35 protein-coding genes (1 of these 35 cut by a window edge) are annotated in these 51,232 nt (G+C 72.3%); 13 read left to right on the top strand and 22 right to left on the bottom strand.

Going from position 1 to position 51,232, the window contains the following annotated elements:
* A partial coding sequence (locus ACH4VO_RS22955; protein WP_398441266.1) for a TIM barrel protein occupies window positions 1-518 on the bottom strand: 518 nt, incomplete at its 3' end.
* A 272-nt stretch (window positions 519-790) separates the two neighbouring features.
* Here ACH4VO_RS22955 and xylB point away from each other — a divergent pair.
* The 6 genes from xylB to ACH4VO_RS22925 all read left to right on the top strand — a co-directional run bounded on the left by xylB (window position 791) and on the right by ACH4VO_RS22925 (window position 9,525).
* Window positions 791-2,272: a xylulokinase gene (xylB, locus tag ACH4VO_RS22950; protein ID WP_360995222.1), complete on the top strand. Its 1,482-nt coding sequence runs from the start codon at window positions 791-793 to the stop codon at window positions 2,270-2,272.
* A 70-nt stretch (window positions 2,273-2,342) separates the two neighbouring features.
* Entirely contained in the window at window positions 2,343-3,626 is a 1,284-nt protein-coding gene (locus ACH4VO_RS22945; RefSeq protein ID WP_360995225.1) for a VWA domain-containing protein, read from the top strand.
* Window positions 3,626-4,450: a hypothetical protein gene (locus ACH4VO_RS22940; protein ID WP_360995420.1), complete on the top strand. Its 825-nt coding sequence runs from the start codon at window positions 3,626-3,628 to the stop codon at window positions 4,448-4,450. The genes ACH4VO_RS22945 and ACH4VO_RS22940 overlap by 1 nt, the downstream gene beginning before the upstream one ends.
* Window positions 4,451-4,628: 178 nt before the next feature.
* Window positions 4,629-6,413 carry an ABC transporter ATP-binding protein gene (locus tag ACH4VO_RS22935; RefSeq protein WP_360995227.1) on the top strand — a complete coding sequence of 595 codons (1,785 nt, stop codon included), beginning with the start codon at window positions 4,629-4,631 and terminating at the stop codon, window positions 6,411-6,413.
* Between the two features lie 476 nt (window positions 6,414-6,889).
* Complete coding sequence (locus ACH4VO_RS22930) at window positions 6,890-8,779, top strand: ABC transporter ATP-binding protein (protein WP_360995230.1); 1,890 nt, start codon at window positions 6,890-6,892, stop codon at window positions 8,777-8,779.
* A gap of 116 nt (window positions 8,780-8,895) precedes the next feature.
* A complete protein-coding gene (locus ACH4VO_RS22925; protein ID WP_360995232.1) occupies window positions 8,896-9,525 on the top strand; it encodes an alpha-ketoglutarate-dependent dioxygenase AlkB in 630 nt (209 codons plus the stop codon).
* 64 nt (window positions 9,526-9,589) lie between these two features.
* Here the strand turns inward: ACH4VO_RS22925 and ACH4VO_RS22920 are convergent, their stop codons facing one another.
* The 3 genes from ACH4VO_RS22920 to ACH4VO_RS22910 all read right to left on the bottom strand — a co-directional run bounded on the left by ACH4VO_RS22920 (window position 9,590) and on the right by ACH4VO_RS22910 (window position 11,271).
* A complete protein-coding gene (locus ACH4VO_RS22920) occupies window positions 9,590-9,982 on the bottom strand; it encodes a peptidoglycan-binding domain-containing protein (RefSeq protein WP_360995235.1) in 393 nt (130 codons plus the stop codon).
* A gap of 343 nt (window positions 9,983-10,325) precedes the next feature.
* Complete coding sequence (locus ACH4VO_RS22915) at window positions 10,326-10,715, bottom strand: peptidoglycan-binding domain-containing protein (RefSeq protein WP_360995239.1); 390 nt, start codon at window positions 10,713-10,715, stop codon at window positions 10,326-10,328.
* 154 nt (window positions 10,716-10,869) lie between these two features.
* Window positions 10,870-11,271, bottom strand: coding sequence for a peptidoglycan-binding domain-containing protein (locus ACH4VO_RS22910; RefSeq protein WP_360995242.1), 402 nt, complete (start codon window positions 11,269-11,271; stop codon window positions 10,870-10,872).
* A gap of 229 nt (window positions 11,272-11,500) precedes the next feature.
* On the opposite strand from ACH4VO_RS22910, the gene ACH4VO_RS22905 reads away from it, so the two are divergent.
* Window positions 11,501-12,499, top strand: coding sequence for a winged helix-turn-helix domain-containing protein (locus tag ACH4VO_RS22905; RefSeq protein ID WP_360995245.1), 999 nt, complete (start codon window positions 11,501-11,503; stop codon window positions 12,497-12,499).
* A gap of 61 nt (window positions 12,500-12,560) precedes the next feature.
* Here ACH4VO_RS22905 and ACH4VO_RS22900 read toward each other — a convergent pair whose 3' ends face one another.
* The 10 genes from ACH4VO_RS22900 to ACH4VO_RS22855 form a co-directional block, all read right to left on the bottom strand.
* Window positions 12,561-13,541, bottom strand: a complete 981-nt coding sequence (locus ACH4VO_RS22900) for an ABC transporter substrate-binding protein (protein WP_360995248.1) — start codon at window positions 13,539-13,541, stop codon at window positions 12,561-12,563.
* A gap of 1 nt (window position 13,542) precedes the next feature.
* Complete coding sequence (locus ACH4VO_RS22895; RefSeq protein ID WP_360995251.1) at window positions 13,543-15,525, bottom strand: ABC transporter permease subunit; 1,983 nt, start codon at window positions 15,523-15,525, stop codon at window positions 13,543-13,545.
* Window positions 15,522-16,577 carry a glycine betaine/L-proline ABC transporter ATP-binding protein gene (locus ACH4VO_RS22890; protein ID WP_360995254.1) on the bottom strand — a complete coding sequence of 352 codons (1,056 nt, stop codon included), beginning with the start codon at window positions 16,575-16,577 and terminating at the stop codon, window positions 15,522-15,524. The genes ACH4VO_RS22895 and ACH4VO_RS22890 overlap by 4 nt, the downstream gene beginning before the upstream one ends.
* Window positions 16,574-18,235 carry a GMC oxidoreductase gene (locus ACH4VO_RS22885; protein WP_360995257.1) on the bottom strand — a complete coding sequence of 554 codons (1,662 nt, stop codon included), beginning with the start codon at window positions 18,233-18,235 and terminating at the stop codon, window positions 16,574-16,576. Before ACH4VO_RS22885 ends, ACH4VO_RS22890 begins: the two co-directional genes overlap by 4 nt.
* 77 nt (window positions 18,236-18,312) lie before the next feature.
* Window positions 18,313-19,845, bottom strand: a complete 1,533-nt coding sequence (locus ACH4VO_RS22880) for an aldehyde dehydrogenase family protein (protein WP_360995260.1) — start codon at window positions 19,843-19,845, stop codon at window positions 18,313-18,315.
* Window positions 19,846-20,537: 692 nt separating this feature from the next.
* On the bottom strand, window positions 20,538-21,380 hold the full coding sequence (locus ACH4VO_RS22875) for an amino acid ABC transporter ATP-binding protein (protein WP_360995263.1): 843 nt from the start codon (window positions 21,378-21,380) through the stop codon (window positions 20,538-20,540).
* Between the two features lie 5 nt (window positions 21,381-21,385).
* Window positions 21,386-22,171, bottom strand: a complete 786-nt coding sequence (locus ACH4VO_RS22870; RefSeq protein WP_360995266.1) for an amino acid ABC transporter permease — start codon at window positions 22,169-22,171, stop codon at window positions 21,386-21,388.
* A gap of 14 nt (window positions 22,172-22,185) precedes the next feature.
* The gene (locus tag ACH4VO_RS22865; RefSeq protein WP_360995269.1) at window positions 22,186-22,986 is read right to left on the bottom strand and encodes an ABC transporter substrate-binding protein; all 801 of its coding nucleotides are present in this window, start codon (window positions 22,984-22,986) and stop codon (window positions 22,186-22,188) included.
* A 535-nt stretch (window positions 22,987-23,521) separates the two neighbouring features.
* Window positions 23,522-25,789, bottom strand: a complete 2,268-nt coding sequence (gene yicI / locus ACH4VO_RS22860; protein ID WP_360995272.1) for an alpha-xylosidase — start codon at window positions 25,787-25,789, stop codon at window positions 23,522-23,524.
* Entirely contained in the window at window positions 25,786-28,671 is a 2,886-nt protein-coding gene (locus ACH4VO_RS22855) for a glycoside hydrolase family 3 C-terminal domain-containing protein (RefSeq protein ID WP_360995276.1), read from the bottom strand. Before ACH4VO_RS22855 ends, yicI begins: the two co-directional genes overlap by 4 nt.
* A 392-nt stretch (window positions 28,672-29,063) precedes the next feature.
* Between ACH4VO_RS22855 and ACH4VO_RS22850 the strand changes: the two genes are divergently transcribed.
* The 6 genes from ACH4VO_RS22850 to ACH4VO_RS22825 all read left to right on the top strand — a co-directional run bounded on the left by ACH4VO_RS22850 (window position 29,064) and on the right by ACH4VO_RS22825 (window position 39,472).
* Entirely contained in the window at window positions 29,064-30,731 is a 1,668-nt protein-coding gene (locus tag ACH4VO_RS22850) for an extracellular solute-binding protein (RefSeq protein WP_360995279.1), read from the top strand.
* A gap of 94 nt (window positions 30,732-30,825) precedes the next feature.
* Window positions 30,826-31,956 carry an ABC transporter permease subunit gene (locus ACH4VO_RS22845; RefSeq protein ID WP_360995282.1) on the top strand — a complete coding sequence of 377 codons (1,131 nt, stop codon included), beginning with the start codon at window positions 30,826-30,828 and terminating at the stop codon, window positions 31,954-31,956.
* Window positions 31,953-32,936 carry a carbohydrate ABC transporter permease gene (locus ACH4VO_RS22840; RefSeq protein ID WP_398441259.1) on the top strand — a complete coding sequence of 328 codons (984 nt, stop codon included), beginning with the start codon at window positions 31,953-31,955 and terminating at the stop codon, window positions 32,934-32,936. The genes ACH4VO_RS22845 and ACH4VO_RS22840 overlap by 4 nt, the downstream gene beginning before the upstream one ends.
* Window positions 32,937-33,021: 85 nt before the next feature.
* Complete coding sequence (locus tag ACH4VO_RS22835) at window positions 33,022-35,262, top strand: 1,4-beta-glucanase (RefSeq protein WP_360995285.1); 2,241 nt, start codon at window positions 33,022-33,024, stop codon at window positions 35,260-35,262.
* Between the two features lie 14 nt (window positions 35,263-35,276).
* Window positions 35,277-37,253: a beta-galactosidase gene (locus ACH4VO_RS22830; RefSeq protein ID WP_360995425.1), complete on the top strand. Its 1,977-nt coding sequence runs from the start codon at window positions 35,277-35,279 to the stop codon at window positions 37,251-37,253.
* Window positions 37,250-39,472 (top strand): glycosyl hydrolase family 95 catalytic domain-containing protein, encoded by a 2,223-nt coding sequence (locus ACH4VO_RS22825; RefSeq protein ID WP_360995287.1) that lies wholly within the window; start codon window positions 37,250-37,252, stop codon window positions 39,470-39,472. The genes ACH4VO_RS22830 and ACH4VO_RS22825 overlap by 4 nt, the downstream gene beginning before the upstream one ends.
* A 106-nt stretch (window positions 39,473-39,578) precedes the next feature.
* Here ACH4VO_RS22825 and ACH4VO_RS22820 read toward each other — a convergent pair whose 3' ends face one another.
* The 8 genes from ACH4VO_RS22820 to ACH4VO_RS22785 all read right to left on the bottom strand — a co-directional run.
* Window positions 39,579-41,372 carry an HEXXH motif domain-containing protein gene (locus tag ACH4VO_RS22820; RefSeq protein ID WP_360995290.1) on the bottom strand — a complete coding sequence of 598 codons (1,794 nt, stop codon included), beginning with the start codon at window positions 41,370-41,372 and terminating at the stop codon, window positions 39,579-39,581.
* Between the two features lie 38 nt (window positions 41,373-41,410).
* Complete coding sequence (locus tag ACH4VO_RS22815) at window positions 41,411-41,605, bottom strand: aldo/keto reductase (protein ID WP_360995293.1); 195 nt, start codon at window positions 41,603-41,605, stop codon at window positions 41,411-41,413.
* A 101-nt stretch (window positions 41,606-41,706) separates the two neighbouring features.
* On the bottom strand, window positions 41,707-42,813 hold the full coding sequence (locus ACH4VO_RS22810) for a caspase family protein (protein WP_360995295.1): 1,107 nt from the start codon (window positions 42,811-42,813) through the stop codon (window positions 41,707-41,709).
* The gene (locus ACH4VO_RS22805) at window positions 42,810-43,976 is read right to left on the bottom strand and encodes a hypothetical protein (RefSeq protein WP_360995298.1); all 1,167 of its coding nucleotides are present in this window, start codon (window positions 43,974-43,976) and stop codon (window positions 42,810-42,812) included. Before ACH4VO_RS22805 ends, ACH4VO_RS22810 begins: the two co-directional genes overlap by 4 nt.
* 91 nt (window positions 43,977-44,067) lie before the next feature.
* Window positions 44,068-48,402, bottom strand: coding sequence for an FxSxx-COOH system tetratricopeptide repeat protein (gene fxsT / locus ACH4VO_RS22800; protein WP_360995301.1), 4,335 nt, complete (start codon window positions 48,400-48,402; stop codon window positions 44,068-44,070).
* On the bottom strand, window positions 48,402-49,451 hold the full coding sequence (locus tag ACH4VO_RS22795) for a MoxR family ATPase (RefSeq protein WP_360995305.1): 1,050 nt from the start codon (window positions 49,449-49,451) through the stop codon (window positions 48,402-48,404). The genes fxsT and ACH4VO_RS22795 overlap by 1 nt, the downstream gene beginning before the upstream one ends.
* Window positions 49,448-50,941 (bottom strand): hypothetical protein, encoded by a 1,494-nt coding sequence (locus ACH4VO_RS22790; protein WP_360995308.1) that lies wholly within the window; start codon window positions 50,939-50,941, stop codon window positions 49,448-49,450. The genes ACH4VO_RS22795 and ACH4VO_RS22790 overlap by 4 nt, the downstream gene beginning before the upstream one ends.
* A gap of 181 nt (window positions 50,942-51,122) precedes the next feature.
* On the bottom strand, window positions 51,123-51,232 hold the final stretch of the coding sequence (locus ACH4VO_RS22785; protein WP_360995311.1) for a LacI family DNA-binding transcriptional regulator. 898 nt of this gene lie beyond the right edge of the window; only the last 110 of its 1,008 coding nucleotides appear in the window; the start codon falls outside the window, past its right edge; its stop codon occupies window positions 51,123-51,125.

Here is a 51,232-nt window from a genome sequence, read left to right as displayed (position 1 = left end):
TCGGTGACGTAGTCACCGAGGAGGTCGAAGGCTTCCTTCATGCGGTCCAGGGCGACGCGGACGTCCTTGGCGGCGCCGGACTCGGCGCCTTCGCGTCCGCCCCAGGCGACGTAGGTGGTGGCGCCGAGTTCGGCGGCGAGGTCGATGTTGCGGATGACCTTGCGCAGGGCGTAGCGGCGGATGTCGCGGTCGTTGGAGGTGAAGCCGCCGTCCTTGAAGACGGGGTGGGTGAACAGGTTCGTGGTGGCCATCGGGACCTTCATCCCGGTGCGCTCCAGGGCGTCCTTGAACCGGCCGATCAGGCGGGCCCGCTCGCTGTCGGAGGACCCGAAGGGGATGAGGTCGTCGTCGTGGAACGTCACCCCGTGCGCCCCGAGCGCGGCCAGCCGCTCGACCGACTCGACCGGGTCCAGCACGGGCCGGGTCGGCTCGCCGAACGGGTCGTTGCCACGCCAGCCCACGGTCCAGAGACCGAAGGTGAACCTGTCCGCGGGGGTGGGGGTGAAACGGTCCGTCATCGTCTGTCCGCCTTCGCGTGTGTCGGGTCCGGCGCCGGCCGGTTCGGCCGGACTCATTTGTTCAGTGCAATGACTAATTATGCACGGGGCTGCTCCGTGACGTACACCCTCACGCGGGGAATCGGGGCCGCCTCTGGCCCGCAGGCCGCCCATCACGTAATTTGTTTGTCGCACGACCAAAACCGCGTGCGTACGGCCGGGCAGCCGCAGGGCCGTCACCTGCGGCTCCCGCATCCGCATGACCCATGCATCAGCACGAGAAGAGGTAGCCCATGCCGCCGCGTACCGTCGTCATCGGCGTGGACAGCTCCACCCAGTCCACCAAGGCGGCAGTCACCGACGCCGAGACCGGTGAACTGCTCGCCGTCGGCCGCGCCCCGCACGTCGTCACGGGCGCCGGCGGGGCGCGCGAGAGCGACCCGGACGTGTGGTGGCAGGCGCTGTGCGACGCCGTCGCCGCCGGGCTCAAGGAGTCCGGCCTCTCAGCCTCCTGCGTCACCGGCATCGCCGTCGCCGGACAGCAGCACGGCCTCGTGGTCCTGGACCGCTCCGGCCGCCCGCTGCGTCCGTCGCTGCTGTGGAACGACACCCGCTCCGCCCCCCAGGCCGTGGCACTGACCGCCGCCCTGGGCGGCCCCGAGGCGTGGACCGCGCGGACCGGGACGGTGCCGGTCGCCTCCATGACCGCGTCGAAGTGGCAGTGGCTGCGGGACAACGAGCCGGAGACCGCCGACGCGGCCGTCTCCGTACGGCTGCCGCACGACTTCCTGACCGAGCGGCTGGCGGGCATCGCGGCCACCGACCCCGGCGACGCCTCGGGAACCTGCTGGTACTCCACGGACACCGGCGCGTACGACCCCGAACTCCTGGGGCTCCTCGGCCTGGACACCTCCATGCTGCCCCCGGTCGCCGCCACCGGCGGAACGCGGATCGGCTCGCTGACCGCCGAGGCGGCCGAGGCACTGGGCCTGCCCGCCGGGATCGCCGTCGCGGCCGGCACCGGGGACAACATGAGCGCCGCCGTCGGCCTGGGCCTGGGCGGCGCCGGGCTCCTGGACCATCCCGTCCTGAGCCTCGGCACCTCCGGGACGGTCTTCGCCGCGTCCCGGACCCGGCCCGCCTCCACCGCCCTCTCGGGCTTCGCGGCGGCCGACGGTACGTACCTCCCGCTGGCCTGCACGCTCAACTGCACGCTGGCCGTCGACCGGGTGGCCACCCTGCTGGGCCTGCACCGCGACGACGCGACGCCCGGCGGCGAGGCCGTCCTCCTGCCCTACCTGGACGGCGAGCGCACCCCGGACCTGCCGACCTCCTCCGGCCTGCTCACCGGGCTCCGGCACGACACCACTCCGCAGCAGCTGCTGGGCGCCGCCTACGAGGGTGCGGCCTTCACCGTGCTGCGCGCCCTGGACGAACTGCTGCTGGCCTGCGGCCTCGACCCGGCCGACCCCGAGGTCGCGGGCCGGCCGCTGCGGCTGATCGGCGGCGGCGCCCAGGGCCGCACCTGGGTGGACACCGTGCGCCGGCTCTCCGGTCGGCCCCTGATCGTCCCCGTCAGCGGCGAACTGGTCGCGCTCGGCGCCGCCGCGCTCGCCGCGTCGGCCGCGGGCGGCGGCGACCCGGTCGCCGTGGCCACCCGCTGGAACGAGAAGGCCGAGGACGCCCACATCCCGGCGGTGGAACGGGACACGGAGACATGGCAGCGCATCGGGTCGGTACTGGACCGGGCGGCCGGGCCGCTGCTCGGCGGGTGAGCCGGATCCCCGAAATCACCTTTACCGGACCGCTTTTGGGATGACCGCGGATCTTCAATAGGATCCGTCGATGATCATAAGAAAACGGCTGACGGCCGGGGTGGGCGTTCTGCTCGCCACCCTGGCCGCCGGACTCGGCACCGCGCTGCCGGCCGCCGCCGACGAACCCTCCGCCGCCGCGTCACCCAAGGTCGAACTGGTCCTTGACGTCAGCGGCTCCATGCGCACCCGCGACATCGACGGCCAGTCCCGGATCTCGGCCGCCAAGCAGGCGTTCAACGACGTCCTGGACGCGGTGCCGGAAGAGGTACAGCTCGGCATCCGGACGCTCGGCGCCGACTACCCGGGCGACGACCGCAAGGTCGGCTGCAAGGACACCAAGCAGCTCTACCCGGTCGGTCCGCTCGACCGTACGGAGGCCAAGACGGCGGTCGCCACCCTGGCGCCGACCGGCTGGACCCCCATCGGCCCCGCCCTGCTCGGCGCGGCCGACGACCTCGACGGCGGAGACTCCACCCGCCGCATCGTCCTCATCACGGACGGCGAGGACACCTGCGGCCCGCTCGACCCGTGCGAGGTGGCGCGTGACATCGCCGCACGCGGCATCCACCTGGTGATCGACACCCTGGGCCTGGTACCCGATGCCAAGATCCGGCAGCAGCTCACCTGCATCGCCGAGGCCACCGGCGGCACCTACACGGCCGTCCAGCACACGGAGGAACTCTCCGGCCGGGTCAAGCAGTTGGTGGACCGGGCCGCCGAGCCCGTCGTCACCCCCGTGGCGACCGAGGGCGCGGACAGCTGTTCCGCGGCCCCCCAGCTGAAGGCCGGCCTCTACACGGACCGCCAGGAGTTCGGCAAGCACCGCTGGTACCGCGTCGACGTGCGGCCGGGCCAGGAGCTGCGCGCCTCGGTGAGCGTGGCGGCGGACCGTGCCGTCAACAACGACTACGGGGTCCTGCTGCGCGCGGTGACCACGAGCGGCCGCGAGATCGTCCGTGGCGAGGGGGCCGGCACCGGACGTACCGACGCGATCTCCACCGGACTGCGCTATCCGAAGCCTGAACCGGACGGCTCCGACGAATCCGACGGCGTGGAGCCGCCCGCCGAGGCCGTCTGCCTCCAGCTCGGCAACTCCTTCGCGGCGCCCGCCTCCGTCAAGACCACGCCGGGCATGCCCGTCGAGCTGACCATCGACCTGGTCGACGGCCCCGACGACGCGTCCGACGTCGCCGCGTTCGGCCTGGGCCGCGGCTGGTGGCTGCTGGGCGTCATGGTGCTGACCGGACTGATCGCCGGTCTGCTGTTCGGATGGATCTCGCGCTGGCGCGTCGCCGTATGGAGGACCAACTGATGCGTACGTCCCGCACCCGGCGCCTGCGGCGCGCCTGCGCCGGCGCGCTGCTCGCCGGAGTCACCCTGCTCACCTCGGCGGGGGCGGCCGCGGCCGACGACCCGTCGGCGAGCGCGAGCCCGGCCGGTGAAGACGGTGCCGGCCCCACGGAGGCGGGCACCACCTTCCGTACCGCCACGCCCGTCCAGCAGGGGCAGACCGCTACGGCGGACGCCTCCACGGGCGACTACCTGTACTGGGCCTTCCCCGCCGACGCCGGCCAACGGGCCACCGTCCGGGCGAAGATCACCCTGCCGGAGAACGCCACCCGCCACGGTGCGTCGACCTGGCAGGTCGACGTGTACGACGGGCTGCGCCGCAGGCAGGCCTGCGTGTACGGCCACCAGACCAGGAAGGCGGCCCCCGACTCGGGCGCCGTGGAGCTGTCCTGCGTCCTGCGCACCGTGCGCGCCTGGTCCGAACCGTGGGCGAACGACCCCTTGCCGGGGAGTTACTACGTGCGCGTGACCGTGGTCGGCCTGGCCGAGGAGGACCTCGGCCTGCCGGTCCACGCCGAGACCCGGATCACCTCGGACGACAGGGGCGGCGCCCACGACGTGGACGGCACCCTCGCCGAACCGCTGGTCCCGGGCGTGTCCGTCACCTCGGTCCAGGACGGTGCCCGCCTCAGCAGCGAGCCGGAGGACGGCTGGGCCTCCGGCTGGTGGACCACCCGCTGGCTGTGGACCGTGGGCGGGGGCGTACTCGCCGCGCTGGCGGCCGTGTTCGGCTACGGCCTCACCCGCGGCGGCGGCCGTCCCTCCCGGATCCCACCGGGGGTCTGACCGCCCCCGCGGTCCTCGCCGGTGCGCCCCCGTCCGTCCGGACGGGGGCGCACCGCGTCGCCGGGACGGCCGGCCGGTGGACCGTCCGCCACCGCCCGTTCCCTGGCCGGTACGGCAGCGGAGAACCAGCATGCGAGAGGGAGTTGCACGCTGCGGGCGGCCGGGATTGGCTGACCGCATGCAGCAACCGCTTTCTCCGCCTCGGCAGCTCTCCACGCTCGACCACCGCTACCGGGGCGAGCACCCGATCCGTACCCTCGGCTACCTCCTGCGCCCCGACCGGCGGCGGCTCGCCGTCGCCGTGCTCGCGTTCGTCGTCAAGCACAGCCCGGTGTGGCTCCTGCCGCTGATCACCGCGAACATCATCGACGTCGTCGTACAGCACCGCCCGGAGCGGGAGTTGTGGCTGAACGCCGGGGCCCTGCTCTTCGTCCTCGTCCTCAACTACCCCCTGCACCTGCTGTACGTGCGGTGCCTCAACGGCAGCGTCCGCCGCATGGGCACCGCGCTGCGCGACTCCCTGTGCAGGCGGATGCAGCAGTTGTCGATCGGTTACCACAGCCGCACGAGCGCCGGGGTGCTCCAGGCCAAGGTGGTCCGGGACGTGGAGACCGTGGAGCAGATGGTGCAGCAGTCCGCGGACATGGGTCTGGCGGGCATCATCACGCTGACCGGCGGTCTCGTCGTCATCGCCGTCCGGGTCCCGTCGTTCCTCCCGGTGTTCCTGGTGGTCGTGCCGCTGGCCGCTCTGCTGGTCATGAAGCTGCGGACCCGGCTGCGCAGCCACAACGAGTCCTTCCGGCAGGAGGTGGAGCAACTCTCCGCCCGGGTCAGCGAGATGACCAGTCTGATCCCGATCACCCGGGCGCACGGCCTGGAGCGGACCGCGCTCAGCCGGGTGGACGGCTCGCTGCGGCAGGTGCTGTTCGCCGGACTCCGCCTCGACGTGCTCAACGGCCGTTTCGGCGCGCTCGCGTGGATCCTGCTGAACTCGCTCGGGGTGGCGTGCCTGGCGGGCTCCGCGCTGGTGGCGTACCACGGCTGGCTGCCGATCACGGCGGGTGACGTCGTCATGCTCAGCGCCTTCTTCACGACGCTCACCGGCTCGATGAGCACCCTGCTGAGTCTCGCCCCCGTCATCAGCAAGGGCCTGGAGTCGGTCCGCTCGGCGGGCGAGGTGCTGCAGGCTCCCGACCTGGAGAACAACGCGGGCAAGGACGTCGTGGACCGGGTGGAGGGCCGCATCGACTTCGAACGGGTCGGCTTCGCCTACGAGGGGTCGGGCCGCGTCGCGGTGGAGGACTTCACCCTCTCCGCCCGCCCGGGCGAGACGGTCGCGCTGGTCGGCGCGTCGGGGGCGGGCAAGTCGACCGTCCTGAACCTCCTCATCGGTTTCATCCGCCCCACGTCGGGGCGGATCCTCCTCGACGGCACCGACATGGCGACCCTGGATCTGCGCACCTACCGGCGGTTCCTGTCGGTGGTCCCGCAGGAGTCCATCCTGTTCGAGGGCAGCATCAGGGACAACGTCACCTACGGCATGGGCGAGACGGACGAGGAGACGGTCCGGCGGGCTCTCGCGGACGCCAACGCCCTGGAATTCGTCGAGGGGCTGCCGGAGGGCATCCACACGGTGGTGGGTGAGCGCGGCGCACGGCTCTCGGGCGGACAGAAGCAGCGTCTGGCCATCGCCCGCGCACTGATCCGCGACCCGCGGGTACTGATCCTCGACGAGGCGACGTCCGCCCTGGACACCCGGTCGGAGGCGCTGGTCCAGGAGGCCCTGGCCCGCCTGGTGCACGGCCGCACGGTCTTCGTGGTGGCGCACCGGCTGTCCACGATCCGGGCGGCGGACCGCATCGTGGCCATGGACGGGGGGCGGATAGCCGAAGTGGGGACGCACGGGGAACTGCTGGCGAGCGGCGGGGTGTACGCGGGTCTGCAGCCGAAGCAGTCCGCGTAGGCGCTCCGGTCCGGCAGCGGCTCTCAGGGCGCACCCGTGCGGTCGGGCAGCCGCGTGGTGAGCCCGGGCGGCAGTGGTGCGCGTGGAGTGAACCCGCCCGGCACCGGCTCGTGGGGGCGTAGGTACCCGCCCGGTCCGGGCCGGCGCTCGCAACAAGCTCCCACCGCGGTCCGAGACCCTGACGTACTGTGGCTGCTGTCGCCAACTACACGTCGCAGCAAGGATTATGACGGCATGCCAGACAGGTGCGACGGGCCCGGCACTCCGCGGGCCTGCCGTTCGCCTCGAGCTGGACGTGGGCCCTGACACCATCGATCCCCAACCGACGCTGACACTGCAGCCGGACCGGAAGGTCATGGCGACGCTCCGGGCGCGCTGAGCGGGCTGCCGGGTGACGTCCGGGGACCGTGAATTGACCTGAAGCCCGGTCGAGGTCCTAGCGTTCCGTTGTACACACCGACGCCGGAGGCACCCGCATGAGCATGGAAGTCACCGCGTGGACATCGCTCCACAGTGCGATGAACGCGCAGCAGGACCGCAGACCCTTCTCCAAGGCCACCGTGCGCCGTATCGCGGCGTTCGCCCGGCCCCACCGGCGGCGGATCGGCCGCTTCCTGCTGCTCAGTGTGGTCACCGCACTGCTCGCGGTGGCGACGCCGGTGCTGGCCGGGAAGGTCGTCGACGCCATCGTGGACGGTGAGGAGAACGGAACGGTCGTCCGGCTCGCCCTGCTCATCGCCCTGATCGCCGTGGGAGAGGCGGGCCTCGGACTGCTCACCCGGTGGCTGTCGGCCACGCTCGGCGAGGGCCTGATCCTCGATCTGCGGACCGCCGTCTTCGATCATGTCCAGCGGATGCCGGTCGCCTTCTTCACCCGCACCAGGACCGGCGCACTGGTCAGCCGGCTCAACAACGACGTGATCGGCGCCCAGCGGGCGTTCAGCAACACCCTGTCCGGTGTCGTCTCCAACCTCGTCACGCTGCTGCTGACCCTGGTCGTGATGCTCACCATCTCGTGGCAGATCACGCTGCTCGCCCTGGTGCTGCTTCCGGTGTTCGTCGTACCCGCCCGCCGGATGGGCTCGCGGATGGCGGCGCTGCAGCGGGAGGCCGCCGGGCACAACGCCACGATGGGGACCCGGATGACGGAGCGCTTCTCGGCTCCGGGAGCCACCCTCGTCAAGCTCTTCGGCCGGCCCGCCGACGAGTCCGCGGAGTTCGCCGCCCGCGCCCGCCGGGTCCGGGACATCGGGATCCGTACGGCGATGCTGCAGTCCACCTTCATCACGGCGCTCACCCTCGTCTCCGCTCTGGCCCTCGCCCTGGTCTACGGTCTCGGCGGCTACTACGCGCTGCGCGGCAGCCTCGACCCCGGAGCCGTCGTCGCCCTGGCCCTCCTGCTCACCCGGCTCTACGCACCCCTGACCGCGCTGGCCGGCGCCCGCGTCGAGGTGATGAGCGCGCTCGTCAGCTTCGAGCGGGTCTTCGAGATCCTGGACCTGAAGCCTCTGATCGCCGAGAAGCCGGACGCCCGCCGGGTGCCGGACGGGCCGGTCTCCGTGGAGTTCGCCGGCGTGTCCTTCGGCTACCCGTCCGCCGACAAGGTCTCCCTCGCCTCCCTGGAGGAGGTCGCCACACTCGACGGCCGGGGCGGCACGCTGGTCCTGCACGACGTCTCCTTCCGGGCTGAGCCGGGACGTACGGTGGCGCTCGTCGGTTCGTCCGGGGCGGGGAAGTCGACCATCGCGCAGCTGCTGCCCCGGCTGTACGACGCCGACGCCGGCTCCGTGCGGCTGAACGGCGTCGACGTACGCGATCTCACGGCGGACTCGATCCGGGAGACCCTCGGCATGGTCACCCAGGACGGGCACCTTTTCCACGAGTCGGTGCGCGCCAATCTGCTGCTCGCCCGGCCGGACGCCACCGAGGACGACATCTGGGACGCCCTTCGCCGCTCGCGGCTGGACGGCCTGGTGGCCTCGCTGCCGGACGGGCTGGACACCGTGGTCGGTGAGCGCGGCTACCGGCTCTCGGGCGGTGAGCGCCAGCGGCTGACCATCGCCCGGCTGCTTCTGGCCCGGCAGCGGGTGGTGATCCTGGACGAGGCGACGGCCCACCTGGACTCCACGTCGGAGGCCGCCGTCCAGGAGGCGCTCGCGGAGGCGCTGGAGGGCCGTACGGCCGTCGTGATCGCCCACCGGCTCTCGACGGTGCGGGCCGCCGATCTCATCCTGGTGGTCGAGGACGGCCGGGTCGTCGAGCGGGGGACGCACGACGAGCTGCTGGCGCTGGGCGGCCGGTACGAGGAGCTGCACCGCACCCAGTTCGACCGGCCGGGCACGGAGGAGTCCCCGGTGGCCTCCTGACCACCCCGGGTGCCTCATCGGGGCCCCGCCGGTGCGGTGGCCCCCGGGCGTGGCCACCTCCGGCCTCGACCACCCCACCTTGAACACACGTTCGATTGCCGCGTTAGGCTTGACCCATGTCCATGCACCTCCAGGGCTCCCTCTTCGACCAGGACGACGGCCCGCACCTCTCACCGCTCGTAGGCGTGCGGAGAACCGTGCTCGGCGACGGCGCCTGGATCGACCTGCTGCCGGGATGGCTCAGCGGGGGTGACGGGCTGATGGCCGACCTGGCCGCCGGGGTCCCCTGGCGGGCCGAGCGCCGGCAGATGTACGACCGGACGGTGGACGTGCCCCGACTCCTTGCCTTCTACCGCGACGGCGACACGCTGCCGGCTCCCGTCCTGACGGAGGCCCGCGACGCCCTGTCGTCGCACTACGCCGGCGAGCTGGGCGAGCCCTTCAGCACCGCGGGCCTCTGCTACTACCGGGACGGACGTGACAGCGTCGCCTGGCACGGCGACCTCGTGGGACGCGGGGCCCACGAGGACACGATGGTCGCCATCCTGTCCGTGGGAGCGCCGCGCGACCTCCTCCTGCGCCCGCTGCACGGCAGGGGGGACACGGTACGGCGGCCCCTGGGGCACGGGGACCTCATCGTCATGGGCGGTTCCTGCCAGCGCACCTGGCAACACGCCGTCCCCAAGACGGCGAGTGCGCGAGGGCCCCGGATCAGCATCCAGTACCGTCCCCGCGGGGTGCGGTGACGCGCTCCCCTGCCGTGGGCTCGTCGTCACCGGCGCGCCGCGCAGCGTCAGGCCCCGCGCATGGTCACGTCCGGTAGCACACATAGGTCCGCAGCGCGGGCCACGTCTCGCTGCCGACGATGCCGTCGGTGGCGAGCGAGTAGCCGTACGCGTTGTTCATCATGGTCTGGAACTTCTTGGCGGCGGCCTTGGCCCCGAAGACACCGTCGATCGTGCCGGGGTCGAATCCGGCCCACGTGAGCAGACACTGGGCCTCGACACCTGCGGACGTCACCACGGTGGAGCTGGGAACGACCGTCGTGCCCCCGTAGTGGCCGGCATACGCGTAGGGCTCCGAGGCCGAGAACCTGCAGGTGTAGGCCTGTGCGGTAGCGGTGCCGGCGAAGGCTGCCGGTGCGGTGAGGGTGCCGGTGATCAGTACGGCGGCCGTCAAGGCCGTCGCGATGTTTCTGCGCATCTCGTCCCGTCTCTCCGATGAGGTGCTTCACGACGCTGTCCGGTCGTCGTCGTGGGGGTGTCCCGCGTTGCCCGGTGGACGGACGGTGGCGCCGGCTCGCCGCGTTGTCGGGACGTCCACCACCTCCCGCGGGTGGACGTCCCTCCCCCCGTGCGACGCACCGCGTCCATGCCGCCCTGATCCCCCGGGCAACGCGGGACACCCCCTTTCGGCCGCCGGAACGCGGCATCACCGGCGCTCCGGCCGGCGCCATGGGCGGCCGCCAGGCCCGGCGCCGAGGGCGGCGGGACCGACCGCTCGAGATCGGTCCTCGACCGCGAACGGTGACGGCTGCTCAGGCGTTCTACACGGCGTACCACCGCAGCGCTGGCCATGTGTCGCTGCCGACGATCCCGTCGATCGCGATGTTGTAGCCGTACGCGTTGTTCATCATGGTCTGGAACTTCTTGGCGGCGGCCTTGGAGTTGGTCCCGAAGACACCGTCGATCGTGCCGGGGTCGAATCCGGCCCTCTTGAGCAGGCACTGAGCCTCGATGCCCGCACTGGACACCCCTGTGGAGCTGGGAATCACCGTGTTGCCGCTGTAGTAGCCGGCGTATGCCTTGCCTGCCGAGACCGAGTAGTGGCAGGTGTACGCCTGGGCGGTGGTGGTGCCGGCGAAGGCCGCGGGGGCGGCGACGGTCCCGACGATCAGCGTCGCGGCCGTCAGAGCCATGGCGATGTTTCTGCGCAAGGTCGTCTCACTCTTCTCTCGTGTCGTGGTCCGGTGGTCACCGCTGACGGGCGAAGCCACCGGTGGCGCCGTCGCACGCGTGGGCGCGACGCCGATTCCCGGGTGAACGCGTGGGTCGTTCCGAGCGGTGGTACGGGAAGCGGACGGGCCGGGCCTACCAGTGGGCGCCTACGTAGTACCGCAGCTCGGGCCATGTGTCGCTGCCGACGATCCCGTCGACGTCGAGTACGTGGTAGCCGGACCTGTCGTTCACGTGGGACTGGAATGCCTTGGCCGCGGCCTTGGAGTCGGCCCCGAACACTCCGTCGATCGTGCCGGGGTCGAAACCCGCCGCCCTGAGCAGGCACTGAGCCTCGATGCCCGCACTGGACACCCCTGTGGAGCTGGGAATCACCGTATTGCCGCCGTAGTAACCGGCATACGTGTACACCCCCTGCTCCGAGTAGTGACAGGTGTACGCCTGGGCGGTGGTGGTGCCGGCGAAGGCCGCAGGGGCGAAGACGGTCCCGGCCATCAGCGTCGCGGCCGTCAGGGCGACGGCGATTCCTTTCCGCACGATCCCTCTCGTTTCTCTCGTGCCGTGGTCCGCTGGTGATCACCGCGGACCGACTGCAAGGGCGGCCCCTCGCACCGCAACTCCCCCGCAGCGTCGGGGCCACCGCGCTGCGGGCCACCAGACTGCGGTGATCAGTCCTTCCACCGCGACCGTTTGTGCCAAGATTCGATGAGGTTCGAAGGGACGGCTGCCGGAGCAGCATGACCGGGCAGCGGGGGGTGGAAGGGGCATGATCGAGCTCACCGTGGACGTCGCCGGGCTCGCCCGGTCCCGCTTCGCCGTCTCGCCGCTCCACGAGGTCGTCGCGACGCTGCTGCCTTGGGGGGCCGAACCGGATCCTGACGCCGATCCCTGGGTCGCCCGCACCCGGCAGGTACTGCGGCGGGCACGACTGCCCCTGCTGTCGGAGCTGACGCGGGACGAGGGCGGATACGTGCCCGACTTCCTCAGCCCGCATCCCGCAGGACCCTCGCCCACGGTGGAGGAGCAACTGGAGCAGGTCCGGTGCACGCCGCCCCGACGCGTCCTGGGCGAGTTGGAGGCCCTGCGCGAAGGTCGACCGCCGAACGGCCTCGCCGGCTGCGAGCTGCCGGCAGGTGTGCGGCGTGCCATGGGGCGGGGCGGTGCACATGTGGCCCGGCAGGCGGCGGACGAGATGCGGCGGTACTGGGATCTGGCCTTCGCCCCGCACTGGCATGCCGCCAGGACCACCCTGGACGCGGAGGTCGACCGATGCGCCGGGGTACTCGCCCGGCACGGAGCTGCCAGGCTCTTCAACTCGCTGGACACCGGCGTCTGCTGGGCCGATGGCACCCTGCGGGTCGAGAGCCGGTTCCGGATCGCCCTGCCCGTGCCGTTGGTGATCGTCATGCCGTCACTCGTCGCACGGGGAACGGCCGTTGCCGTGGATCCGACGCGCGACGGGGGACGGCCCCCGATACTCATCTATCCCGTGCGCAACGAGGTCACGGCCGGCGCGATCGGCTCGGCGACAGCCACGGCCGAGATGGCCCGGCTGCTCGGCCCCACCCGTGCCGGGCTGCTGGCCGCTCTGGCGCAGCCGGCCTCCACCACCGAGCTGGCGTCACGTCACTTCCTGAACGAGTCCACGGTCTCCTACCACCTCGGCATACTGCACCGGGCCGGTCTCGTCACCCGCGCCCGGTCCGGCCGGTCGGTGCTCTACCGCCGCACGCCCGAGGGGTCTCGGCTGGCAGGGCGCCGGTAGTGGGGCGGCGGACCTGGTTCCGCCGCCCCACGGGCGAGGCGGGGGGAGGACGAAGAGCTCGTCAGTCCAGCCACTTCTTCCAGGTGTCCGGGTGTTCCTCGATCCAGCGTCCGGCAGCCTCGTCGGGGCTGAGCCGGTCGGAGGCGATCAGTTCCGAGACCTCGTTCTGGTCCTTCTCCGACCACCGGAACTTCTTCAGGAAGGCCGCCGCCTCGCTGCCGCGCTTCGCGAAGTCGGCGTTGAGGTACTTCTGGAGCGGGGTCTTCGGGTAGGCGCAGTCGATCTCCTCGGGGGCCTTGGCCGCACACGCGTCGGAGTACTCCGGGAGCTTCACCTCGACCATGGGCACCTCGTTGAACAGCCACTGCGGCTGGTACCAGTAGCTGAGGAAGGGCTTCTTCTCCTTGGCGAACTGCTGCATCTGCGTGATCTGCGCGGCCTCGGAGCCGGCGAAGACGACCTTGTAGTCCAGGCCGAGGTTCTTGACCAGCGCCTTGTCGTTGGTGACGTAGGACGGCGAACCGTCCATCAGCTGGCCCTTGTCGCCGCTCTCCGCGGTGCGCAGTTGGCCGGCGTACTTGTTCAGGTTCTTCCAGTCCGTGACGTCGGGGTGCTCGTCCGCCCAGTAGGCGGGGACGTACCAGCCGATGTGGCCGGTGACGCCGAGGTCACCGCCCGGGACGATGGTCCTCTTGTCGTGGACGTACAGCTTCTCCTGGTCGGGGTGGCCCCAGTCCTCCAGGATGGCGTCCACCCGGCCCTGGCTGAGGGCGTCCCAGGCGGGGACCTCGTCGGTCTGGACGAGGTCGACGCGGTAGCCGAGTTCGTCCTCGAGAATCTTCCGGGCGACGGCGACGTTGGCCTGGGCGCCGACCCAGGACTGCACGGAGAGCGTGACGGTCCTGATACCGGCGGGGGCCGCGAACGGGGATGCCTGTTCGGTCATGTCCGCGGCGCCGCAGCCGGTGACGGTGAGCAGGGCGGCGGCCGAGGCCACGATCGCGGACGTGCGCAGACGGGCGCGCGTACGGGTACGAGCCATGTCAGCTCTCCTTCGGCGTACGGCGGGCGGTGGGCTGGGTGACCCGGTCCAGCATCAGGCCGAGGCAGACGATGGCGGCTCCCGCGACGAGGCCGGTGGCGAGGTCGCCCTGGGCGAGGCCGAACACGACGTCGTAGCCCAGCGCCCCGGAGCCGACGAGGCCGCCGATGATGACGACCGCGAGGACCAGGACGACGCCCTGATTGACGGCGAGGAGCAGCGCGGGCCTGGCCAGCGGGAGTTGCACCTGGCGCAACTGCTGGGCGCCGGTGGCGCCCAGCGAGCGGGCGCACTCCATCGCGGCGGGGTCCACGCCCCGCAGCCCCTGGGTGGTGATGCGGACGACGGCGGGCAGCGCGTAGACGACCGCCGCGGCGGCGGCGGGGGCGCGGCCGACACCGAAGAGGGCGACGACGGGGATGAGGTAGACGAACTGCGGCAGGGTCTGGAAGACGTCCAGGACAGGGCGCAGCAACCGTTCGAGGCGGGTGCTGCGGGCGGCGCCGATCGCGAGGGCGAAGCCGAGGACCAGGGTGACGGCCACGGCGGCGATGACCTGGCTCAGCGTGTCCATCGAGCGGTCCCAGACGCCGAGGACCCCGATGGCGGCCATGGCCAGTACGGCGGTGAGCGCGGTGCGCCAGGTGCCGATGGGCCAGGCGAGGGCGGCCACGACGAGGAGGACGGACCACCAGGGCAGTCCTTGCAGTCCGCTGCGCAGCGGATTGAGGATCCAGTCGGTGAAGTGTGCTGCCCAGTCGGCGGTTCCGCCGATGACGGGGACACCGGTGTAGAGGTGGTCGACCATCCAGTCCTTGGCGGTGTTGACCGGGCCCGCGATGGCCACGATCCCGTCCTCCGGCCAGACGCGGCCGCCGGCGAACCGTCCGACGACGGCGACGGCCGCGGCGATCAGCGCGGCGACTCCCCAGCCGCGTACGCCGCGCAGGGCCGCGGGCCCGGTCGGTTCCGTGCCGATCGTCCGGCCCGCCGCCTCGGTCGTACGGTCCAGGACGACGGCCAGCAGCACGATCGGGATGCCCGCCGCGAGGGCGGCGCCGACGTCGACCGAGGACAGCGCCTGGTAGACGCGGTCACCGAGACCTCCGGCCCCGATGACGGAGGCGATGACGGCCATGGACAGCGCCATCATGATGGTCTGGTTGAGGCCGAGGAGCAGTTCCTTGCGGGCCAGCGGGAGCCGGGCGGTCAGCAGGCGCTGCCTGCCGGTCGCGCCGAGGGAGGCCACGGCCTCCATGACGCCGGGGTCGGCGCCGCGCAGGCCGAGGGCGGTGAGCCGGGCCATCGGCGGAGCCGCGTAGACGACGGTGGCGAGGACCGCGCCGGGGACGCCGATGCCGAAGACGAGGACGACGGGCAGCAGGTAGGCGAAGGCGGGCAGCACCTGCATGGTGTCGAGTACGGGCCGCAACAGGCGGAACGTACGGTCCGAGAGCCCGGCCGCGAGCCCGAGGAGCATGCCGAGGACCACGGAGGCGAGGACGGCCACGGTCATCAGGGCGAGGGTCTGCATGGTCGGCACCCACATGCCGAGCAGCCCGCACACGAGGAAGGAGGCGCCGGCCGTCAGGGCCAGGCGAACTCCGGCCGTCCGCCAGGCGACGAGCGCGGCGACGGCGGTGACCCCGGCCCAGCCGAGGGCCAGCAGCGCCAGGTAGACGCCGCGTACCGACAGGACGACGGCGTTGCTGATGTGGCCGAAGAAGTACAGGAAGAGGGGGTGGCTGTCGCGGTTGGCGATGATCCAGTCGTTGACCTCGCCGAGGGGTCCGGTGAGGTCGACGGTCAGCGCGCCGGGCCATGTGCCGCCGCCCCAGCGGGCCTGGACGAGGGGCACGGCCACGGCGGCGGTCACCAGCAGCAGAAGCACCTTGCCGAGGGCGGGCCGGCCGCGCAGCGCGGCGAGCGGCCCGCGGCTCGGGGGTCCGGCGGCGGTCCGGGCGGGGGCATGAGCGGCGGTCATCCGGCGGTCACCTCACGGGGGCCCGTGCCGGCGACCACGTCGAGCAGGCACGCGTGGTCGACGATCCCGACCAGCCTCCCGTCCTCCGTCACGCGGGCGGCGGGTTCGCCGGACCGGGCAAGGGCCTCGATGGCCTCGGAGACGGTGGCCCCGGGGCGCAGCGCGGGGCCCTGTCCGCTCTCCCCCGCGGCCGGGGGGCGCATGGCGGTGGCGACGCTGAGGACCTGTTCGCGGGGGACGTCCCGGACGAACTCGCGTACGTAGTCGTCGGCGGGCGAGCCGACGATCTCCTCGGGCGTGCCGAGTTGGACGATCCCACCGTCGCGCATGAGGGCGATGCGGGTGCCCAGGCGCAGTGCCTCGCTCAGGTCGTGGGTGATGAAGACCATGGTCCGGCCTTCCTCACGGTGCAGCCGGACGACCTCGTCCTGCATCTCACGGCGGATCAGCGGGTCGAGCGCGCTGAACGGCTCGTCGAAGAGGAGGACGGACGGGTCGACGGCGAGCGCCCGGGCCAGGCCGACGCGCTGCTGCTGGCCGCCGGACAGCTGGGAGGGGCGGCGGCCCTCCAGCCCCGACAGGCCGACCTTGCCGACCAGTTCGGCCGCCCTGGCGCGCCGTTCGGTCCTGCCGAGGCCCTGGATCTCCAGGCCGTAGGCGACGTTGTCCAGGACGGTGCGGTGCGGCAGCAGCCCGAAGTGCTGGAAGACCATCGCGGCCCGGTGGCGGCGCAGTTCGCGCAGCCGGGTGCGGTCCATGGCCAGGACGTCCTCGCCGTCGATGGCGAGCGTGCCGCTGGTGGGTTCGACGAGCCGGGTGAGACAGCGTACGAGGGTGGACTTGCCGGAGCCGGAGAGCCCCATGACGACGAAGACCTCGCCCTTGTGGACGTCGAAGGAGACGTCGCGTACGGCGGCGGTGCAGCCGGTGCGCTGGCGCAGTTCGGCCGGGGGCAGGTCCGCGTGTTCACCACCGGGGATGCGGGCGGCCTTGGGGCCGAAGACCTTCCAGAGGTTGCGTACGGAGAAGACGGGGGCGGTGGTGTCGCTCATCGGACGTCGCCTTCCGGGGTGGGGGCGGCCGCGAGCGGCACGTCGCCGGTGGTGGCCGGGGTGGTCCCGAGCGGCACGTCGCCCCCGGTGGCCGGGGTGGTGCGGAGCAGTTCGGCGCACTTCTCGCCGACCGTCAGGACGGTGATCATGGGGTTCACCGCGGGCATGGTCGGGAAGACGGAGGCGTCGGCGATCCGCAGCCCTTCCAGGCCCTGGACGCGCAGCTGCGGGTCGACGACGGCTTCCGGGTCCCCGGGGGCGCCGATCCGGCAGGTGCCGGCCGGGTGGTAGACGGTGTGCGCGACCTTGCGGGCGTACTCGCTGATGTCCTCGTCCGAGGTGACTTCGGGTCCGGGGCACACCTCGCGGCGCAGCCAGTGGGCCAGCGGCTCGGTCCTCGCTATCTCGCGGGCCAGCTTGATGCCGTCGACCAGGGTACGGCCGTCGTAGTCGTCCTCGTCCGTGAAGTAGCGGAAGTCCAGGGCGGGTTTGGCCTCGGGGTCGGCGCTGGTGAGGTAGAGCCGGCCGCGGCTGCGCGGCTTGGGGATGTTCGGGGTCATCGACACCCCGTGCTCGGGCTTCTCGTAGCCGAGGCGCTCGGGGTTGTCGGTGAAGGGGATCTGGTAGAAGTGGAACATCAGGTCGGGGCCCCGGGATGCGGGGTCGCGACGTACGAACAGGCCCGCGTCGGAGTCCATCGCCGAGTTCTCCGGGATGGGCCCGTCGGTCTCCCAGACGATGACCGACTCGGGGTGGTCGAGGAGGTTCTCGCCGACGCCGGGCAGGTCGTGGACGACGGGGATGCCGAGTGCCGTGAGGTCCCCGGCCGGTCCGACCCCGGAGTGCAGCAGCAGCCGCGGGGTGTCCACGGCGCCGGCGCAGACGATGACCTCACGGGCGGCGCGCAGCAGCACTTCCTCGCCGTCCCCGGTCCGCACGTGGACGCCGGTGGCCCGGTTGCCCTCGAACTCCAGCCTGTACGCCCATGTCTCCAGCAGGATCGACAGGTTGGGGCGGTCCCCGGCCTCAATGTGCGGGTGGAGGTAGGCGACGGACGCGGAGGAGCGCTTGTTGTTCTCGGGGTGGTAGGCCAGGTCGAAGAAGCCGGCGCCCTCGTGGAAGGGCTTCCTGTTGAAGCTTTCCACGCGGGGTACCCCGGCGGCCGTCTGCGCGGCGTCGACGAAGTCGCGTGCGATGGCGTTCCGGTCCTTCTCGTCGACCGGCACGATGTGGTTGCGGAGCCGGGCGAAGTACGGGTCCATCGCGGCCGCGTCCCAGCCCTCGGCGCCCGCCTCGGCCCATTCGTCCCAGTCGCCGGGCAGCGGCTTGAAGCTGATCAGCGTGTTGTGCGAGGAGCAGCCGCCCAGGACCCGGGCGCGGCTGTGCCGGATGTGGGAGTTGCCGCGCGGCTGTTCGGTGGTCGGGTAGTCGTAGTCCAGGTCGCCGCCGAGGAGCCCGAGCCAGCGGCGCAGGGTGAGCACGTCGTCGCGGTCGATGTCGGTGGGACCGCCCTCGACGAGGGTGACGGTGACGTCGGGGTCCTCGGTGAGGCGGGAGGCGATGACCGAGCCGGCGGTGCCGCCGCCCACGATCACGTAGTCGGCGGGCGCGGTGCGTGCGGCGGGTCCGGGGCGTGCGGTGCTGGGGGGCGGGGGCATCGGTCACTGCTCCTTCTGCAAGGTGCTTGCGCGTGCGTGGCGCTGCGAACAGGTGGGGCGGGGCGCGGCCGCTTCCGTCAGCCGGCGAACCAGCGCTGGGGGCGCGGGTTGAGGTTCTGGTAGATGTGTTTGGCCTCGCGGTACTCGGCGAGCCCGGTGGGGCCGAGCTCGCGTCCGGTCCCGGACTTGCCGAAGCCGCCCCACTCCGCCTGCGGGAGGTAGGGGTGGTAGTCGTTGATCCAGACGGTGCCGTGCCGCAGCCGTCCCGCGACGCGCCGGGCGCGGCCCGCGTCAGCGGTCCACACGGCGCCCGCGAGACCGTAGTCGGTGTCGTTGGCGAGTGTGACGGCCTCTTCCTCGGTACGGAAGGTCTCGACGGTGAGGATCGGGCCGAAGGTCTCCTCGCGGACCACCCTCATCTCCCGGTGGCATCCGTCCAGGACGGTGGGCCGGTAGAAGTAGCCGCTCGCGGGGCGGATGTCCGAGGGCTCGGGGCGGGCTCCGCCCGAGCGGACGACCGCGCCCTCCTCGCGGGCGGAGGCGACGTAGGCCTCGACCTTGGCGAGCTGCTGGGCGGAGACCAACGGGCCGCATTCGACTCCGTCGACGGTGCCGCGGCCGAGCCGGACGGCATCGGCGCGGCGGGCCAGTTCGGTGACGAAGCGTTCGCTGACGGACTCCTCGATGATGAGCCTGGACCCGGCGGAGCACACCTGGCCACTGTGGAAGAACGCGGCGTTGAGCGCCTGGTCGACCGCGGTGTCGAAGCCCTCCTCGGTGGCGCACGCGTCGGCGAAGACGACGTTGGGGTTCTTCCCTCCGAGCTCGAGGGCGACCTTCTTGACGGTGGGGGCGGCGGCCCTGGCCACCTTCGTGCCGCTGGCGAGGCCGCCCGTGAAGGAGACCAGGTCGACGTCGGGGTGTTCGGAGAGCCGGGCGCCGACGGGTTCCCCAGCGCCGGTGACGAGGTTGGCGGCGCCGTCGGGCAGGCCCGCCTCGGCGAGCAGCCGGACCAGGTGCACGGTGGAGAGCGGGGTGACCTCGCTGGGCTTGAGCACGAAGGTGTTGCCCGCGGCGAGCGCCGGGGCTATCTTCCAGCTCGCCTGGAGCAGCGGGTAGTTCCACGGGGCGATGAGGGCGCAGACGCCCACCGGCTCGTGGACGACGATGCTGTGCACGTCGGGGTCGCCGGCGTCGACGACCCGGCCGCCGCTCTCGTTCATCACGAGGTCGGCGAAGTAGCGGAAGGCGCTGGTCACGTCGTCGACGTCGACGCGGCCCTCCTCCAGGGTCTTGCCGGTGTCGCGGCTCTCGGTGATCGCGATCTCCTCGCGGTCCCGCTGGAGCAGGTCCGCGACCCTGCGCAGGAGGCCTGCGCGCTCGGCGACGGACCGGTGCGGCCAGGGGCCGTCGTCGAAGGCGCGGCGGGCGGCTGCCACGGCCGCGTCGGTGTCCTCGACGCCGCCTTCGGAGACGAGGGCGAGGACGGTGGCGTCCGCGGGGTCGAGGATCTCGCGGGTCGCGCCTGTTGCGGCGGCCCGCCATGTGCCGTCGATGTGGAGGGTCTCCAGGGCGGCCGTGGGACGGTCCGACGAGGGGGGAGCCGACATGGGGTGAGCTGCCTTCCGTGCCTGTTTGCTCCGCACCGGTCCTGCCGAGCACCTGGTGCCGGTGGCCCGGGATGCGGCACCAGCGGTCTTGGTGCCTTTCCGTTCCGGCCGGAAGTATGCCGAGGAATTCACTCTGGGTGACGTGACTCACGTGGGAGGCAAGGTCGCCGGGGGGGCGCAACGTCACGGAGAGTTGCCGTATCGGTCGGTTTGTGACCTGCGGGAACACCCGCACGCTGCGTGTGGCCAGGGCCGGTCCGGGGCGGACACGGCTACGCGGACGGCACGGCGGGCTCGGGCCGGGCGATCGGCGACGGCGGAGGGAACACGGGTACGACGGGGTCCGGGGCCCCTCCTGTCCGTGGCTGCCCTTGGCCGGGCGGCAGCCGTCACGGCGGGCACCGTGCGAAGCCGGCCTCGCACGAACGGCGAGGTCCCGCCCCCGGTGCACCCCGGCGGCGGGACGTCCTCCCGTACGCGCCGCAGGCACCGTGCCAGCTCCCGTACGCAGCCGGGCGGCCCGGCGCCCCGTCCTGCGGGACCACGCCGCTCCCCCCGCCGTCGAGGGGAGCGGGACGACCACCCACCCGGGGACGGGCGGCGGAGCGCTCGGCGCTGGCAGGGCGCACGGACCAGGGGCGGGCCGACAAGGCTATCCGGCTGCGCGTCACCCGTTCACCCCGCCGGCACGGCTACGCCGGGTCCGGCCGCTCCCCCGTCCCGTGCGGGGCCGCGGCCGCCCCGGTCAGGTCCGCGGTGGCCGGGGTCAGCAGGCGGGCGAGGAAGGACCGGGTGCGGGCGTGGCGGGGAGCGCCGATCACCCGCTCCGGGGTCCCCTCCTCCACGATGACCCCGCCGTCCATGAAGACGACGCGGTCCGCGACCTCCTTGGCGAAGCTCATCTCATGGGTGACGACGAGCATCGTCATCCCCTCGTCCGCCAGTGAGCGCATCACGGCCAGGACGTCCCCCACCAGTTCCGGGTCGAGCGCGGAGGTGGGCTCGTCGAAGAGCATCAGTTCCGGGTCCATGGCCAGAGCCCGCGCGATGGCCACCCGCTGCTGCTGGCCGCCGGACAACTGCGCCGGGTAGGCGGACTCCTTGTCGGTCAGGCCCACCCGGGCCAGCCGTTCGCGAGCGACCCGCGCCGCCTCCGCCTTGTCGCGCCCGAGCACGCGCCGCTGGGGGAGCGTCAGGTTCTCCAGCACCGTGAGGTGCGGGAACAGGTTGAACGACTGGAAGACCATGCCGATGCGCCGGCGTATCCGGTCGATGTCCACCTCCGGGTCGGTCACTTCGGTTCCGGCCACCGTGACCGTCCCCGACGTGGGCTCCTCCAGCAGGTTCACGCACCGCAGCAGCGTGGACTTGCCCGAACCGGACGGGCCGATGACACACACCACCTCGCCGCGGTCGACCGAGAAGTCGATGCCCGCCAGCACCTCCAGGGCTCCGAACGACTTGCGCAGCCCCCGCACGTCGATCGCAGGCCCGCCCTCCCCCGCCGAGCCGTCTCCCACCGAAACCGACTTCACCGCGGTCACCTCGCCTTCGCCGTTCGCGCTTCGAGCCGCCGGACCAGGTGACCGAGCGGCAGAGTGATGATCAGGTAGCACAGGCCGGCGATGAGGATCGGTGTCAGGCTGCGATTCTGGTTCAGGGCGTCCCGGCCGAACTTGGCCAACTCGTACTGGGAAAGCGACAGGCCCAGCAGGTACACCAGGGACGAGTCCTTGGTCAGCAGGATCAGTTCGTTGGTGAGCGGCGGCAGGACGATACGCAGAGCCTGCGGGACGATGATGGACACCATGGCCCGGGCCTGCGACATCCCCAGCGAACGCGCCGCCTCCATCTGCCCCTTCGGGACCGCCTGGATCCCCGCCCGTATCGTCTCCGCCATATAGGCCGCACCGACGAGGCCGAGTGCCAGCATCACGGTCACGTACTGGTTGAGCGCCACCTGGAAGGCGAGCGGTACGCCGAAGCCGAGGGCGATGAACACCAGCAGGGCGGGAACGCCGCGGAAGAACTCGATGTAGGCGATGGCCAGCCAGCGGTACGGCAGGACGCGCGACAGCCTCATCAGTGCGAGCAGAAGCCCCGCGGCCAGCCCGAACCCGAAGCCGAGCAGGGTGTAGACGACGGTGTTGAGCAGGGCGGTGGTGATGATGTCGGGGAACTGCGCCCTGGCGACATCGGCGTCGAAGAACGCCCGCCGGATCTCGCCCCAGTCGGCGGCCAGGGCGAGTACGAGCAGTACGGCGGCGAGGACGGCGTACTGGACGCCCCGGACGGCACGGGTCCGCTGCCTGCGGGATAGGGACATCGGTAGCGGTTTCCTCACTTCTCGGGAGCGGCGGGGAACCACTTCTTGTAGATCCGGTCATAACTGCCGTCGGATTTCGCGCCGGTGATCACCGCGTCGATCTCCTTGCGCAGGGCGTCGTTACCGGTACGCACCCCGATCCCGTACTCCTCCCCCGTGTCGAACTCGGCGGTGACCTGGGTGTCCGGGTTCTTCCGCACGTATTCGAAGAGCACGCCGTTGTCGTTCACCGCGGCGTCCACCTGTCCGGTCTTCACGGCTGTGAGCAGCAGAGCCAGGTCCTCGAACTGCACGGTCGTCACGCCCTGGGCGTTCTTCTGCGCGTACGTCTCTCCGGTGGTGCCCTGCTGGACCCCGAGCTTCTTCCCCTTGAGGCTCGCCAGCGAGGTGAAGGAGGAACCCTTCTTGGCGATCAGGGCCTGGGTGGCGTCGAAGTAGCCGACGGAGAAGTCCAGGTTCTTCGCGCGCACCGGGGTGATCGTCATGCCCGCTGCGGCCAGATCGCACTTGCGGGCGTTGAGGTCCTCGCCGCTCTGGATGCCCTCGAAGGGCGTGTCCACGATCTCCTGGGTGACCTCGAGCTTCTTGGCGACCAGATCCACCAGGTCCACGTCGAAGCCGACGACGGCGTCGCCCTTGCGGACCTGGAAGGGTTCGTACGGCAGGTGGGTGCAGGTGGTGAGCTTGCCGGACTTCACCAGCTCCAGTCCCGTTCCGTCCGACGCGGAGGGCTTGGTGCTGGTACAGCCCGTGAGCACGGCGACGGCGGTGAGGGTGGCCGTGGCTATCACAGGCAGGGTGGAACGAGCGGACACGACGTCTCCAGAGTTCGGCCGGTCAACGACCCCACTTCGGCAGTGAGTTGGATTGATCTTGCCATCGGATGGGCCGGATGTCGCCTGTCGGTCCGGTTCCGTGCCGCTCGGGAGGCTCGGACGCGGGAACGCGCCGGACGCGCGTGAGCGCGGCGAGGATCTCGAGTTCCGGGGCCGGACAGCACGTGGCCGGCCACCCGCGGGGTCATTCCGGACGGCCGGGGCCGTCCCGGTGTGCCGGAGGGCGCGTTCCGACAGGAGCGTCGTCCGCCCGCGGGGCAGGCCCGCCGACGTCCGGTGCGTGCGCTCACGCGGCGGAGGGCCGCCCCGATACTGCACATACCAGGGCGACCCGGCGACACGGCGCGTGTGCGTGCCGTGTCGCCGCCGGGCGGACGGGACTCACGCACCATGCCCCGCCGCGTCCGAGCACGCCGGCCGAGCGCCCGGCCGCGTCCGGGCACGAGGCCCGGGGCACTCCGCGGGTGCGCACCGGCCCTCTGCGGCATCTTTCCCGCCGCGCTCGGACGGGCGGTCAGCCGAGGGAGACCACCCCGGTCCCCTCCCCCGCGGCCCCGGACTCCTCCAGCGTCACGCGGTACGGGCGGTCCGCCCCCCGGGCCGTGACGTGCGTGCCCTCACCGTCCCGTACGACGTGGAAGGAGGCGGCCGGGCCGCCGGTCAGGTCCGGCACGGTGACCGTGCGCTCGTCGGGCCCCGAGCCGAAGATCCGCAGGGTGAGGCCGTCGAGCCAGTCGCCGTCGGGGCGCTGGTCGTCGGCGCCCCACGGGAGTACGGCGCCGTCCCTGGCGAGCAGGGGCAGGCTGTCGAAACCGTGGGTCTCGTGCCGCCACGCGGGACCGGTGATCCGCTCACCGGTGAGCAGCGAGGTCCAGGTGCCCTCGGGAACGTAGTACTCGACCTGGCCGTCCTCCGTGAAGACCGGGGCGACCAGCAGGTCCGGGCCGAGCATGTACTGCCGGTCCAGGGTCCGGGTGGCCGGGTCGCCCGGGAACTCCATCAGCATGGGGCGCATCATCGGGATGCCCGTGCGGTGTGCCTCGGCCGCCACCCCGTAGAGGTAGGGCATGAGCCGGTGCTTGAGCAGGGTGAACTTCCGTGCCACGTCGACGGCTTCCTCGCCGAAGGCCCACGGCACCCGGTAGGAGACGTTGCCGTGCAGCCGGCTGTGCGAGGAGAGCAGGCCGAAGGCGAGCCAGCGCTTGAAGACGGCCGGGTCGGGGGTGCCCTCGAAGCCGCCGATGTCGTGGCTCCAGAACCCGAACCCGGACAGCGAGAGCGAGAGGCCGCCGCGCAGCGACTCGGCCATCGCCGTGAAGGAGGCGAAGCAGTCGCCGCCCCAGTGCACGGGGAACTGCTGCCCGCCCACCGTGGCAGACCGGGCGAAAAGCACCGCCTCGCCCGCCCCGCGCTCCTTCTCCAGGAGTTCGAAGACGGTGCGGTTGTAGATCTGGGCGTAGTAGTTGTGCATCCGCTCGGGGTCGGAGCCGTCGTGCCAGACCACATCGGTCGGGACGCGCTCGCCGAAGTCGGTCTTGAAGCAGTCGACCCCCTGGTCGAGCAGCGCGCGCAGTTTGCTGTCGTACCACGCGCGGGCTGCGGGATTCGTGAAGTCGACCAGGGCCATACCCGGCTGCCAGAGGTCCCACTGCCAGATGTCTCCGTTCGCCCGCCGTACCAGATAGCCGTGTTCGGCCCCCTCGGCGAACAGTGCGGACTTCTGCGCGATGTACGGGTTGATCCACATGCTGATGCGCAAGCCGCGCGCCTTGAGCCGGGCCAGCATGCCCTCCGGGTCGGGGAAGACCTCGGGATCCCAGAGGAAGTCCGACCACTGGTACTCGCGCATCCAGAAGCAGTCGAAGTGGAAGACGCTGAGCGGGATGTCGCGCTCGGCCACGCCGTCGACGAAGGAGGTGACCGTCTCCTCGTCGTACGAGGTGCAGAAGGAGGTGGTGAGCCAGAGGCCGAACGACCAGGCGGGCGGCAGCGCCGGCCGGCCCGTCAGGGCGGTGTAGCGCGCCAGGACGTCCTTGGGGGTGGGCCCGGCGACGATGTAGTACTCCAGCGACTGGTCCTCGACGCTGAACTGCACCTGCCCGACGGACTCCGAGCCGATCTCGAAGGAGACCTTGCCGGGGTGGTTGACGAAGACGCCGTAACCACGTGAGGACAGGTAGAACGGGATGTTCTTGTAGGCCTGGTCGCTGCTCGTGCCGCCGTCCGCCTGCCAGATGTCGACGGTCTGGCCGTTCTTCACGTACGGGGTGAAGCGCTCGCCGAGTCCGTAGACGTTCTCGCCGACGTCCAGGCGGAGCTGGGCGATCATGTGGTGGACGCCGTCCGGGGTGGTGGCGAAGGCGGTGCCCTTGGGGTCGACGCCGGTCAGCCGTCGTCCCTCGCCGTCGAGGAAGGCCATGCCCCAGGGCCCGTCGCCGTCCATGCGCAGGGTCAGCGGCCCGCTGGTGAGCTCCGTGACCGACCCGTCCGTGCGGGTGCGGGCGTGCGGCGTGTCGCCGTCGCCCGGAAGGAGGGTGAAGTCGGGCCCGTGGTGCGCCTTTCCGGCGTGATGGGTGGTGCGTACGCCGATGACGCCCTCGGCGGGGGAGAAGCATTCCACCGTGATCAGCGGGGTGTTGAGCGTGTCACCGCGTCGGGCGACCCGCTTGACGGCGGCGTAGGCGGTGAACCGGTCGTCCTCCACCCGCAGGTCACGGATCTCGGTGGCGTAGGAGGCGCTCACGCCCTCGCGCATGAGCCAGAAGCCGTCGGTGAACTTCATGAGGACTCCTTGAAGTCGATGCGGGCGAGGCGTACGGAGCCCTGGATCCTGACGCGCACCTCGTGCACGCCGCTGATGTCGAGTGCGGCCTCGAAGGTGTGGTAGTCGTACGGGCCGCCGGCCGCGGGGAACACGACCTCCCTCACCTGTCCGGCCACGCGTACCCCGATGGAACCCTCACCGGCCGCCAGCAGGACCAGCCCCGCCGTGCCGTCACCGAAGTCGCAGTCCCGGTAGACGAGGTGCCCCGGTCCGTCGCCCTCGGGTGCGACGGTGTCCCCGTCCGTCTTCGTGCGGTCGAGGATCCGCGTGCTCTGCTGCTCGTCGTAGTCGGCGGCCTCCAGGCCGTGTACGAGGACGGGGCGCGGGCCGGACGCCTCGCCGTCGAGGACGGTCGTGGTGGTGAGCCGGATGTCGGCGCTGGAGGCACCTGCCAACAGCTCGTACCTCCCCGGCTCCACGGTCCAGCGGCCGTGTACCACGCTCCAGTGCCCCAGCTCCTCGACGGGTACGAGGAATGCGACGCTCTCGGCCGCTCCGGGCGCCAGGTGGATCCGGCGGTGGCCGACCAGCTTGCGCAGCGGCAGATCGGCCGGCGGGGCTTCCTCTCCCGGGGCGCCCGCCGTCCGGACGTAGAGCTGGGCCACCTCGTCCGAGGCCACGGTGCCCTCGTTGGTGACGGTGAGCGACACCCGCAGCCGGTCACCCTCCCGCTCGGCCCGCAGGGCGGAGTACCCGAAGGCGGCGTACCCGAGGCCGTGCCCGAACGGGTAGAGGGGGGTGCCGTCGAAGTACAGGTAGGTCTGCCGGGAGCCGATGATGTCGTAGTCGAGCAGGCCGGGCAGGTCGGCGTCGGCGGCGTACCAGGTCTGCGGCAGGCGCCCGGCCGGGGAGACGTCACCGGCGAGGACCCGGGCGAGCGCGGTGCCGGCCGCCTGGCCGCCGTGGGCGGTCCAGAGCAGCGCGGGGAGCTCGGCCGCGGCATCGGTCACCGCGTACGGGTAGGCGGAGGTCAGGGCCAGGACCGTGCGCGGGTTGGCGGTGTGGGCCGCGCGCCACAGCCGGTCCTGCTGGGCCGGGAGGGCGAGGGTGGTGCGGTCCTGCGTCTCGCGGCCGTTGATGTGCGGGTCGTTCCCGGCGACCACGACGACGGTGTCGGCCGCGGCGGCGACGCGGGCCACGGCGTCCTCGCCGCGTTCGACGGTCACCGTCTCGAAGACCGTGGCGTCGGCGGCCGAGATCTTCTGCCCGTCCACGGCAACCTTCACGCCGTCGGCGGCGACTGTGGCGTACCCACCGGTCCCGATGTGCAGAAGGCGGTGCCCGCCGTCGTGTCCCTCCACCGCTTCCCGGCGGAACGTCTCCTGGACGATCCAGCCGCCGGGCTCCTCCGCGGACGCGCGCACGTACCCGTCCTCGGCGACGGAGAGGTACAGCCCCTCGTCGGTGCGCAGGGTGAGGACTCCGTCGCCCCAGTCGACGAGGGCCAGTTCGGTGGCCTCCTCGCCGCAGGTCAGCGGGGGCAGGTCGGTACGGCCGGCGAGGAGCGCGGGGTCGAGGGCGCCTTCGGCGCCTCGCGCCTCCCCGTCCCGGGGGCCGTCGGCCTCGGGCACCCGGAGCCAGCCGCCGGCACACTTCAGGCGGATCCGGTCGGCGCCTTCGGCGAAGAGCACGTTCTCCGCTCCGTACCGCTCGCGCAGCCCGTCCAGGGGCGTCGAGCGGTGCATGAGCGTGCCGCTGTACCAGTCGAGTTTGCAGGCGTCGGCGAGCAGCCCGACCACGGCGACGGTGCAGCCCTCGCGGGGCTCCAGCGGCAGCAGTCCGTCGTTCTTGAGCAGGACGACCGCCTGCTCCGCCGCTTCGAGGGCGAGCGCCCGGTGCTCCTCGGTGTCCAGCTCGTCCACCTGGGCGTACGGGTCGAGTTCGGGGTCGAACTCCCCGAGCGCGAAGCGCATGGTGAGCAGCCGGCGGACCGCCGTGTCGATGTCGCTCTCGTCGATGAGCCCCTGGGCCAGTGCGTCGCGGATGCGTCCGGTCATGACCGTGGAGTCCGTGCCGTGGTCGGTGAAGCTGTCGACGCCTGCCTTGAGGGAAGCGGCCGTGGCTTCCTCGTGGGTGTCGTAGTAGTGCTCGGAGTCGACCAGGTTGGACGGTGCCCCGGCGTCCGAGCAGACCACGAGGGGCTGGTCGGTCCACTGCCTCAACTGCTGCCCGAGGAGCGGGGAGACGTGGTTGGGGCGGCCGTTGACCAGGTTGTAGGCGGGCATGACGCCGGCCACCGCTCCGGCGCGCACCGCGTCGCGGAAGGCCCGCAGGTCGTACTCGTGCAGGACGCGCGGGCGCACCGAGGAGGACGCGGTGTCGCGGTCGGTCTCGTTGTTGTGCGCGAGCCAGTGCTTGAGCACGGGTGCGGTGCGCCAGTAGTGCGGGTCGTCCCCGCGCAGGCCCCGGGTGTAGGCGACGGCGATGGCGGAGGTCAGGGCGGGGTCCTCGGAGTACCCCTCCTCGCCGCGGCCCCACAGCGGGTGGCGCAGCAGGTTCACCGTCGGGGCCCAGACGTTGAGGCCGACCCGGTCGTCCTGCGCCCGCTTGGCGCGCACCTCGTCGCCGACGGCCTCGCCGACCCTGCGGACCAGGTCGTCGTTCCAGGTGGCGCCGAGACCGACGGCCTGCGGGAAGACGGTGGCCGGCCCCATCCAGGCGACGCCGTGCAGGGCCTCCTGTCCGGTGCGGAAGGCCCCGAGCCCCAGCCGCTCCACCGGAGGTGCGAACTGGTGCAGCATCGCGATCCGCTCCTCGAGCGTGAGCCGCCCGAGCAGATCGTCGGCGCGCCGGTCGAAGGGCAGCTGCGGGTCGCGGAAGGGAAGCGGATGGTCCGTCACGTGCGGGTCCCCTTGGAGAGGTGGGAGGTTTCCGGGCTGGGTGCTTCTTGAAGACCTCGCACACGGAGGGAAGATCTTTCGAAGCGCTTCGATGCTCTGCGTCTCGCACCCCGCTGTCAAGGGCTTCCCTCCCTCATGCGTGCGCAGGGGGTGCATCAGGCCCGGGAAACGGTTCGGAAACAGGTCGGAGGAATCTCGAAACCAACTCTTGTGCGTCCGGGACCCTTCACTTAATCTCGCTGCAACATCGAAGCGCTTCGACAGCGGAAGCCGCTTCATCTCGGCCGGTCGTTCTCAGCCGGCCCGGACGGTAACGCCCCACCTCAGACACAGGAGCCGAACGGCGGTCGCTCGCCGCATGTCGTCCTGGTGTGCCTCGAAGGGTTGACGCAATGACGCCGAATTCCTCCTCCGCCGCCCCGAGCCGGAGAAGCTTCCTCGCCTCCGGCGCGTTCGCCGCCGTGGCCGTGGCCGGCGGAGCCCCGCTGCTCGCCGCGTGCGGCGGCAGCGGTTCCGGTTCAGCGGGTAAGGAGGGTACGACGACGGGCAAGGCACTCAAGAAGGTCCTGCCGAGCTACGTGCCCTCGAATCTGGTCCAGCCCGACGTGCCGGGCGTCAACGGCTCGAGCCCCGGGTTCACCAAGCTGCCCGACCCGCTGGTCGCCTCGGTGAAGTCGGCTCCGGGCAAGGGGTCCTCGTTCCGGGTCATGACCCCGCTGTGGGGCACCGTCCCGAAGAAGGACAATCCCTACTACACGGCCGTGAACAAGGCAGTCGGCGCGAAGCTCAGCTTCGACCCGCAGGACGGCAACACCTACCAGGACAAGATCGGCGCCGTTCTGGCCGGCTCCGACCTCCCGGACGTCATGACCATCCCCGGCTGGAACATGCAGGGGCAGATCCGCAACGCGATCACGGCCAGGTTCGCCGACCTGGGGCCCTACCTCGCGGGTGACGCGGTCAAGAAGTACCCCAACCTGGCCAACATCCCGACCGGCGCCTGGCAGTACTCCGTCTTCGGCGGCAAGCTGCGCGGGCTGCCCATGCCCAACCCGGTCATCGGCAACGCCTTCTTCTACCGCAAGGACCTGATCGGCTCGGGCGCCCTGCCCGCGAGCGCCGAGGACCTGCTCGCCTTCGGCAAGGAGTACACCGCCCCCAAGAGCAAGGTGTGGGCCTTCGACGACCTGTGGACCTGCATCCAGAAGGTGTTCGGCCTGCTGCCCGACGCCCCGCACTACTGGAAGCTGGAGGGCGGCAAGCTCGTCCACAAGATCGAGACCCAGGAGTACCGCGAGGCCCTGGCCTTCGCCCGCAAGCTGCACGAGGGCGGGTACATCCACCCGGACGCCGAGGCCAACAAGGACGCCGACTCCAAGATCCGCTTCACCAGCGGCCACGTCCTCATGTACAACGACGGCACCGGCGGCTGGAAGGGCATGGTCACCGAGCAGGCCGTCGCCAACCCGAAGTTCGACATGCAGGCGCTGGACTTCTTCGCCGCGGACGGCGGCAAGCCGGTCCTGTGGCAGGACGACCCCGCGGGGATCTTCACCTTCATCAACAAGAACCTGCCCAAGGAGAAGATCGAGGAGTTCCTCGGGATCGCCGACTTCGCCGCGGCCCCGTACGGCACCGAGGAGTTCATGCTGACGAACTACGGCGTCCAGGGCGCCCACTACAAGGTCGAGGGCGGGGTGCCGACCTTCACCCCGAAGGGCATCGAGGAGGCGCAGCCCGCCACGCTCCTCTACATCGCCTCCCCGCCGCACACCATCGCCTTCCCCGACGAGCCGCAGCTGGTGAAGGACTACGCCGGCTGGATGGCCCGCCAGGCCCCGCACGTCAGGAAGCCGCTGTTCTTCGGCATGCAGGTCGTGGAGCCCCAGCGGTACGCCTCCCTGTACACGCCGTTCGACGACCTGCAGAAGGACATCCGCCGCGGCCGCAAGAAGGTCAGCGACGTCGACGCCGCCGTGACGACGTGGAAGAACAGCGGCGGCGACCAGCTCCGCGACTGGTACCAGGAGCTCCTCGACAAGAACGGCTCCGGCGTCTGACGCGTACGGCCACCCAGGACACACGTACGACACAGGCCGCCGGGCGCGAGGAGCCCGGCGGCCGGGGCGGAGAGCACGACATGGGGAGCACAGGGTGAAGCCTCGGGCCACGGTGGCGACCGACGCGGACAACACAGCGGGACGGGAGCCGGACACCGGCCCCGGCGGTGAGGACGACGGCGCCGCGCACGGCACAGCACAAGCGGGCGGACCGCCCGGGAGCCGGGTACCGGCGACGGGCCTGAAGAAGGCCGCGGGCAAGCGGTCCGGGAGGAAGGACACCGGGAGCGGCGGTACGGCGCCCGCCGGCGGCATCACCCGGCGCCTGCGCCTGCGGCGCGACCGCACGCTGATCCTGATGACGCTGCCGGCCATGGCCCTGCTGCTGCTGTTCAACTACATCCCGCTGCTCGGGAACATCGTGGCCTTCCAGGACTACGACGTGTACGACCTGGGCATCACCGGCAGCCCGTTCGTCGGCTTCGACAACTTCACCCGCATCTTCGCGGACTACCGCTTCTGGGAAGTCCTGGTCAACACGCTGGTGATCTTCCTGACCCAGCTGCTCCTCTTCTTCCCCATCCCGATCGCCATCGCCCTGCTGCTCAACACGATCATGAGCGCCCGGGTGCGGGCCTGGGTCCAGGCCATCGTCTACCTGCCGCACTTCTTCTCCTGGGTCCTCGTCGTCACCGTCTTCCAGCAGATGTTCGGCGGTGCGGGCCTGGTCGCGCAGTGGCTGCGCGAGCACGGCCACGAGGGCTTCGACCTCATGACCAACCCGGGGTTCTTCAAGTTCCTCGTGACCGCGCAGGCGGTGTGGAAGGACGCCGGCTGGGGCGTCATCGTCTTCCTCGCCGCCCTCGCCGCCGTCAACACCGACCTGTACGAGGCGGCGGCCGTCGACGGTGCGGGCCGCTGGCGCCGCATGTGGCACGTCACCCTGCCGGCGCTGCGCCCGGTCATCGCACTGCTGCTCGTGCTGCGGGTCGGCAGCGCGCTCAACCTGGACTTCGAGCAGATCCTGCTCCAGCGCGACCAGGTCGGCGCGGGCGCCTCCGAAATCCTCGACACCTACATCTGGTGGACGGGCATCAAGACCGGCGACTTCGGTTACGCGGCCGCCGCCGGGATCTTCAAGGGACTGTTCAGCGTCGCCATGGTGCTGGGAGCCAACAAGGTCGCCCACATGATGGGCGAGCAGGGGGTGTACTCCAAGAAATGACGACTCTCCTGGACATGGAAAAGGACGGGAAGGCGCCGGCCCGGGTCACCGCCGCACGGGAGGAGACTCCGTTCCAGCGCGCCCTGCGCATGGAGCCGCGCCCGGTGTGGGAGGAGGAACCCACCACGGCGGGCCTCGCCTTCAAGGGTGTCGGCCTCTTCGCGATCTGCGCGGTGATCCTCATCCCCATCTGGGTGGTGGTGGTCACCAGCCTCTCCGACACGAAGGCCATCAACGACGCCGGCGGCCTGGTCGTCTGGCCCGACGGCATCACCTTCGTCGCGTACAAGGAGCTGCTCAGCGGCGGCGCCGTCACCCGCGCCGCGCTCGTGAGCATCGGGCTGACGGCCGTCGGCACGGTGTTCAGCATGGTGATCTCCGTGCTGTGCGCGTACGGGCTGAGCCGCAAGGACTCCTTCGCGCACCGGCCGCTGCTGATGACGATGATGGCGACGATGTTCTTCGGCGCCGGGCTCATCCCGACGTACCTGCTGGTCACGGGCATCGGCCTGAGCGACAGCTACTGGTCGATGATCCTGCCGAGCGCCATCAGCGTCTTCAACATCCTCGTGCTGCGCGGCTTCTTCATGGACACCGCCCCCGAACTGATCGACGCGGCCCGGATCGACGGCGCGGGCGAGTGGCGGATCCTGCTGCAGATCGTCATGCCGCTGTCCCGGGCGGTGATCGCGGTGATCTCGCTGTTCTACGCGGTGGGCTACTGGAGCCAGTGGTTCAACGCCATGCTGTACATCCAGGACAGCGACAAGTACCCGCTGCAGATGATCCTGCGCCAGTTGGTCCTCCAGCACCAGGTGCCGCCCGGTGCCATGGGCGCGGCGGTCAGCAGCGGCCAGATCAACAGCCTCGCCGTGCAGATGGCTGTGATGGTCCTCGCGCTGATCCCGGTGGCCGTGCTGTCGCCGTTCGTCCAGAAGCACTTCCAGAAGGGCATGCTCACGGGCGCGGTCAAGGGCTGAGCCCGCCCGCCCCCTTTCCGTACGGCCCCTCCCCCGGGCGCGCCCGGGCCCCGCATCCACCCGGACCCACCGGAAGGTCTTCGTCATGCGCTCTTCGTCCGTTCCGCAGCCCGGCCCGGCCCAGCGGCCCCGGCGCCGTACCGTGCTCGCCGGCGCCGCCGCGGTGGCGGCCACGGCAGCCGCGCTGCCGGTGGCCGCGCCCGGCTCGGCCACCGCGGCCGCCGGGCGCCCCGGGAGGACCCAGCCGCACCGCTGGCGTACGGCGGCGATCGGCGGCACCGGCTTCGTGACGGGCATCCTGTTCCACCCGTCCGTGCGGGGCCTGGCCTACGCACGGACGGACATCGGCGGCGCCTACCGGTGGGAGGAGCGCGATTCCCGGTGGACGGCGCTGACCGACTTCGTCGGCTGGGACGACTGGAATCTGATGGGGGTCGAGGCCATGGCCGTCGACCCGGCCCACCCGGACCGGCTGTACCTGGCGCTCGGCACGTACTCCGGGCCTTCCTACGGCCCCGGCGCGGTGCTGAGGTCGCAGGACCGGGGCGCGACCTGGGCGCGCACGGACCTGACGGTACGGCTGGGGGCCAACGAGGACGGCCGGGGCACGGGCGAGCGGCTGCTGGTGGACCCGCGCGACAGCGAGACGCTCCGGCTCGGTACACGCCACGACGGCCTGCTGCTCTCCGGGGACCGCGGGGCGAGCTGGGCCCCCGACACCGCGTTCCCCGTGTCCGGGTCGGCGGGCGGCCAGGGCGTCACGCTGCTGGTGGCGGCCGGCCGCACGGTGTACGCGGGCTGGGGCGACGGGGGCACGGCGCTGTACCGTACGACGTCCTCGGGCGGCTGGGAGCCCGTCCCCGGGCAGCCGTCCGGGGCCGCGGCGAAGGTGCCGGTCCGTGCGGCCTACGACGCGCACACCCGGGCCCTGTACGTGAGTTACGCGGACGGGCCGGGCCCCAACAACCAGGCCGACGGCTCGGTGCACCGGCTGGACACGGCGACCGGCACCTGGACGGACGTCACCCCGGTCGCGCCGGGCGGCGGTGACGCCTTCGGCTACGGCGGCCTCGCGGTCGACGCGGCCCGCCCCGGCACGGTCGTCGTCTCCACGAACAACCGCTGGGGCCCCGTGGACACGCTGTTCCGCTCCACCGACGGCGGTGCGAGCTGGACCTCGCTCAAGGACACGGCCGTGCTGGACGTGTCGGAGACGCCGTATCTGAAGTGGGGCGGTGAGCCGAAGTTCGGCTGGTGGATCCAGGCGGTCGCCGTCGACCCGTTCGACTCGCGGCACCTCCTGTACGGCACGGGCGCGACCATCTTCGGCACCCGTGACCTGGTGCGCTGGGCCCCGGAGATCCGGGGCCTGGAGGAGTCGTCGGTGCGGCAGCTGATCGCCCCGCCCACGGGCGCCCGGCTGCTCAGCGGGCTCGGTGACATCGGGGTGATGTACCACGAGTCGCTGACCTCCTCCCCGTCGCGCGGCATGGCCTCGAACCCGGTCTTCGGCACGGCGACGGGACTGGCCCTGGCCACCCTGAAGCCCTCGTACGTGGTCCGCACGGGCTGGCCGTCGGGGTCGGGCGCCGCGGGCGCGTCCTCGCACGACGGCGGAGCGAGCTGGCAGCCGTTCGCCTCCCAGCCGACGACGGCCGCGTCCGCCCCGGGCCCGGTGGCCGTGTCCGCCGACGGGACGGTCCTGCTGTGGTCGTTCGTCCACTGGGACGGTACGAAGTACGCCGCACACCGCTCGGCCGACGGCGGCGCGACGTGGGCCGAGGTCGCGACCTTCCCCAAGGGCGGCACCCCGGTCGCCGACCCGGCCGACCCCGCCCGCTTCTACGTGTACGACACGGACACCGGCACACTGTTCCGCTCCACGGACGGGGGCGCGACCTTCACTGCGGGCGCCTCCGGGCTGCCCGCAGGGGACACGCAGTTCCGCGTCGCGGCGGCGCCGGGCCGCACCGGGGACCTGTGGCTGTCGGCCAAGGAACACGGGCTGCTGCGCTCGGTGGACGGCGGCCTCACCTTCACGGCGGTGGCCGGCTGCCAGGCGTCCTACGCACTCGGCTTCGGCCGCGCGAAGGACCGCGGACGCCACGCCTACCCCGCGGTCTTCCAGACCGGCCGGGTCTCCGCCACGCACCACGAGGTGGCGGTCCTGCGCTCGGACGACGCGGGCAGGACGTGGATCCGCGTCAACGACGACTCCCACCGATGGGGGTGGACCGGTGAGGTCATCACCGGCGACCCCCGCATCCACGGCCGTGTCTACCTGGGCACCAACGGCCGCGGCATCCAGTACGCGGACCCCGAATGAGGAACGAGAAGTCCATGCCGTCCCTGCACGACGCCACCCGTGGCCGCATTCTCTTCGGCGGCGACTACAACCCCGAGCAATGGCCCGAGGAGGTGTGGGCCGACGACGTCCGGCTGATGAAGGAGGCCGGGGTCACCTCCGTCACCGTCGGCGTCTTCTCCTGGGCCATGATCGAACCGCGCCCCGGGGCACGGGAGTTCGGCTGGCTCGACCGGCTGATGGACCTGATGCACGCGCACGGCGTGGGGGTGGTCCTGGCCACCCCGACGGCGTCACCGCCACCGTGGATGGGTGAGCTGTACCCGGAGACGCTGCCGCGCGCCGAGGACGGCACCGTGGTCTCGTACGGCTCGCGGCAGCACTTCTGCCCCAGCTCGCCGGTCTACCGCCGGCACGCCGCCGCGCTCACCGAGGACCTTGCCGCGCGGTACGCCGGACACCCGGCGCTCACCGTGTGGCACATCAACAACGAGTACTGCACACACTGCTGGTGCGACGGGACGGCCGCCCACTTCCGCCGCTGGCTGGCCGCCCGCTACACCACGGTGGACGCCCTCAACGAGGCGTGGGGGACGGCGTTCTGGAGCCAGCGTTACGACACCTGGGCACAGATCCTGCCGCCGCGCCGGGCGCAGTACATGAGGAACCCGGCCCAGGTGCTGGACTTCAAGCGCTTCACGTCCGACGCCCTGATGGAGTGCTACACCGCCGAGCGGGACATCGTCGCCCGGCACACCCCGCACATCCCGGTGACCACCAACTTCATGCCGCTGTGGGCGGGCCAGGACGGCTGGGCGTGGGCGGAGCAGGAGGACATCCTCTCCGTCGACATCTATCCGGACCCCGCGGACCCGCAGGGCGGCCACTACAACGCGATGCTCGGCGACATGACGCGCGGACAGGCGGCCGGCCCGTGGATGCTGATGGAGCAGGCAGCCGGGCCGGTCAACTGGCGGGGGGTCAACCACCCGAAGCCCGCCGGGCTGAACCGGCTCTGGTCGCTGCAGGCGGTCGCCAGGGGCGCGGACGCCGTCTGCTACTTCCAGTGGCGCCAGTCCCGCCAGGGCGCCGAGAAGTTCCACTCGGGGATGCTGTCGCACGCCGGTGAACACGGTCGCACCTTCCGGGAGATCAAGCGGATCGGCGCCGAACTGGCGCTTCTCGGGCCCGAGGTGGCCGGAACCACCTCGCACGCGGATGCCGCCGTGCTCCACGACTGGGACGCGTGGTGGGCCAGTGCCCAGGAGGGCAGCCCGTCCGCCCTCGTCGAGTACCCCGACCTCGTGCGGGCCTGGCACCGGGGCCTGTGGGAGAGCGGCATCGCGACGGAGTTCGCCCGCCCCGGCGGGGACCTCGGCGCGTACCGCCTGGTCGTCGTGCCCCAGCTCTACCTGCTCGACGACGCGGCGATCGACGGCCTCGTCGCGTACGTCCGGGGCGGTGGCACCCTCGTCTGCGGATTCTTCACCGGTGTCGCTGACCCCGACAACCGGATCAGGCCCGGCGGCATGGACAGCCGGCTGCGTGAGCTCTTCGGCATCCGCACGGTGCACGAGTGGTGGCCGCTGGACGCGGACGCGTCGGCGGAGTGCGACGGCTTCCGCGGCACCCTCTGGTCGGAGGAGCTGGAGCCCGACGGGAGCGCGGAGACCGTCTCCGCCTACCGGGGCGGCGAGCTGGACGGGCTGCCCGCGGTGCTCCGCAAGGACACCGCCTGGTACATCTCGACGCTGCCCGAACCGGAGGCGCTGCGCGACCTGCTCGACCGGGTGGCGGCGGGGGCGGGTGTGCGCCCCGTGGTGGCGGGGCTGCCCGCCGGGGTGGAGGCGGTGCGCCGCGGCTCCCTGCTCTTCCTGCTGAACCACGGCCGGTCCCCGGCGTCGGTGGACCTGCCCGGCCGCCACCTCGACGTGCTCACGGGCGTGGAGCACGACGGCCGCGTGGAGCTGGGCCGTTACGGCGTGGCCGCGCTCCGGGACGCCTCGGCATGATCGACGGTACGTGGGAGCCCGCACCCGCCGCCCGCTGGGAGGACGCCTTCCTGAGCGGCAACGGGCGTCACGGGGCCATGGTGTACGGCGACCCGGCGGACGACCGGGTGATCGTCGACCACCACACCCTGGTCCGGCCCAACGGAAGCGAGGACGTCCGGCCGCCGGAGCTCGCGCACCGGCTGGGCCGCCTCCAGGACGCCCTGCTGGCGGGGGACGTGACAGCGGCCGAGGAGTTCGGCGCGGGGCGGCCGCTCGTGTGGGTGCAGCCCTTCCATCCCGCGTTCCAGACCCGCGTCCGCCGTGACCGGGGGCCGCACGAGGCGCTCGCCGGCTACCGGCGCGAGGTCGACTTCACGACGGGCGAGGTGACGGCGGCGTACGAGGAGTGGCGCAGCCAGGTCTTCGTGTCGCGGGCCGACGACGTGATCGTGCAGCGGATCACCGGCCTCGGTCCGGACGCCCACGTCGTCCTGGACCACGCCCTGCCCGGCGCCCCGGCGCGGCTGGCGGTCGGCCGCACGACCGTACTGGCCCCGCACGGGGCGAACCTGGCGCTGCGGATCGGCTACCCGGGCAGTGACACCGCGTACACCGGGGTCACCGTGGCCCGCGCGGACGGCGGGACGGTGTCGGTGGCGGGCGAGGGCATCAGCGTCCGGGGGGCGCGGGGCATCACCCTGACGACCCGGGTCCACCGCCGCTCCGGCGGCCACGGGGACCTCGCGGCGCTGTGGGCCGCCCTGCCGGACGAGGACTACGACACGCTGCTCGGCCGCCACCACCCGGTGCACCGCGCCGCGTACGGACGTACCGCGCTGACCCTGCGGGACGCCGGCGGCGAGCGGGAGCTGCCCGGAAGCGAGCTGCTGCGCACCCCGCGGAGCCCGGCGCTGCTGGAACGCCTCTTCGCGGCGGGCCGCTACCACCTGCTCTCCTCCTCGGGGCTGCTGCCTCCCCGGCTGACCGGGCTGTGGACCGGCGACTGGGACACGGCGTGGTCGGGGGCGTTCACCACGAACGCCAACCTCAATCTGCAGATCGCGTCGGCGGCGAGCGCCGCCCTGCCCGAGGTGACCGAGGCGCACGCCGCTCTGGTCCTCGGCCATCTGGCCGACTGGCGGGACAACGCCCGGGCGCTGTTCGGGGCCCGCGGCATCGTCGCGCCGTCGCACACGGACGGCGAGTCGGGGCACACCCGTCACTTCCAGCGCGCCTATCCGCTGCACCTGTGGACGGCCGGGGCGGACTGGCTGCTGCAGCCACTCCTGGAGCACGCCGAGGTGACGACGGGGACGCCGGACGCCCGGCTGACCGGTGCCCTCGTCGAAGCGGCCCTGTTCTACGAGGACTTCCTCACGCGTGAGGACCCGGACGGCCGGGTGGCCGTGGTGCCGTCGTACTCCCCGGAGAACCGCCCGGCCAACGCGAGCTGGGGCACGGTCAACGCCACGATGGACATCGCCGCGGCCCGCCACGCGCTGACGACGGCCGCCGCGCACGCCCCCGGCCACCCGTCCGCCGGGCTATGGCGGGCCCTGGCCGGCCGGCTTCCCGACTACCTGGTGAACGAGGACGGGGCACTCGCCGAGTGGGCGTGGCCGGGCCTGGCGGAGACGTACGACCACCGCCACCTCAGCCACCTGTACCCGGTGTGGCCGCTGGACGAGATCAACCCGTACGACACCCCGGCCGCGGCACGGGCCGCGCACCGCGCCCTGGAGCTGCGCGGCTCGGAGAACGACTCCGCCCACGGGCACCTGCACCACGCCCTGGTGGCGGCCCGGCTGCGGGACCCGGCGCGGGTGTCGGCCGCCCTGGACGCGGTGCTGGGCGGCGACTACTTCCACGACTCGCTGATGAGCTCCCACTACCCGTCGCGCGATGTGTACAACGCGGACGCCGCCCACACGCTGCCCGCCGCCGTGATCGAGTCACTCGTCCAGTCGGCGCCCGGCCGCCTGGTGCTGCTCCCCGCACTCCCGTCGGCGTACCCGGCCGGCGAACTGCGGGGGCTGCGCACCCGGTTCGGCGCACGGCTGGACCTGAGCTGGTACGACGGCGGCGCCACCGCGGTCCTGCGTCCCACCCGCGACGCCCGCGTCGACCTGCGTACGGGCGAGGGCTACGCCCTCACCGAGACCTCGGCGGGAGATCCCGCGGCCCCGCTGGAGCTGACGGCCGGAGTGGACCGCGTGCTCACCCTGGGGCCGCGGTAGCGCTGCCCATCGGCTCCTCTCTGCCGGCCCGTCCGCCGCACGTCCGCCGCCACCTCCGAGGCTCACACCTCCGAGGCTCACGCCTTGGGGGGTCACGCCTGGGGGGTCACGCCTGGGGCGCGCCGCCCGCCAGCCACCGGGCGGTCCGTGTCCAGCGGTCGGGGGGGACGACGTCCAGCAGCGCCGCGAAGCGCTCGGGGCGGGCGAGCAGCCGACGGTCCCGGGGATGCAGCGCCGTGTGTGCCAGCAGCCAGCCGGCCAGCGCGTGCGGGTCCGGACCACCGGCGGCGGACAGCGGGGCGGCAGCGGCCAGCTGGGCGGCGTACGCGGTGCGCGCGGCCTCGGCGTCGCCCGCGACGAGCAGTTCGTCACCGCCGGCCGCCGGGCCCGGGCCCGGCTGCTCCTTGCCCAGCAGGTAGAGGCGGCCCCGGTCGTCCTGCCAGTAGCCGCCCGTCCCGGTGGCGACCCGCGGTGCGCCGGCGGGCGCCGGGCCGGCCCCCGAGCGCAGCGCCTCGACGAGCGCCCTCCCGTCGTCCTCGCCGCAGCGCAGGTTGCGCAGCCGCCACTCCACCCGGTGGCTCACCGCCGACGCCCGGGCCCTCGCCACCACCGCCGGGTCCAGCGGCTCTCCGAGCCAGCCGTCGACCGTCCCGGACAGCCGGGCGACGAGCCGGCGCCCGGGTACGGTGAGCCGGGCCCGGGTGGCGAGGGTGCGCAGGACCATGCGGGTCTGGAGCCGGCGCAGCGCGAAGAGGAACGGCGCACGCCCCTGCGGATCGCCCGCCGGGTCCCCCGCCCGCGCCCGCCAGAACCCGGTCACGCCGACGAAGGCGTAGGCCCCGTGCAGGAGTCCCGGCAGGTGGCGCGGATCCGCGCGCCAGGGGGCGTAGTGGGCTTCGGTCCGGTCGTCCTCGATGAGCGGGAAGAGGTGCAGCAGGGCGCCCAGCTTGCTGTGCTGGAACTCGTGGACGAGGGTTTCGGCGAGTGCGGGTCCGTCCGTCGGCCGGGCGACGACCATGGAGGCGAAGGCGTCGCCGGTGGAGGCGCTGAGCCCCGCCGACGGCACCGGAAGGTCCACGTCACCGTCCGTGGCGCGCCAGGGGACGATCCGGCTGATCTCCTCGGGCCGCAGCCCGCCGGGGGCGGAGCCGTCCCCGCGGCGCAGGATAGCCACGGCCTCGTCGAACAGGCCCTGCCAGGAGCGGAGTTCCTCCGGACCGAGACGGCCCGGAGCGATGGGCTCGTCCAGGTCACGGTACGGGTCCAGGTCGTCGAGCTGTACGGCCCGCGTTCCCGGCCCCGTACCGAGTCTGCGCACCGGCAGCCACTGTGCGGACTCCCTCCCGTCGAGGGGGCGTACGACGGTCCCGGGGCCGTCGGCGTGCCGGACGGTGAGGGTCCCGCCGGACACCACGGCCCGTACGGCGTGGAAGTCGTCCCCGTCCGGGCCGGGCAGCCGCACCATTCCCAGCGCGGGCAGACTCACCGCGTTCCCCCGGGCGGGCAGCACCACCTCGGCGTGCGTGCCCGCGTGGAGGGCCGCCGTCGCGGCCACGGCGGCGATCTGGCCGACGTCGGCCCACAGGGGTGGCCCCGAGGCCGTCCCGTGCAGCCGGCGCAGGGCATGGGCCAGCCAGCTGCCGACCTCGGGGCTCAGCAGCAGTTCCTCGACCCGCTCCGGGGCCTGGGCGGCGGCGGCCTCCAATGTGGGCCAGACCGTCCGGGCGTCCAGGGGGCCAAGGATGCCGGGGTCCGCGTCCAGCAGGTCGAGGAACTCGCGGAGCAGCAGGAGACGCCGGGTACGTTCACCCCTGACCAGGAACGCCACGGCCTCGGGCGAGCCACCGCCCGCGGCGATCTCGTCGAACAACGGGCCGGGCATACGGATCGGGGCGTACACATCGCTCCCTGTCGGTTCCTGAGGCCCGCCGGCCGGCCTCATTCGGCCCGTCCTGAGCCGGGTTCACCGCCCCCCATCGTGTTGCTGCGCGCACGCCGGAGCTCTGCGAGGAGCCGGTCGGCGACCCCGGGGGCCGGGAGGCGCCGGAGATCGGCGACGCGCACGGCGGCCAGATCCATGAGGTCGGACTCGAGGTGATCGGGTGTGCCGTCGGCGGGTTCCGGCTGGTACAAGGCGCGCTCCCCCTTCGCGAGCGGTGGCACGGGATGCCACCGTTTACTCCATCATGACGATTGAGACCCCTTCCCGAAACCCGTGTGATCACGCCGGCCGATCACATCCCGGATCCGGGGCCCGCGGCGAAGTCCTCGACAGCTGCCTTGAGTTCGGCGGACCGGCCGGGATCGTCGTCGAGCAGTGTCACGGCGTCGTACAGCTCCCACAGTCCCTCCGGCCGTGCCCGCAGGGTGCGGACGATCCCGATGACATCGGTCCGCGGCATCGTGTGCCGCGGCATCCGTGCGACGACGGAGGGAGGCAACTCGTTGACCAGTGCCTGTCGTTCGTCGCGGTCGTTCATCAGCGAGTAGGCCAGCAGGGCGTCGATGAGCCGGGCGAGTGCCCGGCCGGCCGCCGGAGGGCGCGGTGCAGGGGCGGGAGGCGGTGGCGGGGCGATGTTGCGGGCCCATCCCGGCCTCTCCATGAAGACGGTGGGGAGTTGCAGGGCGTGGCCGGCGGCCGGCAGCGCGCTCATCCTCGCCTCCACGGCCGCGAAGAGGGCGGCTGGGTCCGGCAGCGGGTCGGGCGGGAGCTCGCTCAGGACGATGTCCGAGAACACTCCGAGCCGGCGCCCGGGGTCGTTGGCCGCCCGCTGCCCGCGGCCTGTGGCGAATATCAGGACCTGTTCGTGCTCCTGGACCCGGGCTCCGGTGGCGAACCGCTCGTGGGGCAGGGTCTGCGGGAAGTTGTGCCGTTCGTCGAAGGTCCGGCACGCGTCGATCATCCACATCTGCCGGCCGAAGGCCGGGACGGCGTCGCTGCGGTAGGCGTCCCGGGCCGACTCCACGTCGATGTTGCGCCGGTCGGTCACGGTGGCGTCGGCGCTGTAGAGCCGCAGGTGCTCCTTCCGGTCCAGCACACCGTGGCCGCCCCACCACACCCACAGGGCGTCCCCGCCCCGGGCCGGCATGTCGGTGACGAGGGCGCGTCTCAGGGAGGCGTGGTCGGCCGGCAGGTAGGGGACGTCGGGCTCCGTCCCGGGGAGCGGGGCGAGGTGCAGCTGGATGCCGGCACCGGGAACGCCGCGGGCCAGCAGCCAGTCGCGGAACCGCAGCGCGTCACGCGCCGGTCCCGGAAGATCCCAGTCGGGTCCGGCGGCATACTGTTCGATTCCGACGACCAGGGCGGCGACGCGGTCGGGCCGGACCGGTGCGCGGTTCACGGCAGCCGCTCCCCGATGGCCCGGAAGACGGCCGGGTCGGTCCAGTAGGCGCTGTGCGCGACGGGGAACGGCTGCCGGCTGTCGGTGGCGACGTCATGGGCGCGCCCGGGGAAGAGAGGCGCCGCCGCGTAGCCGAGGAGGTCGCGGCGGTCGTAGAGGTTCAGCCACGGGGGGACGTGCCCGGGCAGCGGGTCCGGGTGGGCCAGGGCGGGCAGGGCGCCCGTCTCGTACAGGAACGGGCCCTGGGAGCCGACGGTGACCAGCAGTTCGACGCCCGGCAGGGGCCCCGCTATGAGGGTGTCGAGGCAGATGATCCCGCCGAGGCTGTGGCCGAGCAGGACGACGGGCGGTTCCAGGGGGGCGAGGAACGCGCGCAGGCCCTGGCGGACGTCCTCGCCGCGGGCCAGGTACTTGAGGATGTCACCGGCGGCCGGGTGTGCCGCGTCGGTGAGGGCGCGACGCCGCCGCACCGCGTAGCGGGAGCCGAGCCGTACGAGCGGCCGGCCCGCCATCCGCAGCAGAGGGCCTCGGCCGGTGCCGGCAGGGGCAGCGCCCAGGCGCTCCGCGATCGCCGTTACGGCGGCGTCCCTGGCGTCGCCTCCTGCCTGCACGGGGCTGTCCGCGTCCAGGGCGTCGGCGGTGGCCTCCGCGATCAGCGCCCGGGCCAGCACCCAGGCCAGGGTCTCGCGGTCGAGCGCGTCGGCTGCGGGCCCGAGGAGAGGGGTGCGCGCGAGCCGCGCAGCGGCCTCGCGCACTCCGGGGGCGAACGGCCCGGATCCGGGCTCACCCTGAGCCGCGAGCTCCAGGAGCAGGGCCCGCGGGCGTTCGTCCGGGAAAGCCGCTCCGGGCGGCGTGACGCGGCCGGCCGCTCCGGCGGCCGCCGTCGCCAGTTCGGCCCACGGGTCGTCGTAGAGCCGGGCCCACTCCTGCGCCTGGTCCTGTCCGCCGGGCTCCGCGGTGTCCCGGCCTGTTCCGGAGCCGGGGGGTGCCGGGATACTGACGCCGTCGGCGGCCAGCCTGGCCCCGTACCGCTCGCCCCACCGGTAGGCGAGCAGCTGCGCGTCCGGTGCCGTCGCCGTCAGGCCCGACGCGATCTGCCCGAGCAGCGTGGTGAGGTGTGGTTCCCGCACACCCGTGCCGTGAGTGAAGACCACCGTTGTCATGTGAGCGCCCCCGTCGGCTCGTTGCCGTCGGCCGGGCCCACCGCCGCGGGTGCGGTGGGCCCGGCCGGCTGTTACCCCGTCCCCCGCCGCGTCACATCGGCAGTGGCGTGATGTCGCACTCGATGCGCTGGTGCAGCCTGGCCGCGGTGTGCCACGGGTGGCTGTCCCCGAGTACCCGCGCAAGGCCTTCCACCGCCAGGGTGTTGAGCCGGTCCGCCTCCGCCGACTCGCCGAGGCCGCGCCGGTCCAGCGAGAGGTTGGCGGTGCAGGCGAGGGTCAGGGGGTGTTCGGCGCCCGCAGTCTCGGACAGCTTCGGAAGGACCGTGGCGTCGGCGTTCCTCGCCCGGGCGAAGTCCAGGCGGGCGTAGTGGTCGTTGGCCCGGCACATGGCCGCGGTCAGGGTGGCCACATGTGTTTCGCCCAGCGTGCTGCCCAGGTCCGCCAGGGCTCCGGTGTCCAGGCTCTCGGCCCCGTCGATGTCCCCCTGGGCCCGCATCGTCGCTGCCAGGTTCACCTTGGCGAACTGAGTGTACTGATGGCGTTCGCCGAGTACCTTCCGGTACGCGGCCAGCGTCTGCTCCCCGAGTTCCCTCGACCCCGCGAGGTCGCCGTTCAGCCGGCGCTCGACCATGGTGTGGATCGCGGCGCCGAGGGCGTCGGTGTTGTTGAGGCCGTAGCGGGTGGTGAAGCGTTCGAGTGTCTGCTCGGCCAGGGCGGCGCCGCCCTCGGTCACACCCGCCCGGCGGCGGCAGACGGCGAGGTTCAGCGCGGCCCGGATGGTGGAGGCGTTGGTCTCGCCGAAGTGGGTCACGTAGGTGAGGTAGTTCGACTCCTGGAGCGCACGGGCGCCGACGTAGTCACCTGCCTCCCGGATGTCGATGGCGAGTCCGCTGAGGGTGTTGAGGGTGAGTCCGCTCGCAGGGCCGTACAGGAGTTCGCGCTGCCGTGCCGTCTCCTCGTCGATCTCCCGCGCCGTGGCGAACCGGCCGTTCAGCCTCAGGGTGACGCAGTAGTCGTGCGCGGCGCTCAGCGTGGTGGGATCGTCCGGCCCGAACAGATCACTGGCGCGGGCATAGGCCTCCTCCGCCAGGTCGCTCGCCTGCCGGAACTCGCCCTGGTACCGCAGGGCGCCGGCCATCTGCCACATGGAGTCGATGAGCTCCTCGTCGGGGATCTGCGCGCCGCGCGAGATCGCCAGAGCCCGCTCGTTGTGCTCGACCGCCTCAGCGGGGCGCCCGAGTAGCCGCAGGTAGAAGCCGAGGAGTTTGGTGATCCTGATGACATGCAGGTCCTCGTCCCCGGACTGGGCGCGCCACGCGGCCCACGCCAGCCGGGCCTGGGCCGCACCCGACTCATGTGCCCCCCAGTAGTACAGGAACATGACCATGTCGTAGACGAGGTCCCGGACCCAGGCGTCGGAACTCTCCACGGCCTTGGAGGCGATCACGTGGGGCAGGATCGCCTGGTAGGCGGGCCACTGGTCCGGGGAGGCGGGGGCGCCGGGCTTGGCCGTGGTGAGCAGCAGGTGGGCCGCCCGTGTCATCCTGGCCCGCTCCTCGGGGTCCATCCTGGCCACGATGACGTTCTGCATGAGCCGGTGCATCTGCAGGGTGCCGCTTTTGTGGTCCAGCCGGACCAGGGACAGCTTGCTGAGGTCGCGGGTGGCGCGGGCGAGCAGCAGCGGGTCGCGCAGGACGGGGTCGAGTTCGGGGGTGATCTCGACGTTGCGGCCGCCCCGGAAGAGGCTGAGCGGGATGGGTTCCGGCGCCATGCAGGCGCAGATCTCCAGGAGTTGGCGTGCGGCGGGGTTGTCCTGCGAGAGGCGGCTCAGCGAGATGTCCCAGACCGCCGCGACCGGCAGCGGGTAGTCGGGGGACGGGTCGAGTTCGAGGATCTCGGGCCGCCGCTCCTCCAGCAGGCCGAGGTACTCGTCCACGGGCATCCCGGTCGCGGCGTGCCAGGCACCCGCCTGCTCGACGGCGAGCGGCAGGTCACCGAGCGCCGCGGCGAGGCGGTCGGCGTCGCCGGTGCTGAGGCCGCGGGCGCGGCGCTGCAGGAGCGCGATGCTCTCGTCGCGGTCGAAGACGTCGACGCTGAGGGGGGTAGCGACGCGTTCCCACTCGCGGTTGCGCGAGGTGACGATGATCTTCCCTGGGCCGCCGTTGGGGAAGTAGGAGCGTACGGCCTCGATGTTCTCCGCGTTGTCGAAGACCAGCAGCCAGTTGTCGAACGGCTTCCCGGTGCGCAGTGCCTCGCGGACGGCCGGGACGGCGGCGTTGGCCTGCGGGCCGACCTCCAGGCCGAGGCTGCGGGCCAGGTCGGCGAGAGCTCCGAGGATCAGGTTCTCCTGCTCCGCGGGGATCCACCAGATGACGTTGAACTCGCCGCTGTGGCGGTAGACGTACTCCACCGCGATCTGCGACTTACCGACCCCACCCATGCCGTGCAGCGCGTGCGGCAGGACGGCCGTGGTCTCGTCCTCCCGCAACTGCCTTTCCACCGCGGCCAGAAGGCTCTCCCGGCCGGTGAAGTTGGGGTTCTTCGGTGGGACGTTCCCCATGATCTTCGGCTGGCCGGTGCGGACGAAGCGTAGCTCCGGTGCTGTGACTTCCATGCTCTGGTCGGCCCTCCGGGCATCCTGGTCAACTTCTGCGGGTGTCGTGGACGACACGGATCCTCCTGGGGAGACGGCCGGATGCGACCGGAGAGCGGGGGCATTCTCATTCACGTCAAATGCCTCTTTATCATCTCCGGTCCCGGACGTCGCCGAACCCGCGCCGTGCAGCAGGACGGTGTTCAGACGTGCCGCCCTGGCCCGGTACGGCTGCCCGCCCAGGGCGCGCAGCACGGCGAGTTCGATGCGCAGCCAGGCCTGGCCGCCCGCCCGGTCCGGCAGGGCGGCGCGCGCCGGGTCGCGGAGCGCGGCGCGCAGCCGGATGCCCTGGGTGCGGCCGGCCCGTGATTCTGCCAGCAGCCCTACGGCACGGGCGAGTTGGGTGCGGTTACTGGTGGCCAGCAGCGCTTCGCGTACCCCGTCCGCGAAGTCCGGGCCTCCGTCGCCGTCACGCTCCCAGTCGATGAGTCCGCCCATCATGATCTCGGCGAGATGGTCGGGACCCGACTCGGGGAAGGCGCGGTCGCGCAGCTCCTGGATGACGTCGAAGCTCATCGGCGCCACGGCGAGCAGCACGGCCAGCTGCCGTGCGAGCGGGCTGGCCAGGGCGACGAACCTGCGTACGGCGTCCGCGGCCGCGCGGGGCCCGTCGATCCGGGGGGTGCGCAGCCCCGGCGTGGACACTCCCTTGGCCATCGCTCCGGCGAGTACGACCGGCAGCGCCCGCCGCACCCCGCGCTCACCGGTGACCAGATCGGCCCAGGCCCGGAACGAGCCGGGGCGCAGGCTGAGCACCGGCACGGCCACGGAACCGTCACCCGAACCGGTGAGCGCGCGGGCGCCCTCGGGTACCCCGTGCACGGAGTGGCAGAGGAAGTGCCGGTTGAGCGCGCCGAACCCGCCGGCGTCCAGCCGCGCCCGGAAGGGGTACACGGAGGACCGGTGGCGCAGGTACGGGGGCAGCAGGTGGACGAGCGCCGTGGGGCCGGCCGCCGAGAGCCTCCCCAGCAGTTCGTCGGCCCCTCGGTCCGCCCAGCCGGGCGCCAGCCCGTCGGTGACGACGAGGAACAACCGGGCCCCCCGGCCGTCGAGGAGCTCGGCGGGATGGGCGTGCCGATTGCCCGGCCAGCGCAGGACGGGGGCCGCGCCGCCGGGCAGGGCGACATCGACGGTCCGGACGTCCCGGAACGCACCGCTGCGCACCGCCTCGTCCGTCAACCGGCTGACGGTGTCCGCCCATACGGGCATGGTGGGTGCGCTGTCCACGAGGAGCATCAGGTCGAAGGCCCGCTCCTGGACCGGTTCGAGGTACGGGATCCACAGGCCGTCGCTCAGCCCGTGCTCGGCGGTGCGTTCCTCGTCGAGGCGGCGCTGATGGCGTGAGGGGACGCTCCGGCCCAGCCCGCGCAGCGCCCTGGCGAGGCGCAGCGGCGCGGTGCGCCGGGAGGGCCGCGGGGACGGCGGGAGCACGGCCTCCGGGCGGCCGGCCCTGGCCTCCTCGACGGCGCGCAGCACGAGGTCGCGCGGGTCCAGGGTGTCCGTGCTCCCCGCCGGCACGGTCTCCGGGGACCACGGCTCGGCACCGGGGGGCGGAAGGTCGGTGGGCGGCGGCTCCGGACCCTCCTCGGGTAACGCTCCCCCGGCGGGGTCGGTCTCACCGTGCGAGGTGCGGCCGGCCCGCCGCCACGCCGCCGCGAGCCAGACACCGTCCCCCAGGTCCCGCCAGCTCGTGCCGTCCGCCGGGCGACCGGTCGCCGCACGGGTCGACGCTGCCGTCGAGTCCGGGGCGCGTTCCCGTGGCAAGCCGTTCATCAGCGGCCTTTCGAGAGGTCGCGAAGGAGCATCTCAATGAGATTACGCCCCTCGCCGTCGGCCCGGAATCCGTGGGCCGTGGTGAGTTGCACGGCGTTCAGCAACTGGTCCACCGACTGGGTGCCGCCGCCGTCCAGGCGCCTGACGAAGTCGTCGACGATCTCCTCGACGCCTTCGGGGCGCTGCCGCAGATGACTGACGACGATCGACACGAGCTGTTCCCGGCCGGGCGGCCGCATCTCCAGGGGCAGGCAGCGGCGGCGGAAGGCGGCCGGGAACTCGCGCTCGCCGTTGCTGGTGATCACGACGACGGGGAACTCGGCGCACTCGACACGGCCCGACCCGATGACGGCCCGGCCGTGCGGGTCGTCGGTGAAGACCGACACGTCGCCCTCCCCGGCGCGGACCAGCTCGGGGATCTCGTAACTGCCGTTCTCCAGGACGTGGAGCAGGTCGTTGGGCAGGTCGATATCGCTCTTGTCCAGCTCGTCGACCAGCAGGACCCGGGGCCGCCGGTAGGCGAGCAGCGCCGTTCCCAGCGGGCCGAGGGTCAGGAAGTCCCCGAGGTCCGGAGCGTCGCCCCGGGCGTCGGTCCCGCTCTCCGCGCCCGCACGCCAGGCGGCGATGGCCTGCGCCCGTCCGATGGCGTCGTACTCGTAGAGGCCGCCGCGCAGCGTGGTGCGGCTCACGATGCTCCAGGGCAGGACCCGGCCGAGACCCAGTTCCAGGGCGATCAGATAGGCCAAGGTGGATTTCCCGACACCCGGGGGTCCGGTGATCAGCAGGGGGCGGCGCAGCAGGAGCGCGGCGTTGACCGCGTCGATCTCCTCGTCACGCAGCTGGGCGCCCCCCTGCACGGCGCCGAGCCGGCGCAGCGCCGACTGGGCGTCGTCGGGCGGGGGTTGCTGCTCGGGACCGCCGGAGAAGGTTCTCCACGGAGGCGGCGACGGAAGTTCCGGCGGCTCCCCGGCGGGCGGCCGGCCCGTCGCGTGGAACACCCTCCACGAGGGCGGCGCGACGGGGCGCGATGCCGAGTCCTGCTCGGTCATGCTGTCAACTCCTCACAGTCGACCAGGCGGTACGGATCGTCCCAGAAGAAGGCCATGTGCTTGCCGACGGAGAGACTGTCACGGCCCAGCCCTTCGGCTTCCTTCCGTAACTGACTTACCTTTGACGGGAGTTGCGACGGCGGATGGGCGAGCAGCAGGGTCAGCACCTCACCCGAGAGGTCGGGGCTGTCGGTTCTGCGGTCCCACGCCGCAAGGCCCACTCCTTGTTCGATGGCGATGATGAGCGCGTCCAGACCGCGGTCGGGCAGTGCGGGAACATCGAGTATGACCGCGGTCAGCCGCGGGTCGGCGGCGAGGTCGGCGCGCCATCGGTCCAGCCGCTCGCCCTGTTCGCCGTGCCAGCGGTGGGGCTCCGCCACGCCGATCTTCCTGAGCTGTGCCCAACGGGCCCGCCAGCGCCCGAGCTCCTCGGTGTCGCGGCTTCTCATGCGTTCGAGGCTCCGCAGGTGGACATGGTAGCGAAGTGCGAGGGGCAGCGGGACATGGCTCCGCGTACCCAGTTCGAGCCGGGCCATGTCGTGGTTCAGGTAGCGGAACGGCAGCACGAACTCGACTCGGACCGTGGGGTCGTGCTCCGTCTCCGAGACATCCGCCCAGCGTGACGCGCCCCGGCCGACGGCCCGCTCCACCGCAGCCGCCAGGGCGTCCAGGGTGGTGCGCTCCACGTCCCCGGCCATCGGTTCCCAGTATCCGGGCGCCGCGTTGACCCAATGACGTACGTAGATATCGGCCGATCCGTCGTCGGCGGGCTCCACCATCACGACCAGGCAGCGTGGCACCTCCGGGTCGCTCCTCGGGAGAGCGGCGAGCGCGCGCCTGCGGTCCTCGAGAGCCCGTACGAGCTCGGGGCCGGCGTCCAGGGCCCACTGGTCGGACCACTCCATGAGCGACTCGCGGAGGGCCGGCTGCTGATCGAGGGCCAGGATCTCGACCAGCACCAGGGCCGCGGGCAGTCCGTCGGCCTGGGCGCTGACCCCGCACAGGAAGTCGAAGCGCTGGGCCGGCGACTGCCCGTGGGGGACGTCCACCCCGAGTTCGTGGTTGAGAATCGTGTACAGACGGGATTCGTGTCCGCCGCGCACCTCGGCGAGCAACCGCCGGATCTCCTGGACCGCGGAGTCGTCGAATTCGGGGTCCGGCTCCCTCACCTCTTCACCGGGGAGGCCGCTGCCCACCAGGCGGGCCAGCCGGGCGGAGTCCTCCGGACCGGCGACGACACCGACGGCGAGGACCAGGGCCTCCAGACCCCGTTCGCGTTTCATCACGTCCATGACGAGTGCCAGCATGTCGACGCGCGGGGTCCTGCGCAGGTAGGTGATCTCCACTCCGAGGTGCCATCCCACGAGCGCCACCAGGTGGATGCACTGGTCGGGATCGCGCACGCACGGCAGCGCGCACAACTCGTTGACGAGTACCCCGATGAGGTACGCGTCGCCCTCGCCGGGCCCCTGAGATACGTGTGCTACCACCGACCATCCCCCAACGAGTCGGTTCCACCCTCGTGACCGATCGCGAAGTTATCACGCCGGATCTTCGGCAACCAGTTTCATTCCCAGGCCCACGGGCCTCCATACCGCCGCTGGGCCCCCGGTCCCCGTGCGTCACGCTGCGGGGTTTTCACCCCATCGGGTGGAAAACCCCGCGCGCACGTCAGGACGGAGCCGGGCCTGTGCTCGCCCGGACGGTCAACACCGGCTCCAGCAACTCCACCTCGTCCGTCCCCCGGCCCGCGAGCTTCGCCACCACCTGCTCCACCGCCC

This window comes from Streptomyces sp. NPDC020780 (assembly GCF_044334475.1).
Lineage (GTDB): Bacteria > Actinomycetota > Actinomycetes > Streptomycetales > Streptomycetaceae > Streptomyces.
This window is presented reverse-complemented; position numbering and strand designations above follow the sequence as displayed.

Coding starts and splice junctions, on each gene's coding strand:
- xylB (WP_360995222.1), top strand. CDS start 791: ATGCCGCCGCGTACCGTCGTCATCGGCGTGGACAGCTCCACCCAGTCC.
- ACH4VO_RS22945 (WP_360995225.1), top strand. CDS start 2,343: ATGATCATAAGAAAACGGCTGACGGCCGGGGTGGGCGTTCTGCTCGCC.
- ACH4VO_RS22940 (WP_360995420.1), top strand. CDS start 3,626: ATGCGTACGTCCCGCACCCGGCGCCTGCGGCGCGCCTGCGCCGGCGCG.
- ACH4VO_RS22935 (WP_360995227.1), top strand. CDS start 4,629: ATGCAGCAACCGCTTTCTCCGCCTCGGCAGCTCTCCACGCTCGACCAC.
- ACH4VO_RS22930 (WP_360995230.1), top strand. CDS start 6,890: ATGAGCATGGAAGTCACCGCGTGGACATCGCTCCACAGTGCGATGAAC.
- ACH4VO_RS22925 (WP_360995232.1), top strand. CDS start 8,896: ATGTCCATGCACCTCCAGGGCTCCCTCTTCGACCAGGACGACGGCCCG.
- ACH4VO_RS22920 (WP_360995235.1), bottom strand. CDS start 9,982: ATGCGCAGAAACATCGCGACGGCCTTGACGGCCGCCGTACTGATCACC.
- ACH4VO_RS22905 (WP_360995245.1), top strand. CDS start 11,501: ATGATCGAGCTCACCGTGGACGTCGCCGGGCTCGCCCGGTCCCGCTTC.
- ACH4VO_RS22900 (WP_360995248.1), bottom strand. CDS start 13,541: ATGGCTCGTACCCGTACGCGCGCCCGTCTGCGCACGTCCGCGATCGTG.
- ACH4VO_RS22895 (WP_360995251.1), bottom strand. CDS start 15,525: ATGACCGCCGCTCATGCCCCCGCCCGGACCGCCGCCGGACCCCCGAGC.
- ACH4VO_RS22890 (WP_360995254.1), bottom strand. CDS start 16,577: ATGAGCGACACCACCGCCCCCGTCTTCTCCGTACGCAACCTCTGGAAG.
- ACH4VO_RS22885 (WP_360995257.1), bottom strand. CDS start 18,235: ATGCCCCCGCCCCCCAGCACCGCACGCCCCGGACCCGCCGCACGCACC.
- ACH4VO_RS22880 (WP_360995260.1), bottom strand. CDS start 19,845: ATGTCGGCTCCCCCCTCGTCGGACCGTCCCACGGCCGCCCTGGAGACC.
- ACH4VO_RS22870 (WP_360995266.1), bottom strand. CDS start 22,171: ATGTCCCTATCCCGCAGGCAGCGGACCCGTGCCGTCCGGGGCGTCCAG.
- yicI (WP_360995272.1), bottom strand. CDS start 25,789: ATGAAGTTCACCGACGGCTTCTGGCTCATGCGCGAGGGCGTGAGCGCC.
- ACH4VO_RS22850 (WP_360995279.1), top strand. CDS start 29,064: ATGACGCCGAATTCCTCCTCCGCCGCCCCGAGCCGGAGAAGCTTCCTC.
- ACH4VO_RS22840 (WP_398441259.1), top strand. CDS start 31,953: ATGACGACTCTCCTGGACATGGAAAAGGACGGGAAGGCGCCGGCCCGG.
- ACH4VO_RS22835 (WP_360995285.1), top strand. CDS start 33,022: ATGCGCTCTTCGTCCGTTCCGCAGCCCGGCCCGGCCCAGCGGCCCCGG.
- ACH4VO_RS22830 (WP_360995425.1), top strand. CDS start 35,277: ATGCCGTCCCTGCACGACGCCACCCGTGGCCGCATTCTCTTCGGCGGC.
- ACH4VO_RS22825 (WP_360995287.1), top strand. CDS start 37,250: ATGATCGACGGTACGTGGGAGCCCGCACCCGCCGCCCGCTGGGAGGAC.
- ACH4VO_RS22805 (WP_360995298.1), bottom strand. CDS start 43,976: ATGACAACGGTGGTCTTCACTCACGGCACGGGTGTGCGGGAACCACAC.
- fxsT (WP_360995301.1), bottom strand. CDS start 48,402: ATGAACGGCTTGCCACGGGAACGCGCCCCGGACTCGACGGCAGCGTCG.
- ACH4VO_RS22795 (WP_360995305.1), bottom strand. CDS start 49,451: ATGACCGAGCAGGACTCGGCATCGCGCCCCGTCGCGCCGCCCTCGTGG.